This is a genomic window from Mycolicibacterium parafortuitum (assembly GCF_002086815.1).
Classification (GTDB): Bacteria; Actinomycetota; Actinomycetes; order Mycobacteriales; family Mycobacteriaceae; genus Mycobacterium; species Mycobacterium parafortuitum.
Genome location: NZ_MVID01000004.1, coordinates 111,923 through 168,022, shown reverse-complemented (window position 1 = coordinate 168,022; position 56,100 = coordinate 111,923). Strand labels below are relative to the sequence as shown.

Here is a 56,100-nt window from a genome sequence, read left to right as displayed (position 1 = left end):
CTACTGGGCGAACGACTTCTCCTGGCCAGCGCAGCATGCGGCGCTTTGCCGCCTGCCCCGGTTCTCCGTGCCGATCGACGGGCACAACATCCACTTCGTCCACGCTCGCGCGGCCGAGGGCACACCGGACCTGCTCCCGCTGATACCGACGCACGGCCGGCCGGACTCGTTCTGGCGATACACCAAAGTTCCGCTGCTGACCGATCCGGGCCGCCACGGGGGGCGATCCCGCCGACGCGTTCGACGTGGTGGTCCCGACCTACCCGGTTTCGGCTCGGAGCGGTGATCGTCCTGCTCATCTGGCTGCGCGTCGGCGGCCGGAGTTCGGTCACGCACCGGTAGCTCAGCGCGACCGGGCCGGCTTCGCTGCGCGCGAGGCCGGCCCAGTCGGGTAGCGGCGTTTACCTCGTCGCGGGCCGTGGTAACCGACGCTTTGTGTGAGCCACGCCACAGTGGAGGTAGGTCGTGTACCAGCAAATTCTCGATCCCGTCGCCGGCTCGCTGGCTTGGAGCGCGGCGGTGGCCGCCGTCCCACTGCTTCTGCTGTTCGTCCTGCTCGGCGCCATGAAGATGACTGCCTGGAAGGCGTCGCTGATCTCGCTGGCCGTCAGTGTCGCGGTGGCCGTCGTCATCTACGGGATGCCCGTCGGCCAGACCGTTTTGGCGGCCACCGAGGGCGCCGCGTTCGGCTTCTTCCCGATCCTGTGGATCGTGATCAACGCCATCTGGGTGTATCAGATGACCGTCGAGACAGGCCATTTCGACGTGCTACGACGGTCGTTCAGTTCGGTCAGCGACGATCAGCGCATCCAGGCCATCATCATTGCGTTCTCGTTCGGCGCCCTGATCGAGGCGCTGGCCGGGTTCGGCACCCCCGTGGCGGTCACCTCGGTGATGCTGATGGCACTGGGCTTCCGGCCGATCAAGGCCGCGGTGCTGGCGTTGGTCGCCAACACCGCTCCGGTGGCGTTCGGCGCGATGGCCACCCCCATCATCACGCTGGGCAAGGTCACCGGGCTGGACGCCGACACCCTCGGCGCGATGGTGGGCCGCCAGACCCCGATCCTCGCGCTGTTGGTCCCGCTGGCACTGGTGGCGATCATCGACGGCCGTCGCGGGATGCGCGCGACCTGGCCGGCGGCGCTGGTCTGCGGTCTGGTGTTCGCCCTCGCGCAGTACGCCACGTCCAACTTCCTGTCGGTTCCGCTCGCCGATGTGGTGGCCTCGCTGCTGTCGGCGGCCGCGGTGGTCGCGCTGGTACGGGTGTGGCGCCCCGCCAACACCTACACCGAGCTCGCCGAACCCGAAGCCGTCGCCGTGCGCGCCGGACCGGCCGAGGCCGGCGGCAGTGAGGTCCGCCGCGGGGGACCGCGTTCCGCGGACGGTCCGCGAGACGCTCATGTGCAGGACTCCCGTGCCGACGTCGTCAAGGCGTACGCCCCGTACGGGATCATCATCGCCGTCTTCGTCCTGTGCCAGATTCCTGCGGTCAAGAGCCTGCTCGACACCGCCACCGTCGCCGGAAACTGGCCGGGGCTCAACGTCGTCGACGCCAACGGTGATCCGTCGACCCTGACCAAATTCACGCTGAACCTGTTGACCACCCCCGGAACCCAGATGCTCGTCGCGGGACTGATCACGATGATCGCGCTGCGCCTGTCGGTGACCCGCGCGGTCAAGGCCTACGGGGTGACGCTGCACCAACTGCGCTGGGCGATCGTCACCGTGATGACCGTGCTGGCGCTGGCCTTCGTGATGAACCTGTCCGGTCAGACGATCACCCTGGGCACGTTCATGGCGGCCGCAGGCGGGTTCTTCGCCTTGCTGTCACCGATCCTGGGTTGGCTCGGCGTCGCGGTCACCGGGTCGGACACGTCGGCGAACTCGTTGTTCGGCGCGCTGCAGGTCACCGCCGCGAACCAGGCCGGACTGTCCGAGGTGCTGATGGCTGCGTCGAACAGTTCCGGCGGGGTGCTCGGCAAGATGATCTCGCCGCAGAACCTGGCCATCGCCGCCGCCGCCGTGGGCCTCGATGGCAAGGAGGGCGACATCTTCCGCCGGGTGGTGCTGTGGAGTCTCGGGTTCCTCGTGCTGCTGTGTGCGCTGTCGGCCCTGCAGGCCTCACCCGTGCTGTCGTGGATGGTGCCCGCATGAGCACCCCCGAGGTCATGGGCGCGCTGGACGATCTGGTCGCCGAACTGCCCGACGGCACCGTCGTCACCGATCCCGACATCGTGGCCTCCTACCGGCAGGACCGGGCGGCCGACCCGCGGGCCGGCACCGCCGCGGCCGTCGTGCGGCCCACCCGCACCGAGGAGGTGCAGGCCGTGCTGCGCTGGGCCTCCGCACACAAGATCGCGGTGGTGCCCCGAGGCATGGGCACGGGATTGTCGGGCGGCGCAACGGCGTTGGACGGCGCCATCGTGTTGTCGACGGAGAAGATGCGCGACATCACCGTCGACCCGATCACCCGCACCGCGGTGGTACAGCCTGGCCTGCTCAATTCCGAGGTCAAGAAAGCCGTCGCCGAATACGGGCTGTGGTACCCGCCCGACCCGTCGTCGTATGAGATCTGCAGCATCGGTGGCAATGTCGCCACCAACGCGGGCGGACTGTGCTGCGTGAAGTACGGCGTGACCACCGACTACGTGCTCGGCCTGCAGGTGGTGCTGGCCGACGGCACCGCGGTGCGGATCGGTGGACCCCGGCTCAAGGACGTCGCGGGGCTGTCGCTGACGAAACTGTTCGTCGGCAGCGAGGGCACGCTCGGGGTCATCACCGAGGTGACGTTGCGGCTGCTGCCACCGCAGCCGCCGCCGTGCACCGTGGTGGCGACGTTCGATTCGGTGCAGGCCGCCGCAGATGCAGTCGTGACCATCACCGGCAAGATCCGGCCGTCGATGCTGGAGTTCATGGATTCCGTGGCGATCAATGCCGTCGAGGACAAACTGAAGATGGGGCTGGATCGCACCACCGCCGCGATGATGGTCGCCGCCTCCGACGATCGCGGCGCCGCAGGTGCCGAGGATGCGGCCTTCATGGCCCAGGTGTTCACCGAAGCCGGTGCGGGGGAGGTGTTCTCGACCAAGGACCCGGTCGAGGGCGAAGCCTTTGTCGCGGCCCGGCGGTTCGCGATCCCCGCGGTCGAGGCCAAGGGCTCCCTACTGCTCGAGGACGTCGGCGTGCCGGTTCCCCGACTCGCCGACCTGTGCGCGGGCATCGAGAAGATCGCCGCCAACCGCGACGTGCTGATCTCGGTGATCGCGCATGCCGGCGACGGCAACACCCACCCATTGATCGTGTTCGATCCGGCCGACGCCGCGATGGCCGAGCGGGCCGACAAGGCGTTCGGCGAGATCATGGAGCTCGCTGTCAGCCTCGGCGGCACGATCACCGGTGAGCACGGCGTCGGCCGGCTGAAGCGGCCGTGGCTGGGCAGCCAGATCGGGCCGGAGGCAATGGAACTCAACCGCCGGATCAAGCAGGCGCTGGACCCCGGCGCGATCCTCAACCCGGGGGCGGCGTTCTGACCGACCGCTACGCGGCGCGCGGAGGAAGCACGACAGTGTCACCCGCGACGTCGATGGCGACCTTGCCGTGCAGGGCGTATGAGCGCCTGTTCTCCAGGATGTCGTGGGCCTCGCCGATACGGGCGAGGGGAAGGGTCGCGCCGATGACCGGTTTCACGAGACCGCGTTCGACCAGTGTGGTGAGTGCGTCGAGCTTTCCGCGGTTCTGACGGGTGAAGACGAAGTGGTAGGCGGCGTTCTTACCCCATGCCTCGATGAGGTTCTGCGGTTGGGCGATGTCGACGATGCTGACGACGCGGCCGCCGTCGGCGAGCGCGAGCGGGCTTCGGGTGAGTGTGTCACCGCCGATGGTGTCGAGGACGACATCGACTCCGTTGCCCTTCGTCAGCTCGGCCACGGCATCGACGTAGTCCGTCGACGTGAAGTCGATAGCCGCGTCCGCGCCGAGAGAGCGCACGAACTCGTGGTCGGCGCCCTTCGCGGTGGTGATCACCCGCGCGCCGATGGCTGCTGCGACCTGGATGGCGATGGTGCCGACACCACCGGCGCCGCCGTGGACCAGGACGGTCTCCCCGACGGTGAGCTGGGCGCGGGTCACCAGGGATTCCCAGACGGTTCCGCCGACGAGGGTCAGGCTCGCCGCTTCGAGGTGGGTGACGTTGCGCGGCTTGCGGCCGACGAGGTCGACGTCGGTGACGTGCTGCTCGGCGTAGGAGCCGGGGCCGCCGAAGATCTGGGGTGTGTAGTAGACCGCGTCGCCGGCGCGGAACTCGTGGACGTCGGAGCCGACTTCCTCGACGACGCCGGAGACGTCGTGCCCGGTGATCGTGGGGAGCGGCACGAGATCCGGGTAGTCGCCGCGGCGGATCTGGTAGTCGAGTGGGTTGACCGCGGTCGCATGGACGCGGACCCGGACCTGGCGGGGTTCGACCCGGGGTACGGCGACGTCGCGCAGCTCGAAGGCATCCGATCCGCCGAAACGTTCGAGCACAACAGCTTTCATCGATTCGGTCATGTCGGTCTTCCTCCTTGTGGTTATGGGGTGCGTAACACTGCGGGATGGGCGTTTCTTCCCCGCGTGCCGTGCACACGGCCCACGCACTCCGTCACGGACGAGACTGCCGGGCTTTCCAGCGCTCAGGGTCGTCCTCCAGAGCAGCGCGGTCCCAGTTGCCGAGGACTGCCGCCGCTTCGTACGTGCCCTGCAGGAACTCGGTCAGCGCCCGGTCGGGATCGGCTGCTTGCCGCACCGCTTCGTACGGCAGCAGGAACTGGCGGTATTCCTGACTGTAGAACGCCTCCGCTGGTCCGACCGGGTAGTCGGCAAAGCCCTCGGGTGCCGGGTAGGCGTAGGCATAGAAGGCGCCCTCGTCACCGCCACCGGGCCAGAACCCGCAGCTGCTCAGCTCACGGGAATACCCTTCCACCATCACCCAGTCCCCGACATTGGGCGAGCCACCGGGGTGGGTCGGCGCGGTCCGGCCGGAGAACCTGGTACACGCCAAATCCATTGCTCCCCAGAAAAAGTGCACCGGGCTGACCTTGCCGACGAATCGTGACCGGAATTGGCCGATGACCCGGTTCGCCTGCAGCAGTTGCCGCCAGAACAGGTTTGCGGCGGCGGGATCGTAGGAGGCGCGCTCGACGTCCTCGGCGAACGGTATCGCCGGCTCGACCTCGTTGGGCCGCGACTGGATCTCCGTGTGGAGACCCAACTCGTCGAGCGCCGCCATGACCCTGGAGTAGAAGTCTGCGACGGAATGTGCCTTGAGCTGGATGGATCGGCTTTCGCCGCTGCTACTTCGGATCCGCAGCTCGTGATCGATGAAGTCGAACTCGATGTCGAAGGTCCTACCGCCGTGCGGCACCGCCGATGTGGTCAGGCCGCGCGGCGTCACGTACAAGGTGACCTGCCACCAGTGGTTCACCAGCGGGGCGTTGGCGAGCCGGATCTTGCCGATGATCTGCGTCCACATGTGGAGCGTTTCCCGCGTCGGCGTCCAGTCGTCGACACGGAGACTGGGCCAGCTGTCGAGGCGCGTGGGTTCTGCCATGGTGGTCGTTCCTCCTTCAGCCGACGGCCCACAACGCGAGGCTGAGCGCGAATGCGCTGAGGCCCAGTGTGGTTTCCAGAACCGTCCACGTTTTGAGCGTCGTCTTGACGTCCATCCCGAAGAACCGGCTGACCAACCAGAAGCCCGAGTCGTTCACGTGCGAGAGCACGGTGGCGCCCGCCGCGATGGCCATCACCAACGCCACGAGTTGCACGCTGCTCAGGCCGGCCGCCGCAACCGCGGCACTGAGCAGACCCGCCGTCGTGGTCAGCGCGACGGTCGCCGAACCCTGCGCGACGCGCAGCAGTGTGGAGATGAGGAACGCCTGCAGGATCAGTGACATCCCGAGATTCGACAGCGAACCGCTCAGAGCGTCGCCGATACCGCTGAGGCGCAACACACCTCCGAACATTCCACCGGCGCCGGTGATCAGGATGATCGCGCAGATCGGGCCGAGGGCTTTGTCGAGGATTTCGGTGACGTCGGCCATCGAGTGATTCCGGAGGCCCAGCACCAGCGTCGCGACGATCACCGTGATCAGCAGCGCGATCGAGGTGTTGCCGAGCATCTTGAGATATTCCGCCCAGGTGGCGCCCTTCTCGATCACACCGGCAGTCATCAGTGTGTTGATCACGGTGTTGAACGAGATCAGCACGAACGGCAGCATCAAGACACCGAGCACGGTCAGGAACGACGGCGCCGACCGAGTCTCCGTGCGCAGGTTGCCTTGCGCGCCGGTGCCACCGTCACTCGCGGCGTCATCGCGGCCACCGTTCATCTCACCGAATATCGACACCGGAATGTCGACGTACACCCGTCGCCCGATCACCTGGGACACCAGGAAGGCGCCGACGTACCACGCGACGACGGCCACCGGGACGCCGATGATCAAGGTGAGCCCGATGTTCGCGCCGAGCGCTTCGGCGGCGGCCACCGGACCTGGATGCGGCGGCACCAGGGCGTGCATGGCCGCGAACGCGCCGGCGGCAGGGAAGGCGTACAACAGCATTGAGCCGCCGAAGCGACGTGCGACGGTCATGATGATCGGCAGGAAGACGACCAGACCGGCATCGAAGAAGATCGGGAAGCCGAACAGCAGCGCGGCGACGCCGAGGGCGAGGGGCGCTCTCTTCTCGCCGAACCGTCCGATGAGGGTGTCGGCGAGAACCTGGGCCCCACCGGTCACCTCGAGCAGACGCCCGATCATCACGCCGAAACCGACGAGCAGCGCCACTGAGCCAAGCGTATTGGCGAACCCGTAGGACAGTGCGCTGGGGACATCGGCCACCGGGATTCCGGCGGCGAGCGCTGTCAACGCACTGACCAGCACCAGGGCCAGGAACGCGTGCAACTTGACCTTGATGATGAGAAACAGCAGGACGGCGACCGCGGCCGCGGCGATCACCAGCAGCGTGGCGGTTCCGTATGCCGGATCAATTGCCTCCACGGTTGCTCCCGTTCACTGAAAGGCCGCTGGTCGCATCTGACCACATGGCGGGTGCCGAGCTCATCGGTTCTCCTGTTCGGTGGTGGGGGTTTTCCTTGCGGTGACATAGGTTTCGATGATCGCGTCGATGTCGCGATCGACCTCGATGGCGAAACCGCGCTCGTCGGCCTCGAGGGGTTCGAGCGTTTCGAATTGCGATGCGAGCAGCGACGCGGGCATGAAGTGTCCGGGTCTGCTGGCCTGGCGCCGGCCGATGACGTCGGGGGAGCCCACCAGGTGCAGGAATTCGACCTCGGCACAATGCCGGCGCATCTGGTCGCGGTAGGTGCGTTTGAGGGCGGAGCAGCCCATCACACCGCCGTCGCGGTGACGTGCGAGCCATTCCCCGATCGCTTCGAGCCACGGGTACCGGTCGTCGTCGTCGAGAGCATGGCCGGCCGTCATCTTCGCGATGTTCGCCGGTGGGTGGAAGTCGTCGGCGTCCGCGAACGGGACCCGTAGACGCTGCGCCAGCGCGGCCCCGACTGTCGACTTGCCGGAGCCGGATACGCCCATGACGACGATGGGTGAGGTCATCCGCTAGCACCTATCTCTGTGTGTGACATCACATAGCTTGGACGAATAGGCATACTATTGCAAGACCTGAGCTGAAAAACGTATTAGGTAATTCGCAAGAGGGCGATCTGGCATGATTTATCCATGTCCGATCGGCTACCGGCGAGCGCTCTCCATGGGAGCCTGCTGACTGCGCTGGGGTCGGCCATCGTCTCTGCCCGGTACTCGCCCGGGCAGGTGATCACTCTCGAAGGGGTGAGCGCCGATCACGGCGTGTCCCGCAGTGTCGCCCGCGAGGCGATCCGCGTGCTCGAATCCATGGGCATGGTCGAGTCCCGCCGTCGTGTCGGCATCACCGTTCTGCCCGCGGAGAAGTGGAACGTGTTCGACCCGAGAATCATCCGATGGCGATTGGACGCCGGCGACCGGGCCGCGCAGCTCGTGTCTCTGTCGGAGTTGCGACGGGGATTCGAGCCGGCGGCAGCGGCGTTGGCCGCTCGGCGGGCGACACCGCACCAGTGCCGGGTCATGGCGGCGGCGGTGTCTGACATGATGGTGCACGGGCGGTCCGGTGATCTCGACGCGTACCTTCTGGCGGACAAGCTCTTTCACCAAACTCTGTTGGAGGCCAGTGGGAACGAGATGTTCCGGGGGCTCAACAGCGTGGTCGCCGAATTGCTCGCCGGCCGAACACATCACGGCTTGATGCCTGAGCGCCCGGAGATCGCGGCGATAGCCCTGCACGACGAGGTGGCACGTGCGATCAGGATGGGCGAGGAGGACCAAGCCGAGGCGGCGATGCGCGCGATCATCGACGAGGCGGCAGCGGCCTCGGTTTCGCCCGGCGGCGGCTGACTCCCGCGTCTTCAGCCGCGGCGAGCCTGCCGGGTGACCACTGACCGGCCGAGCACCGGTTCGAGCAGGCCGGGCGCGCTGTTGACGACGTGTGGAATCGCGTTGACGACCGCTTGGCCGGTGAACGACAGCGAGGGCATGGACCGCTCGCCCGGACCGCGCTCGAACGACATCTGCAGGCGCATGCTGGGCCGCCCCTCGATGCGGTGCACCATCCCGGCTCCACCGTCGGGCCTGGGCCAACTGTCGGGCCACGGTGTCGACGACACGGTCGCGAAGTACTGCACCGCGACGACCGCCTCACCCCGGCTCATCCCCGCGAGCCGCCACCGATGACCACAGATCGTGCCCTTCGGAAGTGGGCCCAACGCGGTGGCCAGTTCCTCAGGCGCGAGCACCGTCTCCCAGTCGAGGTCGACAGTGTCGAGTGCGATCCCGAGCGCGTCGGCGCTGTAGCGCACGACGACTTCCCAGTCATGGCGCACCTTTCCGGACGCGATCCGGGCGGGCACATGGCCGTCGGGCTTACCGAATCCCATCGACTCGTGCAGCACCTCCCAGATCGGATACACGAGGTCGAGGTCGATCGCGTACTCGTCCATCCGGTAGCTGTCGACCTGCCCCGCGCCCGCCATCAGCGCCACGGGCAGGTTGAGGCTGACGATCCCCGGCTCGCAGCCCGACGCGTAGAACGTCGAACCGCCTTCGTCACAAGCCGATTCGAGCAGCCGTCGCCACTTCTCCGGCGCGGCCGCCGGGTACACCATCGGGATCGTCGAGATGGTCACGACGTTGATGCCGTGCCGAAGCAGCCGGGCGATGTCGTTGTAGGCGTCCTCCTCCCGGCCGACCGCGGTGGAGCAGTAACAGAAGCAGTCGGGCTTCTGGCGGAGCACCGCGTCGAAGTCGTCGTGAGCGATGACGCCGGTGTCCGGGCGCCCGCACAACGCACCCGCGTCCCGGCCGGCCTTGTCCGGCGACGACACGAGAACCCCGGCAAGCACCAGGTCCGGGTCGTCGATAAGTCCGCGCAGGGCTTCGCGTCCGGTGATGCCGGTGCCGGCATGGACCACGGTGTATGTCACGCCGGCCCTCCAATCAGTCCTGCGGAAACATACATTCTCCGATCGGGCAACGTCTACTCTCTCGTTGCCGCTCATGGAGACCCCGCGCGCAGGTCACGACAACCAGGGTCCCGCCCCGTGGCGGATCAGGTCGGCGGCCTTCTCGCCGATCATGATGGTGGCGGCGTTGGTGTTGACCGACACGACCCGGGGCATCACCGAGGCGTCCGCGACCCGCAGCCCGTCGAGACCGTGCACCCGGAGTTCGGGATCCACCACCGACTCCGATCCCGAACCCATCATGCAGGTGCCGACCGGGTGGAAGTAGGTCGCCGCGGCGGTGGACAGGAAGGACCGCAACGCTTTCGCATCGCGGGCGTCGGGGCCGGGCAGCACCTCGCGTGCACGCCACGGGGCGAACGGTTCAGTGGCGGCGATCTCGCGGGCCACCCCGATGCCCTCGACCATCCGGCGCAGGTCGGACTCCGCTGCGAGGTAGTTCGGGTCGATCAGCGGCGCTGTCCGCGGATCCGGTCCCGCGAGCCGGATCGAGCCGCGCGATTCCGGCACCATCACGGCGACGCCGAACGTGAAGCCGTTGGCCGGGGCCTCCAGGTGCGGCGGGTTGAACGGCAGGTGGATGAACATCACCTGCATGTCGGGGCCCGCGAGCGACGGGTCGCTGCGCCACGCCATCGACGTCTCGGCGTGGTTGTTCTGGCCGACCGGAAGCGGTTGTGCTGCTTCGTAGACCACCCCGCACACCGGGTGGTCGTGCAGGTTGCGTCCGACGCCGGGCAGGTCGTGGAGCACCTCGATGCCGGCGGCTTCGAGTTCGGCGGCAGGGCCGACCCCGGACAACAGCAGCAGCCGCGGCGAGTCCACCGCACCCGCACTGACGATCACCTCGGCGCCGGCGTATGCCGAAACGGCCCCGCCCTGATGATCGAATTCCACTCCGGTGCAGCGCATCCCGTCGATCAGGAGGCGACGGGCACGCGCACCGGTCAGGACCGTCAGGTTGGGCCTGCCGGCACGTACCGGGTGCAGATACGCCCGTGCGGTGCTCTGCCGGGTGCCCTCGGAGATCGACAGGTCGTGCCAGCCCGCCCCCTCGGCGCAGGCACCGTTGAAGTCGGCGGTGAGCGGGAAGCCCGCCGCGGCGGCCCCCCGGAGGAAGACCTCGGACAGCGGGTTCGCGACGTCGGGACTGGCGGGCGCGGGTCGCATCGGGCCGTCCGCGCCGCGGAAGCGGGGATCGCCGCCCTCGACCGTCTCCATGCGCTTGAAGTACGGCAGCACCGACTCGTAGTCCCAACCGGAACAATTCCAGCTGTCGAAGTCGTTCGGGTGCCCGCGCAGGAAGACCATCGCGTTGATGCTGCTGCTTCCGCCGAGGGTGTGCCCCCTCGGCCAGTCGTGCCGCAGCCCGGAGGTGCCCGGTTGGGGAATCGTGTTGTAGGCGTAGTCGACCTCGGTGCCCCACAGTGCCGGCCACGCGGGGGGTGCTCCGATCTCCGGGCGGGTGTCCTCGGGACCGGATTCCAACAGCAGCACGGTCGTGTCCGGGTTCTCGGACAACCGGGCCGCAAGTACGCATCCCGCGGATCCCGCGCCGACGATGATGTAGTCGTGGTGCAGCGTCCCGTCCTGGCGGGTCGTCTCGGTGGTCATGACACTCTCTTTCTGGGGTTCTGAGAATTCGGTCGATGGAGCGGTGTTGCTAGCCGGCCCCGGACCGGCAGGGTCGGCGGCCGCCGATGGAGATCGGCAGGCTCAGCAGACCGCGGATCAGGGTGCTCGACCGGTACTGCAGCGGTTCGTCCTCGATGAGCTCCAGATGCTGGAACCGCGAGAGCAGTCCGTCGAGCGCGATCTCGGCTTCCATCCGGGCCAGTGGTGCGCCGATGCAGTGGTGAATGCCGTGACCGAACGCGAGATGACGGTTGTCGCCCCGAAAGACGTTGAAACTGCCGGCGTCATGGAACTGCCGCTCGTCGCGGTTGGCGCCCAGCAGCGCGATCAATACCAGTTCGCCGGCCGGGATCTCGACGTCGTCGACGCAGACCGGTTCGTCGGTGTAGCGGACGGTGGCGGTGTTGAGTGGGCTCTCGAAGCGCAGGGCTTCCTCGATGGCGGCGGGCAGCAGCGAGCGGTCCGCACGCAACGCCGCCATCTGCGCCGGATTGCGCAGCAGCGCCAGCACGCCGTTGGCGATCAGGTTCACCGTGGTCTCGTAGCCCGCGACGATCAGCAGGAACGCCGTCCCCAGCAGCTCCTCCTCGGACAATCGGTCACCGTCGTCGCGGAGGTGGACGAGATTGCCCAGCACATCCTGAGCCGGCTCGGTGCGCTTGGCGGCGACGATCGTCTGCAGAAGTTGCGTGAGTTCGATCCGCGCGTGATCCACCTCGTCCGAGAGGTTGGAACCGAGGATCGGTATCACCAGCGACGAGAACCGGGTGCGCAGTTCTGGTGGAACACCCAGTAATTCGCCGATCACCCGGATCGGCAGCGGCAGCGCCAGCGACTGCATCAGATCGACGCGCCCCGGTGCCTGGCGGCTCATCGTGGTGAGCAGGTCGTCGGCGATGTCGACGATGGCCGGGCGTAACCCGCGCACCGATCGCGCCGTGAACGCCGCGGTGATGAGTCGGCGTAACCGCGTGTGATCGGGCGGATCGCGAAACAGCATGTTGTCGCCCAGCACCGTCCCGATGGTGGTGGTGTTTCCCGGCGGGAACAGGCTGCTGGCGGTCGGGCCGTGCTTCTTCAGGCGGGGATCGGCGAGCAGTTCTCGGGCTTCGGCATAGCGGGTGACGATCCAGACGTCCACGCCGCCCCAGGCCTGCGCGCGGTGCACCGCGCCGCGGCGGCTCAGGTCGGCGTACACCGCGTGCGGGTTCTGAAAGAACGAATCGTCCAGTGTCACGGCCATGCTGCCAGCGTGGCGACGCGAAGGCGTCCTGCCCAGGCCGGAGTTTTCCTGGTAACCGCACACCTACGGTGCGCCGATCCGAACCCCCGGCCAGTTCTTTGACAGCTGTCAGAATCTTGGTAGCGTGCCCGGTGGCGGAGCTCACAGAACGGTAGACACCATGTCCACATCACCCACGGCTGCGATCATCGGCGCCGGTATCAGCGGATTGACCACCGGCAAGAATCTTGCCGACGCCGGCATCGACTACGACTGCTTCGAGTCGTCGGACCGGATCGGCGGAAACTGGGCGTTCCGCAATCCGAACGGGCACTCCAGCGCCTACCGGTCGCTGCACATCGACACCTCGCGCGACTGCCTGTCGTTCCGCGACTTCCCGATGCGGTCCGACCTGCCCGACTACCCGCACCACTCTCAGATCAAGGACTACCTCGACGAGTACGCCGAGGCCTTCGGGCTGCTGGAGCGCATTCAGTTCCGTAACGGTGTCGAGCATGCGCGGCGTCTGCCGCAGGGCGGCTGGGAACTCGACACCCAGGATGGGCAGACCCGCCGCTACGACGTCCTGGTCGTCGCGAACGGCCATCACTGGGATCCGCGCACGCCCGATTTCCCGGGGGAGTTCACCGGCGAGAGCATCCACGCCCACGAATACATCGACCCCACCGAACCACTGGATTTGCGCGGGAAGCGCATCGTCGTCGTCGGCATCGGCAACTCGGCCGCCGACCTCGTCTCCGAACTGTCCCAGAAGTCTTGGCGCAACACCGTTTACCTGTCCACCCGGTCCGGGGCGTGGGTCGTGCCCAAGTACGTCTTCGGGATGACGGCCGACAAGATCGCGCACTCCCTGCCGGTGATCCCGCTGGCGTGGCAGCGCCGGGCGATGCAGCCGTTCGCCCGGTTGATGTTCGGCGATCCGCAGCGGTACGGGCTGCCGAAACCCAACCACCGTTTCCTGGAGGCGCATCCCACGCAGTCCGCCGAACTGCTCATGCGGTTGGGGTCCGGTGACGCGACCGCGAAGCCGAATATCGAACGCCTGGACGGCCGTTCGGTGGTCTTCGTGGACGGGTCGTCGGTGGAGGCCGACGTGATCATCTACGCGACGGGATACAACATCACGTTCCCGTTCTTCGACCGCAGCTTCCTCGAGGCCCCTGACAACCGGCTGCCGTTGTACAAGCGGATCCTCAAGCCGGGCATCGACGACCTGCTCTTCATCGGTTTCGCCCAGGCGCTGCCCACACTGTTCCCGTTCGTCGAATGTCAGGCCCGGTTGGCCGCGGCGTATCTCGCAGGCACGTACCGGCCTCCGTCGGAGGCCGAGATGCGTCGCACGATCGCCGCTGACGAGCGAAAGTACATCGGGCATTTCGTCGACAAGCCGCGTCACACCCAGCAGGTGGACTACTGGGACTACGAACGCAACATGCGCAAACGCGAACTGCCGGCCGGTCGCCGCCGCGTCGAGAAGTACGGACCGGTGCCACTGGCGGGCCGGGCGACGCGCGAGGCGGCCGGTGCCGCCTGAATCCACGCAGGGTTCCCGGCGCAACGCGACCCGGCCCCAACCGCGTGGTGACGAGCGAAGGCAGCGGCTCCTCGAGGCGTTCGAGGAGCAACTGCAGACCCAGTCGTTGGCCGACATCAGCGTCGCCGAGGTGGCACGGTCGGCGGGGCTGAAACGGCCGGCGTTCTATTTCTACTTCGCAGGCAAGCACGAGGTCGTCACCGAACTGCTCAGCGGGATCTTTCAGGACGACGTGTTCACCATCGGCGGCTTCCTGGCCGGCGGCGGCGACCCCCGCGTTTCCGTGGTCGACGCCATGACAAGGACTTTCGAGTCATGGCACACCCACCGCACGCTGTTCCGGGCGATGCTCGACGCCCGCGATTCCGACGCGGAGGCCAAAGCGATCTGGGACCAGTGGCTGCAGCGCTACGAGGAGTTCGTCAGTGACTTCATCGCCGAGCAGCCCACCATCGACATCCCCGATCCGGCGGCCCTCGCCCACGCGTTGATCTCGATGAACGAGCGGGTCCTGGACCGCCACATCCGTTCCGGCGCCGGTGTCGAAGCCGCAGGCCCGCTTCTGGCGGCGGTCATCCACGTCTGGAACACGGCACTGTTCGGAGGGGACGCGCAATGACGGTGATGCGACCGGTCTACAGCGCCCAGGCCTGTGGCGGCTCGCTGAGGCGCGCCTTGGCCTGAGCGCCCATCGGGTCCAGGATCTCGATCTCGCCGGCCTCCAGACCGTCGAGCGCCAGCCCGACCAGCTCGGCCGGATCCATCACCGCGCCGTCCGGGAACTCGATGCCGTGCCGCTCGGCGAAGTCGTACAGCGTCTGCGTGCCGACCAGGCCGGGCACCAGCGCGGCGACCTGGGTGCCTTGAGCCGCGAGCTCGAGCCGCACGCCGTTGGTCAGACCCCACTCGGCCGACTTCGCGGCCGCGTAGGCGGTGTTTCCGTCGACGGTCGTCCACGCCGCCGCGGACAGCACGTTGAGGATCGCGCCCCCGCCGTTGCGCGCGAGGATCGGTGCGAACGCGCGGATCATCGCCAGCGTTCCGTAGTAGTTCGAGTCCATCGTGGACCGGATCCCTGCCATGTCTCCGGTGACGAGGTTGCCGCCTGCGGTGTCGGCGGCGTTGTTGATCAGCAGGTCCACGTCCCCGGCCAATACGGCGGCCGCGTCGACCGATGCCTGGTCGGTGATATCGAGGCCGATCGGCTCGGCGCCGGGAATGTTCACCAGTTCGGGACGGCGGGCACTGGCGTACACCTTGGCGCCGCGGGCGAGCAGTTCGACGACGAAGTGATGGCCGATCCCTCGGTTCGATCCGGTCACCAGCGCGGTGGCTCCGTGCAAATTCATCTTGTGCCTCTTCGGTATTCGACAGCCGGCTGAACATGACCGATCGGTCATGTTGACAGGACCAGGCTCGCATAACATGACCGATCGGTCAACTTGGTATCCTCGGCCGGTGACTTCGACCGACCGGCCGACTCGCGCCGACGCGACCCGCAACCGTGCGTTGCTGCTGGCCGCCGCCGAGGCAGAGTTCGCCGAACGTGGCCCGTCGGCGTCGGTGGCCGACATCGCCCGCCGCGCCGGGGTCGCGAAAGGCACGCTGTTCCGGCACTTTCCGACCAAAGAGGATCTGATCGCCGCGATCGTCTGCGGGCATATCGCCGTCCTCGCCGATGCGGCCCGGCAGTTGGCGGATGCCCCCGACCCTGGTGCGGCGCTGCTGGAGTTCCTGACCATCGCCGCCGATCAGCGTCAACGCCACGATCTGACGTTTCTGCAATCGGCCAGCGCCGGAGACCCGAGGGTCGCCGAGGCCGGCGATGCGCTGCACACGAACCTGGAAACCCTGGTCGAGCGGGCCCGGCAGGCCGGGGCCATCCGCGCCGACGTCACCGAGGCCGACATCTTCCTGATGATGTGCGCACCGATCCACATCGTCGAAAACCTCGCGGCGCCAAGCCCGCTGCTGTGGCAGCGCTACCTGGCGATCATCTTCGACGGCCTCCGGCCCGACGGGGCGCACCCGCTACCGCAACCGGCGCCCGTCATCTGAGCGACTCAGGTCAGACGGCGACCAGATAGACCACCGACGCGAGCGCGAACGACATGAAGCCGATCGCCGTCGCGATGACGGTCCACGTCTTCAACGTGGTGATGGTGTCGAACCCGCAGAAGCGCCCGATCAGCCAGAAGCCGGAGTCGTTGACATGGGAGAAGGTGATCGAGCCCGCGGCGATGGCGACGACGACCGCGGCGAGCGCAACAGCGCCGAGGTCCATCTCCATGACGGCGGGCGCCATGATCGAACCCGCGGTCGTGGCCGCAACCGTGGCCGAACCCTGCGCGACCCGGAACGCGATCGCGATCAGGAAGCCCGCGAGGATGACCGGCAATCCGAGGGCGTCCAAGCCGTCGGCAAGGGTCTTGCCGATCCCGGTCTCGGTCAGGATCCTGCCGAAGGCGCCACCGGCGCCGGTGATCAGGATGATCGAGCAGACCGGCGCCAACGCGTCGTCGACGAGGTTCTCCAGCAATCCGCCGATCGGCTCCCCGCGGCGCCGGCGCGGCAGCACGTAGAGCAATACCATCGCGAGCAGGACGCTGATCAGCAGCGCAATCGAGGTCGTCCCGATCAGGCGCGAAAGCTGGTAGGCGATATTGTCTTTCGTGACGGCGCCGTCGGCTTCGAGGGTGGAGAAGATGGTGTTGAAGAAGATCAGCACCAGCGGAAGCAGCAGGACGAAGATCACGGTCCAGAAGCCGGGCCGCTCGTCTTCGGGGTAGTCCTTCGGTTCACCCAGCAGGTTCGGCACCGGCATGTTGGGGTAGCGCTTGGCGATGATCAGGCTGAGCCGGTAGCCGGCGAGGTACCAGGTCGGCAGGCCCACGAGTAGCGCGACGATGACCACCATGCCGACGTCGGCGCCCATCACCGTCGCCGCCGCCGTCGGTCCGGGGTGCGGCGGGGTCAGCGCGTGCATCATCAGGAACGCGCCGATGGACGGCAGCACGTACAACATGAACGACCCGCCGAGCCGCCTGGCCACCGTGTAGATGATGGGCAGCATCACGATGAAGCCGGCGTCGAGGAAGATCGGGAACGCGTAGAACAGCGAGGCCACGGCGAGCGCCAGCGGCGCCCTCTTCTCGCCGAACCTGCTCAGCATCTTGTCGGCGAGAACCTGTGCGCCGCCGGTCATCTCGACTATTCGTCCGAGGACGGCGCCGAACCCGACCAGTAGTGCCACGGTGCCGACGGTGTTGCTGAAGCCCGCGATGACGACGTTGATGACGTCGCCCATCCCGATGCCGGCCGCCAGACCGGTCAGCACACTCACCACGATCAGGGAGAAGAACGCGTGCAGCCTGACCTTGATGATCAGGAAGAGCAGGACCACGATCGCGACGAGCGCGATGATCACGAGCAGGGCGGCAGGCCGCTCCGCGATGGCTATCTCGTCCATGGGGACCCTTCAGGAGTGGTGACGGGAAACGGCCGTCAACGCCGACGACGGCCGGGTGGAACGGTCGGTCAGGACCCCTTCGGCGCAGGTCCGAGTTCGCGCAGCAGCTCACCCATGCGGGAGTACGCCTTGTTGCGGTAGGCGATCAGCTCGGCTTTGGTCGCGTCGTCGAAATCGCCGGTCCACCCCTTGCCGTTCTTGGTGCCGTGCCGGCCGGCGTCGACGTTCTCGGTGAGCAGCCGCGGAGTCGCCATGCGCTCACCGAACTCGTTCTCCAGCGTGCGGAAACCCTTGACGTACACGTCGAGACCGGCCTGGTCGGCGATCGCGAACGGGCCGAAGAAGCCGAGCCGGAATCCGAAGGTGGTGCGGACGATCGTGTCCACGTCCTCCTTGGTGGCCACACCCTGCTCGACGATCAGCGTCGCCTCCTTGAGCAGGGCGTACTGCAAGCGGTTGAGCGCCATCCCGGGGGTGTCGGCGACCTGGGCGCCTTCGCGCCCGGTACGCACCAGAAGATCCTTGACCGAGTCGATGACTTCCTGCGTGGTCGCCTCACCGGCGACGAGCTCGACGCCGGGAATGAACGGCGCGGGGTTGGAGAAGTGCACGGTGAGGAACCGCTCGGGATTGGTCACCGCTTCGACGAGCACCTTGACCGGGATCGTGGACGTATTGGTGCCGATGATCGTGTCGGGCCGGGCGTTCGCGCAGACCCGTGCCAGCACCTCCTTTTTCACGTCGGGATCCTCGAACACCGCCTCCATCACGAAGTCGACGTCGGCGACGGCCTCGTCGAGGCTTTCGCCCGCGGTCAGGTTGCCCATGATGGTGTCGGCGCTGCCCTCGGGGAACAGCCCCTGCTCCTCGAACTCCCGGGCCTCCTTGTCCAGGCGCTTGAGCGCCTCGCGGGTGGCATCGGCGTTGACGTCGGCGATCTGGACCTTGAATCCGTTCAGGGCGAACACCTGGGCGATGCCGCCGCCCATGTAACCGGCGCCGACGACTGTGACGGTGTTGATCTTGCGCATGAGATGTCCTTCAGGTTGGGATCAGGCGAGGGCGGAGGTGAGAACTTGCTGGATGTACTCCCGGTTCTCGGCGCATACGCCCAACGAATCGGAGCCGTAATGCTCGCAGCAGAACGGCCCGGTGTAGCCGAGTTCGAGTGCGAGACGGATGATCTGGCGATAGTTGATGTAGCCGTACTTCAACGGCAGCGGCGCCGAGCTGTACGCGCCGGTCGCCGGGTCGAAGTCCCGTGAGTAGTTCTTGATGTGCCAGAAGTTCGAGTAGGGAAGCACTTTGGCGAACATCTCGGTGAAGTGAGGCATCGGCCGATGTAGCCGGATCAGGTTGCCCAGGTCGGGGTTCAGTCCGACCGCGTCGTGGTCGACGTCCTTGATGAACGCGACCGCATCGTCCGGGGTGCCGATGTAGGTGTCCTCGTACATCTCCAAGCTGAGCTGGATCCCGTTGGCGCGGGCGTGATCACCGAGTTCACGGATACGGTCGACGGCCAGATCGCGCAGCGCCGGGTCGTCGACGTGCCCCACGACCAACCAGAACCAGATCTGCTCGCTCTGCTGCGGGGTGATGGCCTGCATGAAACCGGTGTTCACGATCGTGGCGCCGAACGTCGGGGCCAGGTCGATCAGGCGGTGCGCGTCGGCGAGATTCTTCTCCCCGTTCTCGACGTCGACGACCGAGTTGCGGGTCATCGAGATCGACGAGATCGCCAGGCCTTCGTCGCCGAGGACGGTGCGGAACTCCTCGACGCGGTCGTCGGACAGTGCGGCGAGCGGCACCCACGCATCGGTGGGGTCGATGTAGTCGAAGCCCAGTTCCCGGACCTGGCGCAGCTGCTTGGCCCACACCGTGGAGGGGGCGTCCTTGATGTGCCCGCCGTCGGGAGCTCTGTTGCCGAACCCGAGCATGTTGGCCGCGATCGGCCAGTTGTGAGCGGAGTACATCGCCGAACCTCCAGTGGTTTGAGTCACAAAACCCTCCCTAAATCACATAGGATATAGGGGTGCGGCCCACGCATGTCAACGGCGGGTAAGATTCGCTTCTCGAATTGGAGGGGGCGTCGTCGTGGCGTGCGGAAAGGCCTGGGATGGAAGCCGGCGAGGACTCGAAACCGATACGCAGCACGCTCGTCGACCAGGTCTACGAGCGGCTGATGGAGTTACTGCTCGACGGCACCCTGAAGTCCGGAGACCCGGTCAGCATCGACGGGACCGCGCGCTACCTGGGGGTATCGCCGACGCCCGTCCGTGAGGCGCTGGCGCGGCTGGAATCCACCGGCAATGTCGTCCGGGTGGCCATGCGGGGGTACCGCGTGCCGGAGATGCCTGATGCCAAGGAGATCTCCGACATCATGGACGCCCGGCTGCTCATCGAACCCCGGATGGCCGAGCTCGCGTGCGCCCGGGGCGGCGGCGAGTGGTTGGACGGCCTGGAAAACGCGATTGACGAGCAGGAACAGGCGCCGCATACGTCGGATGCGGCGGCGATCAGGAAGTACCACCGCGCCGACGAGCAGTTCCACCGGCTCATCGCCGAACACGCCGACAACGCCGCGCTGCTGCGCGCCTATGACGCGCTGGGTGGCCACGGACAGCGATTCCGCCTCTTCATCGGCAAGGGCGTCCAGGACTCCGATTACGCGATCGCCGAGCACCGCGAGTTGCTCGACGCCTTCCGCCGGGGCTACGGCCCGGACGTGTACCGCATCATGCACACCCACATCACCGGGGTGAAGGAGCGCGCGCTGGCCGAGCACGCCGAGGCGATGCGCACCTGTAGTTGGGGTTCGGCGCACGGCAACCGCCTCCACCGGTGACGTAACCGGTCAAATCCTATAGGATTGGTGCACGCTTGCGGCGTGTGCGCAGTGCCGTGCTGCGGTCACACAGCCCTTTTCGAAGGCCCATTCCTAAGGACGGAACAATGACGTACCTCCTGAACTCGCCCGACGAGTTCGCCGATGAGGCGGTCCGTGGCCTCGTCGCCGCGCATCCCGACCTGCTCACCGAGGTCGCCGGCGGTGTCGTGCGCTCGACCGAAACGCCGAAGGGCCAGCCCGCGCTGGTGATCGGCGGAGGTTCCGGGCACTATCCGGCCTTCGCCGGATGGGTCGGTCCGGGGATGGGGCACGGCGCTCCGTGCGGAAACATCTTCTCCTCGCCGTCAGCTGCCGAGGTCTACTCGGTGGTGCGCAACGCCGAGAACGGCGGCGGCGTCATTCTGGGATTCGGCAACTACGCCGGCGACGTCCTGCACTTCGGTCTGGCGGCGGAGAAACTGCGCCATGAGGGCATCGACGTCCGCATCGTGACCGTCAGCGACGATATCGCCTCCAACAGCCCGGAGAACCATCGTGACCGGCGCGGCGTCGCCGGCGACCTGCCCGTCTTCAAGATCGCCGGCGCCGCGATCGAAGCCGGCGCGGATCTCGACGAGGCCGAGCGGGTGGCCTGGAAGGCCAACGATGCGACCCGGTCGTTCGGTTTGGCCTTCGAAGGATGCACCCTGCCCGGCGCAGCCGAACCGCTCTTCCACGTCGAAAAGGGTTGGATGGGCGTGGGTCTCGGCATCCACGGTGAGCCCGGCGTCCGCGACAACCGGCTCGGCACCGCCGCCGAGGTCGCCGACCTGCTGTTCGACGAAGTCATCGCCGAAGAACCGCCGCGCGGCGAGAACGGTTACGACGGCCGGGTAGCCGTCATCCTGAACGGTCTCGGCACCGTCAAGTACGAAGAGCTGTTCGTCGTCTATGGGCGCATCGCGGAACGCCTTGCGCAGCAAGGGCTCACCGCGGTGCGCCCCGAGGTCGGCGAGTTCGTCACCAGCCTCGACATGGCCGGTGTGTCGTTGACGCTCGTGTTCCTCGACGACGAACTGGAAAGGCTGTGGACAGCGCCGGTGGAGACCCCGGCCTACCGCCGCGGCGCCATGCCCGCGGTCGAGCGGGCTCCGCGCACCGAGATCTGGGATGCCGCCGAGGCCGAGATCCCGCAGGCGGACGAAGACGCGCGGGCCTGCGCCCGCAATATCGTTGCGGTGCTTGAGACCTTCCAGCAGGTGTGCGCCGACAACGAAGCCGAACTGGGCCGTATCGACGCGGTGGCCGGCGACGGCGACCACGGCCAGGGCATGACGTTCGGTTCCCGTGGCGCGGTCCAGGCGGCCCGCGCCGCCGCCGACCGGGAGGCCGGTGCCAGGACCACGCTGCTGCTGGCGGGGCACGCATGGGCCGACGCCGCGGGAGGAACCTCGGGTGCCCTGTGGGGTGCGGCGCTGACCAGCGCCGGCGGTGTCTTCTCCGACACCGGCGGAGCCGACGAGAAGACGGTCGTGGACGCGGTACGCGCCGGCATCGATGCCGTTCTGCGCCTCGGTGGCGCCCAGCCCGGCGACAAGACGATGGTCGACGCCGCCGTGCCGTTCCGCGATGCGCTGGCCGAGGCCTTCGACACCCAGGCAGGGCCGGCCATCACCAGCGCCGCTGAGGTGGCGCGCGAAGCGGCCGAGAAAACCGCGGACATCTCGGCGCGGTTGGGCCGGGCGCGGGTACTCGGTGAGAAGAGTCTCGGGACTCCCGACCCCGGCGCGGTGTCGTTCGCGCTGTTGATGAAGGCGTTGGGCGAGCACCTGACCCGATGAACACGAATTCGAGAAGGAGATGACCATGGCGTTGAAGATCGTCATCGGCGGCGACAACGCCGGCTTCAACTACAAGGAAGCGCTGCGCGAGGACTTGGAGTCCGACGAGCGGGTGGCCAGCGTCGAGGATGTCGGCGTGATGGCCGCCGAAGACACCACGTCGTATCCGAACGTGGCCGTCGCGGCCGCCGAGAAGATCGCCCGCGGCGAGGCGGACCGGGCCCTGCTGATCTGCGGCACCGGGCTGGGCGTCGCGATCGCGGCCAACAAGGTCAAGGGGATTCGCGCCGTCACCGCGCACGACGTGTATTCGGTGCAGCGGTCCGTGCTGTCGAACAACGCGCAGGTACTGTGCATGGGCGAACGCGTCGTCGGCTTGGAATTGGCGCGCGCCCTGGTGAAGGAGTGGCTCGGCCTCGAGTTCGATCCGCAGTCCTCCTCGGCCGCGAAGGTCGACGACATCTGCGCGTACGAGGGTGACTGACGCCGGCGCGTTCGGGGCCGACCGGCTGTGGATCGGCACCAGCTGGAAGATGAACAAGGGCCTCGACGAGTCCCATCGATACATCCGCGGATTGCGCGACTACGTGCAGTCCACCCCGCTTCCGGGAGTCCAGCCGTTCATCATCCCGTCGTTCACCGCGGTGACGACCGTCCGCGAGGAACTGGGCGCCGATTCCCCGGTGCTGCTCGGGGTGCAGAACGCGCACTGGGAAGACGAAGGTGCCTGGACCGGTGAGGTTTCCGTCGCCCAGGCGAAGGACGCCGGAGCCCAGCTGGTCGAGATCGGGCATTCCGAGCGACGTGAGCATTTCGGTGAAACCGTGGAGACCACCCGGCGCAAGGTGGCGGCCACACTGGCTCACGGCTTGATGCCGCTGCTGTGCATCGGCGAGAGCGCCGAGACGAAACAGGCCGGCGGGTCATCACGCTTCATCCTGGACCAGGCGGCAGGCGCACTCGACGGCCTCGCCGACGAACAGTTGCGGCGCGTGCTCATCGCCTACGAGCCGATCTGGGCGATCGGCGAGCACGGGCGGCCGGCCACCGTCGAGGAGCTACGCCGGCCGTTCGCCGACTTGGCCCGTGAATACGGCGGTCGCACAAGCGGATTGCTCTACGGCGGGTCGGTGAACCTGGACAATGCCCAGGAGTTGCTCGGAATCGAGCATGTCACCGGGTTGTTCATCGGTCGCGCCGCCTGGCAGCTGCCCGGTTACCTGCGGATCCTCGAGATCGCCGCCGCCCACGCGACCGTCACCGCGGCGGATCCCCACGCCAGCTGAAGCTGTTGACGTACTTGCCCATATCCAGCGCGAGCTGAAGATTGGCCGCCGACGGCTTGCCCGAGCCGAAGTCGGGGCCGAATGCCCGATAGGGACCCACCGCGCCGGCGATCAGGGCCACGTCGTTCTTGACCGCGACCATCACCAGGACGCGCATCCGGGTCGCACTGCTCATCGCGCCCTGCGGCCAGAGATCCGCGGCGTATCCGTAGCCCGGCTGATAGCCGACCATCGTGTTCGGGATCTCGTAGGCGCTCTTGGTGTCCGGGAACGTCTCGTTGACCAGCGCGACGGCGATCTCCTGTGCGGTGCGGCCTCCGGCGGGACGGCTGAACAGCTGCATCGTGCCGCCGTCACCGGCCTTCAGCACCGCGGTGATCCCGTCGGCATGCGTGGTGACCTCATAGGCCGACCCGTCCGCGGGGTAGGAGACCGAGAACGATCCGTCGGCCGCAGTGAACCGCGGGTTGACCTCCACCGACCGGTTCATCGGCGGACTCCCGCAGTCGGGCGGGCAGGCATACCGCGCCGCGGGCTTGGTGATCAGCCCCGACAACGCCACCAGGCTGCCGGCCAGTACGGCGATCGCGATCGCGAGCGCCGACATCACGGCGCGCAGCGACATCCCGGGCCTCGGTTCGGGTGCCTCGAATGTCCCGGAGTGGATGGAGTAGCCGGGTTGCAAACCGACCACGATCTGGCCGGGCGCGGGTGTGTCGGCCAGTCGGATGGGGCGCTCTTCCCGCAGCGCGCGCCGCTCGCGCCGGGAGCACGCATGCATCGCGGCGCCGCATCGGGCGCAGAACGGGGCATCGGGCACAACGTGATCGCACTCGACACACAGGATCGGTTCGTCGCCCTGGTACTGGTCTTTCGCCTCGTGCAGCAGCGCGAGTTGCAGTCCGACCCGTAGCGCGAACAGCGCCATCGCGGTGAGCATCAGATGCAGTGCCAGCTGGCCCCATTGGGGCAGACGCGCGATATCGATCACGCCCACCGAGGCGTAGATGGCCACGACCACGGCGGCGATGAGGACCAGCACCGCCCGCACGACGCCTCGGTGCTGGTTGACCTTGGTCGGCGGCCGCGTGAACCACAGTGCGGTGCCCACCAGACCACCGACCGCGACCGCAGTCAGCGGCATGGCGATACCACGGACGCCGGCCTCGACGAGCAGGCCGTCCAGCGGGCGTACCCGGTTGATCATCCCGGTGGTGAACTGGGGCGCGAGCCGGGTCAGCGTCGCCGCCGCCGTGAACGACAACGCACCCAGCGCCCCGACGACGTAGCCGTCCAACGCTTCCCGGTCGCTTCGCCACAGCCGGCGCGCCGCCAACGCCGGGGCCAGCATCAGCAGCATGCTGCCGAGCGGCACCGCGATCCCCTCCCGGAGGACCCGGGTGGCGGCGATCCCCGCGCCGAGAGGGACGCCGTACGCGCGTGCGACCGCCGCGCCGGTCAGCAGCGCCCATCCGACACCCAGGGAGACGCCGAGCGCAACGGTCACTATCGCGGCACCGCGCGGCATGTCCTGCAATACACCGGATTCCCGCAGATACAGCACGAACAGCACAGGCAGGCCGAGCGACGCGACCGCGATGAGCGCCGCAGGCATCCGCAGCAGCGTCGCTGCCGTCAGTGCCGCCGCGATCAACCCGAGGGCGAACAGGAACACGGTGCGACCCCGCGGGGTCAGGTGCGGGAAAAGGGAACTGGTCAGCGCCGGCGCCATCAGCCGTTGCCCGGAGGCGGCGCCGAAGGTCCGCGCTCGCAGCCAGTGCGGGCCGTCCCCGCCGCGGTGCTCGGCCAGCGGCACCCCGCAAAGCCCGCAGTACTCCCCCGCGGGGACGTCCGTCTGGCAGACCGGGCATTCCACCATGCCGGTAGGGCTACTCATCAGGCATTCACCTTCTGAGCCAGCAGCAGGTTCCGCACCAGGTTGTCGACGTCCGGGGTGCCGAGCCCGGTCACCAGGTCATAGCCCGGCCCGGCATGGTCAACGGCGTTGCCGCCCAACGTGACATCGCGGTAGGACGGTCGGGGAGCGCCTTCGGCGATGCGGTACAGCAGCGGGTTGATGTCGCCGATGAGGGAGCCGCCGTGCTCCAGCAGGTACTGGTTCATCACCGCGGTCAGACCGGCCCAGATCGGTGCGGACTGCGAGGTGCCGCCGCCGACCACGACCTGGTCGTTGATCACGATCTTCACGCCGGTGAACGGGTCGGCGACGGCGGCGACATCCGGCGTCATCCGCTTCCCGGCATGGCGTTCCGGCGGCACCGCGGCGGACGCCACCTGCTGCCACGGTGGCATGTCGAACAAGGCGGAGACACCGCCACCGGTGCCCTGCGACAGCGGCACGTCGAACCAGGTCTGCTCGGACACCCACGTCCCGTCCGCTGCGGTGGACAACGTGGTGCCACCGACGCTGGTCATCTCCGGCAGCGACGCGATCGAGTCGAGGCCGATGTCCTGCTCGCTCGGTGGCGAGGACCAGTCCTGACCGCCGCGGCACTCCATGCCGGCGAGATCACCGCTCGCGTTGTAGGCGGTGGTGCCGTGCGATTGCGCGGTCCGCAGCGCGGATCGCACCGGGGCCAGGTCCGCGGCGGTGATGAGCCGGTCGCAACCCCAGCCGATCGAGAAGCTCCACACCGCACCGGGGAACCGGCGATCGGTGTCTTCGAGCATCTCGCCGATCCGGCGGTAGCCGCCGTCGCCTTCGACGGTCGGCCGGGCGTTCACCACCACCTTGCGGGCGTCGGGGGCGAGGGCGTGGGCAACCTGCAGATCCATCGACGACTCGGCACGCGCCTCGCCGGGCAATCCGCCGACGATCTCCGGGATCAACGGCGGCAGTCCGTTCATCGCGGTGAACGCGTCGAGGTCGGACTGACGGAACGAATCGAAGGCGAAGATCACGATGGTGGTCCCTTTGCCGGTGAACCCGGCCTTCGCCAACTCGCCGGCGTTGTAGGTGTTCAGCAGCGCATCCGGGCCGAGCCCGCGATCGGGCACGTCCAGCGGGAAGTTGTCCGGACGCGACATCCGGTGCGGCAGGTAGCTGAGGATCCGGCCGGTCTCGGCCACCTCCCCGCGTAGGTGGCCCGGCACCGCCGGCTGCTGCGGGGACGCATAGAAGTACTGCCCCTTGCGGCCCCGGTAGTTGTGGACGGAGACGTCGAACGCCTGCCCGACGGCATCAGGCGTCCCTTCGATGACCGCCCAGTCGTCACCCGGCCGCCACCGCACCGACAGGGTGCGCTCCCGGGCCCAGTCGATCAGCTCCGCGGGTCGCGACGGGGCGGTCAGACCGACGGTGAACTCGATCTTCGGGTCGCGCGCCGGTCCGAGATCGGTGGATGCGCCGAGCAGCGAGGCGTACGGGCCCGCAATGCGCCTGTCCCCAAGCACGACATCACGCGCTGACGGGTCGCTACCCGTCAGCGCCGCTGCGAGGAGCAGGAGGACCGTCAGCGTGCGCGCAATCACCGTGGTCATCGGCCGGCACGAACACCGGGTGTGCCCGGACCGGGTCCGGGCACACCGAGGTTACTGACCGTACTTGTCGCGGTTCGGGTTGTGCGTGGGCTGAGGAGCCACCACGGGAGGAGTGAAGATGCCCGAGACATCCGGGTTGGGGGCCTTCTCGGTCGGGCTCAGCGGCGGCGTCGTGGTCGTCGTCGTCGTCGTGGTCGTGGTGGTCGTTTCTTCCGGTGCTTCGCTCTCGGTGCTGCAAGATGCGGTGAAGCCGATCATGGCGAGGACGGCTGTACCGCCCACCGCTAGCGAGATGCGACGACCCAGACGGTTCATGGCCATGTTCGGTCCTTCTGTCGGAAAACCGGTGAACCTCCCCATCGTAGGAGGAAACCGGGGATCAGGTGCGGTAACCCCTCACCCGACCCCCGGTGGGGAGGGGAATGATCAAGCCACGGCCGGAGGAACTTTCGCCGGCCACCGGCTATCCGGCCTGGACCTGACCGCCGTCGACGACGAGATTGCCGGCCGTGATCCACGCGGCTCTGTCGGAGGCCAGGAACGCGATCGCCTCGGCGATGTCGGCGGGTTCACCCTTGCGGCCCAGAGGAATCGACCCGCCACCGGCCTCTGGACCGTTGCCGCCCGCGGCGGTCAGCGTCAGCCGGATGGCGTCGGCCCCCGGGGAGTTGACGTTGCCGGGGGTAACGGTGTTCACGCGCACGCCCCGGGGACCGGCCTCGGCGGCGAGGCCCCGGGTGTAGGTCGTGAGCGCCGATTTGGCGGCCGCGTAGTGCAGCATCGGCGGAGGCGGACTCAGTGTGACCGCCGAAGCCACATTGATGATGGAGCCTCTGCCGTTGGCGTACATCGCAGGCAGCAACGCGGCGTTGAGGCGGACGGCTGCCAGGAAGTTGATATTGAGGTCGTTGATCCATTCGTCGTCCGGTATGGCGAGCACACCGCCGGGGTAGGCGGTCGATGCTCCGGCGTTGTTGACGATGATGTCCACCTCGCCGAGGACCTCGATAGCGCGAGCGGCGAGATGCTCGACCCCGGCGGCGGTGGCGACGTCGGCGACGATGTACTCCACACCCGGCGGCAGCGACTCCGGCTGTGACCGGCCCGACGTGACGACGCGGGCCCCGCCCTGAACGAACCGGGCGACGGTGGCCGCGCCGATCCCCTTGCTGCCACCGGTGATGACGGCGGTCTTGCCCTTGAGGTCCGGCACACCGGTGGTCTCCACCGTCGGCGCGACAACTGCGGAAGTCATGAAAAGCATCTCCTTCGAACTCAGATGTTCTGTACTGACTAGTACAGAACAGGGCGCGCCGCTATTCCCGAATCCGGGTTATGTACCGAAATGTCATAAACGGGTATTCTCGACTCATGGCACGTCCGCGTAAGTTCGACGAAGCGCAGGTCGTCGCGGCCAGTCGGGATGTGTTCTGGAACCAGGGTTACGCCGCGACGAGTATCGACGACCTCAGCGCTGCAACGGGTTTGGGCCGCGGCAGCTTCTACAAGGCCTTCGGTGACAAGCACAGCATGTTCTTGCGCGGCCTTGAGCTGTACTGTACCGACGCCGTCGACGGCATCCGTGCCGAGTTACGCGATCCCGATCTGACCGCCTACGAGCGACTGGTCGCGCATCTGCACAGGGTAGCCGCGGGCGCGGCCTCCGACACCGAACTGCGCGGCTGCCTGCTGGCCAAGAGCGCGTCCGAACTGTCCTCCGTCGACCCGGATGTCGCCAAGCTGACCAAGCGCACGCTGGACATCTGGCTGCGGGAACTGACCGCGACGGTCCGCGCCGCCCAGGCCGACGGCGACATTCCGGCCGACGCCGACCCCAAGAGGCTGGCCAGCCTGCTCCTGGCGGTGCTGCGTGGGATAGAGGCGCTGCGCAAGGGTGGCGCTTCGGCGGCCACCGTGAAAGCCGCCGCCGAGCAGGCGGTTGCGCTGCTCGGTGCAGGCGCGTAGCGCCTGAGAGTATTGCCAAAGACTGGTCGATCGATCAAGCTGGCGCCATGGGCAAGCTCGACGGCAAGGTCGCTTTCATCACCGGTGCGGCGCGGGGTCAGGGGCGTGCGCATGCGGTGCGGTTGGCCGAGGAAGGCGCGGACGTCATCGCGGTCGACGTGTGCGCGCAGTACGCCACCGTCGTCTATCCGATGTCGCGGCCGGAGGACCTGGCCGAGACGGTGCGCCTGGTCGAGGCCCAGGGCAGGCGAATCGTGGCGAGCGAGGCCGATGTCTGCGACGTCGCGGCACTACAGAAGGCTTTCGACGAAGGGGCGGCCGAACTCGGCGGCGTGGACATCGTGGTGGCCAATGCCGGGATCGGCCCCGGCGGGCAGACCACCGAGGACGAGCAGTGGGACGACGTCGTCGACGTCAATCTCAAAGGGGTGTGGAACACCCTGCGCGTCTCGGTCCCGACGATGCTGACCCAGGACCGCGGCGGGTCGATCATCCTGACCAGTTCGACTGGCGGACTCATCGGCACCCCCGTCGTCAACGGCGGCATGATCGCCTATACCGCGGCCAAGCACGGCGTGGTCGGAATCATGCGGGCATACGCGAACTATCTTGCCCCGCACCATATCCGGGTTAACAGCATCGCGCCGACGACCGTTGCGACGCCGATGGCCAACAATGGCGACCTGAGCATGCTCAAGAAGTACGAACCCGCGATCGCCCGTTCGCTGGAGAACGCGATGCCTGTCGACTACGTCGAGGCGCGCGACGTCGCCAACGCCGTCGCCTGGCTGGCCTCCGACGACGCGCGCTACGTCACCGGCACCGTCGTCCCCGTGGATGCCGGACTGCTCAACAAACGTTAGCTCGGGGATGCCGCGCCGGTAGCACCGTCAGGCTGCAGAGCCTTTCGGTGGTGCGGGTCCGCCGGGTTCGCCGGGGTTGTCGGGGTCGGCGGGTTCAGCCGCGGCGCTGTCGTTTTCGGGTTCCTCGGGTGGGCGCAGGAGTCGTTCGGGGCGGTGGTAGGTGTTGACGCGGGTTTGTCCGGTGTCGAGGTGTTCGGGTGGGATCCATTCGACTTCGCCGCGGGTGTTGATGCGGGTGGTCCAGGCGGTGGGGTCGTCGGGGTTGACGCTGCGGTTGTCGGGTCCGCAGGCCAGGCCGAGGTCGTTGATGTTGGTGTTTCCGCCGCGGGCCCAGTCGGTGACGACGTGGTGGACTTGGCTGCCGTAGGCGCCGATGGTGCAGCATGGTTTGGTGCAGCCGCCGTCGCGGGCGATCAACATGATCCGCTGCTCAGGTGACGCGATGCGTTTGGTGCGGAACAAATCCAGAGCTGCCCCGGTGGCTTTGTCGAACACCGCCAAGTAGTGATTGGCATGCCCGCCCATCCGGATCACATCCTTGATCGGCATCCTGGTGCCGCCGCCGGTGACGCCGATCCCGGCGCGGGATTCGAGGTCTTGCAGCGTGGTGCGGATGATGATCGACACCGGCAGCCCGTTGAGTGTGCCCAACTCGCCGCTCATCAACGCGATGCGTCCGACGGCGATCAACGCATCATGCTGGCGCTGAGCCAGGCTGCGAGAGTCGTTGTCGATCTGGGTTTGTGACGGTGTGCCCGAGGTGCAGGGTTCTGGGTCGGCGGGGTTGCACATGCCGGGGGCGGCGTATTTGGCGAAGATCACTTCCAGTACCGCCCAGGCTTCGGGTGTCAAGGTTGCGGTGAGGTCGACCATCCCGTCGGGGCGCTGCTGGTGTTTGGTGACCCCGCGCTGGCGGGCGCGTTCGGTGTCATCGGGTTCGGGGCCGTCCTGATCCAGCAGGAACAGGATCAGTTCGGCGGCGTCCTTCACTTCTTTCGGTCCGGCGCCGACGGCGGTGCGGACCAGGTCGACCTCGAACTGCTCGCGCGTGGCCGTATCCACCCAGGACGGCAGCTTGGCCACCGATTTGCGGATGACCTCGACGTGTTCGGGGTTGATCAGTCCGCGTTCTTGGGCGATCGCGGTGGCCGGCAGCAGCGGCGGCAGCGCCGGTCCGGTCACCGCGGGCCGCGGCGCCAACAGGCAAGCCTCGGTCAGGCGCCGATTCGCTTCGGTGACCGAGATGCGCCACCGGATCCGCAGCACGTCTTTCCACGACTTCGCGCCCATCTCGCGGGCGGTGGTCTCGGTCTGCAACCGCGCCAACAGCCGATGACCGAGCCCAGGAAGTTGGCAGCTCAGGGTTTCGAGCTCGTCGAGGGCTTCGAGGAGTTCGTCGCGGGTCAGTAGCTCCAGATCGCAGGCCGCCACGGTGTCGAACGCGGCGCGCAGCGCGCTGACCGCGTCCTGCAGGCCCGTCCTCGACATGGTTCGAACATACATTCGACCACCGACAAGTTTCGGGCCCGAAACTCGCCAACAAGTTCAGACTCGGCGCCGCGCCGGCGAGCGCCGTCGGTCCCACAGACGAGCCTTCGTTTCACGAACCACGGTTCACATGACTGGCGCTGTGCGATACCTTCATGAATCAGTGCCCTCAATGAGTGAGATGGGATTCCTGCATGACCGTGACCGGCGAGCGCCCCGAAATCCTGCTCGAGGATGTCGACTTCAACCGGCGTGACCATCCCGATCGGCCGCTGAGGCCCATCCCGCCCGGACGTGACCAGTTCGCCCCGCAATGGCGGCATATGCGTGAGGTCATGTTCGGTGAGTGGATCGACATTGACAAAGAGGTCGAGCCCAGCGAACTGACCCGCCTGCGCGACGATTACTTCTGGCAGCGTGACGAACTGATGATCGGTGTCGTCGACGCGTTCGAGCGGATCGGCCACGAGCAGGGCCGCGCGTTGTTCGAACAGGCGCTGACACAGGGAATCGACACCCTCGAGGATCCGCCGCAGGAGTTCGTCGACCTGTTCGCCCATCTCGACAACCTGCCCGAGCAATTCGATCTCGTCGCCGCCGAACGCGGTCGGATGCTGGCCATGTCGAGCACGATGGCAGCCACCACGATCATCCGGGGATGGGCGCTGTACGAGACCGCGATGACCGGCGACATCTCCGCCGCGACCGGCGCCACCGGACGGTTCGCCGACGACGGTCCGCGCCGCAACATCGAAACCGCTCGGGTGTTCGCCGAGTTCACTCTGCCCGACATCTTCGACCGGCAGTCCGAGGCGTTCCAGGACGTGGTGCGGGTGCGGTTGATGCATGCCCTGGCCAGTCGTGGTCTGCGGCGTAAGTGGGGAGATGCCCTCTACCTGAAGTTCGGCGAGCCCATTCCGGTGACGTCGCTGCTCGGGTTCGGCAGCGGCATGCTGCTCGGACGTCTGGTCGATCACGCCTTCGGCCGCAAGTTGACCCGGCAGCAGCTCGAGGATCTCGCTGAATACTCGTCGTTCTCCGGACAGCTGTGGGGGGCCCCGGAGCGGCTGCGCTCCGCCGACGGTGTCGAACTGATCAAGTCGCTGAACTACGTCCTCGCCAGGGGAGGCAATCCGTCACCGTGGCGCGCCGAACTCGTCGACGCCATCGCCAGCCGCGAACACCTCGAGGTTCTGACCGATGCCCTTCCTCCGTGGGTGAGAAGCGTCGTGGCCCGCTACTCCGACCAGATCACCGCAACCGTCGCGATGGCCTCGGCCGGAGTCGTGTTCGGCTATGAGCAGATCGACGCGATGGTGGCCGACACCCGCTTCGAAAGACTGGGCTATGACTTCGAGCGCAGGGTGCGCGACTTCACGCGGTTCACCAGACTGAACGTCGGCATCGCACGGGTTGCCGACCGCCTGCCGTTCTCGAATCCGATCCGCGAGCACCGCAAGAGGACCGGCGCGGCCGCCCGGGAACGGATCGCGATGCTGAACAAGATCGCCGCTGGCCGGCAGATTCCGCTGACCTACACCCACCACGACAGCTCGACATCGGGGCAGGGTTTCACCGGTTAGCGTTCTGCGCCAGCCAATCTCGCACCAGGTCGCCGTCATCTGCCTCGACGGACCGCAGTTCGGTCAGCGTCGGGTGTCCGGCGTCGAGCAGCGCGCTGTCGGTGTCCTCGCCGGGCTGCTCTTCTGACTCCACCTCGGTCAGGCGCACGCCGCCGTCCCGGACCTCTTCGACGCGCGTCTGCACCGCCCCGCCGCGGGCGAGGCGTGCGTGGCGCAGCGGACCCAGCTCCGATGCGGGCCGGTCCGGGACGTTGAGCGACAGCACCGTCCCGTCGGGGGAAGCGAACAGCAACTCCAGGACCGGGGCGAGCAGGCCCGCGGCGGTGTCCCAATGCCGTGCGCCGTCTGGACGCAGCGCGACGTCGAGGGACACCGCCAGCGCGCGGGTGTCACTGATCTTGGCGGTGAGTGCGGCGCCCACGGTTCCCGAGTGCAGCACCGCCCGGCCGACGTTGGCGCCGTGGTTGATTCCGGACAGCACGACATCCGGCCGCGGGTCGAACCAGCCGTTGAGCGCGGCCGCGACGATGTGCCCCGGCTGGGCGTGAACGGCCCACGCCTGCACGTCGAGGTCGGGGAGTTGACGGGGTTCGACCACGGTGCGGCCGTCGTGCCGGACCGCGCTGAGCGCGGCGCTCGCACCACTGGCTTGTTCCACCGGCGCGGCCACGATCACGTCGAGACCGGCTTTCACCGCGGCACTCGCCAACGCAAGCAGACCGGCGGAGTCGATTCCGTCGTCGTTGGTCACCAGCGCGAGTGGCACGCGGCCTCCTTCTGCGTCATGTCCATTCGCGGAGTTCCACCCGTTCGGCCAGGGTTTCGACGGCCCGCGCGCCGCCGGTGCCCAGCCCGTGCCGCACCACGTTGAGCGCACCGCACGCGGCGCCGATCTGGAGCGCCTCGCGCACCGGCCGACCCAGAGCCAGCGCTGAGACGATGCCCGCGGTCATCGAGTCCCCGGCCCCCGCGGAGTCGGCGGGTTCGAGCGTGGGCATGCAGATCTCGACGATGTCGCCGTCGTCGATCAGGGCCAGCGCGGGGGCGGACCCGGCCCGCGACACGACGATGGTGCCGGCGCCGTCGTCGCGCATCGAGCGCATCGCGGTGACAAGATCTTTCGCGTCGTCGGATTTCGCTCGGCCGTCGTCGAGCAGTTCCTCGTGGCTGACCTTGACCAGGCTGGGCTCGCCGGCGAGCACCGCTTCGAGCCTGTCCCCGGACAGGTCGGCGGCCACCGCGCAACCGTTGGCGCCGAGGTCGGTGGTCAACCGCCGGTAGAGGTCGGCGGGCACCACGTCGTCCTCCTGCGGGCCGGACAGCAACACCCGTCCGTTGGTCAGCCCCTCGGTCAGGGTGAGCTCGTAGAGGGAGTCCAGTTCGTGACGATCGAGTGGGGTGCCGGCGGCCTCGGCCACGACGTCGCGGTCCCCGGAGCGGCGGTCGTGCACATACGAGCCGTTGCGGGCGCTGACCGGAACCGATTTCACCGAGACGCCCTCGATCGGCAGCAGATGCCCGAGAACGTCACCGGTTTCCCCGCCGAGGGCCACGCACAACACCACCGGCACGCCGAGGGACGACATCATGCGTGACTGCCAGACGCCCTGGCCCCCGGCGTGGACGTGGATGTCGGGGGCACCGGAGCGGTCTTCGACCGTGACGGTCAGTACGGGTAGCGGCGCGAAGATGACGACGGGCTGGGGCTCATCCGGGGTGTCGGCGCGGGATTTCTTGTCGGCCATGGGCACCGGGATACCCACCCGGGCCGGGACCACCCACCCGGTGTCAGCGTGAGAGCGTCACTGGTGGAAGTTCCACTGCCCGCAGTCCTGGGCCAGCACGTCGTTGACGTCGACCCTGACGCCGCCGATGAGCGGCCCCGGGTTCGAGGCGGTGTCGATGATGCGCTGGTACAGCACCGCGGCGGGGTAGATCTGGCCGTTGGACCACGACCGGGTCTGCCATGCCCACACATGGCCGGGGGTGCGGGAGTTGCCGATGACGCGGTCGGCGGCCGCCCACTGACAGGGCCGGATCCCGGCGTAGATCCCGGTGCGCTGGGCGCCGAGCACCGAGTTGATGCCCCGGAACCACGGGAGCGCCAGGTCGTTCCAGGTCTGCCGGTCGATGTCGTCGTCGACGGAGAAGAAGATCGGTGCGTTGCGCGCACCCCCCGCCGCGGTGTGCAACTGCCATGCGGTCTTGGCGTCCGCGACGCCGCCGGCGTATCCGCGGGTGAAGTCCGACGGAGCCGTCCCGCCGGGCTTGCCGTACTGGTAGTTGCTGACGATCACCAGCCCGGCCTTGGTCAGCGACTCGGCGTAAGGCCGCGTGATCGGTTTCGCACCGAAGTTCGACCCCGGCCGGGACAACGACACGTAGTTGATCACCCCGGCGTGGCCGGCGGCCCGGATCGCGTCGGCGGGGATCTGGGCCGCGGCGAAGTCGATCAGGGTGGGCGCGGCGGCTCGCGCGTGCGGAGCGCCGGCCGCGGCGGCAGCACCGACGCCGGCCATCGCCGCCGACGCGGCGGCCGCGTACCGCAGGGCGTCGCGACGAGAAACCGAATGCTCCACGGCGCGGATGTTAACAACGGGACGGTTGTTAACAGCTGTGCCTCGCCGGGCCGTACGGGCTAGATTTTTCCGCCCGGGAACATCGTCTCGACGGCCTGGGTGATGTTCGCGCGGGCCGCGGCCTCACCCGTCGGATCCAGGGAACCGATCGCCATCACGTAGCGCCGGTCGGCGCCGATCACGCCGGTGGACACGTGCAGCTGGTTGCCGCCGTTCCAGCAGCAGAACCAGCCCTGCTTGACCGCGACGGGCTCGGCGTAGAGGCCCTCGGGGATCCCGAAGCGCTGCGGGTAGCCGTCGGTGCCCGTCGGGGTGGAGCGCGCGAGGTTGTCCATGATGATGTCGGCCTGCTCGCGGGGCAGTCCGCCGGCGCCGCTCATCAGCATGTCGTAGTAGCGGACGAGGTCGGCGGCGGTGCTCTCGGTGACGTCCCAATGCCCGTTCCAGGGTGCGGTCGTCCCGGTCAGGCCGTACCGGGCGACGATCCGCGAGATCACGGCGTTGCCGCCGCTGCGGTCCCAGAACGTCTGTGCGGCACTGTCATCCGAGGAGCGCAGCATGACGTCGAGCGATTGCCGGTCGGCGTCGGACAACGTGGTCTTGCCTTCGGCTTCCTGCAGCAGCAGGTCGTCGGCGATGAACAGCTTCACCACGGACGCGATCGGGAACTGCGCGCCGGCACCGCCGGCGACGGTCTGTCCGGTGTCGCGATCCAGGATCACGGTCTCGATGGCGGCACCGGATTCGGCCGCGGCGGCGGTCGCCTGGCGGACACGGGCGTCGAGGCCGTCGAAGGATCCTGCCCGCGGCGCCGGGGGAGCCGCAGGCTGTGGCGCCGGCGCGACCGCGGGCGGCGCTTGGGGTGCGTCCTCGACGGCGGGCGGGTTGCCACCGGCGTGCGCCTCGCAACCGGCGACGAGCAGAGCCGCGCACACGACCGCCGTCGCGGTGATCGTTCGATTCAGTAGCCGCCGACGCATGACTCTCCTCCAGGTAGCCGAACCCCCGAAAGCGGGTCCACGCTGCGCCCACCGGTTACCCAGCCTAACCGTCGGCAACCCACGGCTTCCTCCCCGGAGCGTGGTCGCCAGGGTCAGTCCGCGATGAACACGACGTTCTGTTCGACGGGGTTGCGTGGCGTGCGCAACCGGTTGGCCGGAAAGCCCGGATCGGGATAGCCGATGGCCACGCCGCACAGCACGGTGAACTCCGGCGCGATACCGAGCTGTTCGCGCACGATGTCGGGATAGCCCGCGATGGACACCTGCACGCAGGTCCCCAGCCCGCGGGCGGTCAGCGCCAGTAACAGTGTCTGCAGGAACATGCCGACGCCGAGGCTGTCCACATGATGCAGGTCCTCGTGCATGCACACGATCCCGGCCAGCGGCGCCCGAAAGAACTCCCAATTGCGTAGGACCGCCGCTCTTCTGCCCTCGACGTCGTCGCGCCGGATGCCCATCGAGCCGTAGACGGCGGCACCGAGCTCCCCGCGCAGGTGCGCGAAGGCCGGAGGCAGCGCAGGAACGCGGGGCGGCGTGCTGCGTGCTGCGGCCAACAAGGCGTCGACCAGGCGTTGCCGGGCAGCGCCGGACGCGAGAACCAGGTGCCACGGCTGGACGTTGGAGTTCGACGGTGCGTGCACCGCCAGTGCCAGGGCGTCGTCGATCAGCTCACGCGGGACCGGCCGATCCGGCAGGAACATGCGGATCGAACGCCGCTCGAGAATGGCCAGCTCAAGATCGGACATGACAGCTCCTCCGGTATCGCCAACGCTGCGGGTGGCGTTGTCGGACGCCCCGTTGAACGCGCCCGGACGAGCTGGTCATCCGCCACAGCGCAGAGCGTGCGGTCGTCGTACACAGCGGTCCTCGTACACAATGGGTGGGATGGACGCCGGGGTGGGCACAGCCGAACACGGACCGGACCCGCACATCCGTGTGTACGCCTCCCGGGTGCACAACCTGAAGACCGTGGACCTGGCTGCGCCGCGGGACTCCTTCGTCGCGTTCACCGGGGTATCCGGCTCCGGCAAGTCCTCACTGGCGTTCGGCACCATCTATGCCGAGGCGCAGCGCCGCTACTTCGAATCGGTCGCGCCGTATGCGCGGCGGCTACTGCTGCCCCAGGACGCCCCGAAGGTCGACGACATCACCGGCCTGCCACCGGCGGTGGCGCTGCAGCAGCGTCGCGGGGCCGCGACGTCCCGGTCGACCGTCGGCACCGTCACCACGCTGTCGAACCTGCTGCGAATGTTGTTCTCCCGCGCCGGGACCTATCCGCCGGGGGCCACCGAGCGGCTCGACTCCGACGCGTTCTCGCCGAACACCACGATCGGTGCGTGCCCGGAATGCCACGGGCTGGGCCGCATCCACGAGGTGACCGAGCAGACGCTGGTGCCCGATCCGTCGCTGAGCATCCGCGAGGGTGCGGTGGCGGCGTGGCCGGGAGCCTGGCAGGGCCAGAATCTGCGCGACATCCTCATCACGCTCGGCTACGACATCGACAAGCCGTGGCGCAAACTGCCGAAGCGGCACCGTGATTGGATCCTGTTCACCGAGGACCAGCCCACCGTCGAGATCGACCCGAGCCAGCATCCGGTCACCGCGGACTACTACTACAACGGCACCTTCTCCAGCGCCGAACGCCACGTCCGGCACACGCTCGCCAACTCGCAGAGCGCCGCGATGCGGCGCCGGGTCCTGCAGTACGTGCACAGCACCGACTGCCCGGTGTGTGACGGTTCCGGGCTGCGGCCCGAGGCGCTCGCGGTCACGTTCGCCGGGCAGACGATCGCCGATCTGGTGGCGCTGCCGTTGACGACGCTCGCCGAGGTGCTGAGGCCGGCGGCGGCTCGGACCGAGTTCGCGGCGGCGTTCGAATCCACCGAGTCCGGGGAGTTCACCGAAGTCGCCACGATGATCGCCGCCGACCTGGTGGCGCGGATCGGTGTGCTCGTCGACCTGGGACTCGGCTATCTGAGCCTGAACCGCCGCACACCGACGGTGTCGCCGGGGGAGCTGCAGCGGTTGCGGTTGGCGACGCAGCTGCGGGCGGGGCTGTTCGGCGTGCTCTACGTGCTCGACGAACCGTCGGCCGGTCTGCATCCGGCCGACGCGGAACCGCTGCTCGACGTGCTGGATCGGCTTCGGCGCGCGGGCAATTCGCTGTTCGTGGTCGAACACGACATGGATGTGGTGCGCCGCGCGGACTGGGTCGTCGACGTCGGACCGGGCGCCGGCGAGTGGGGCGGTGAGGTGCTCTACAGCGGGCCGGTGGCCGGCCTCGCGGAGGTCGGTGACTCGGTCACCGGCAGATACCTGTTCGCCGACGCGCCACCCGAGCGGCGGGCGACCCGCACCCCGCTGGGCGTGATGAGCTTGCGCGGCATCACCTTTCACAACCTGCACGACGTCGACGTCGACATTCCGCTCGGTGCGTTCGTGGCGGTCACCGGGGTCTCCGGCTCCGGTAAGTCGACGCTGGTGTGCAAGGTGCTCGGGGACGTGATGGCCCGGCAGCTCGGCCGATCCGCCGAACCCGCCGACGACGGCGCCGACAGCGACGCCGAGCTCCTCGACATCGACGTCGACTCCAGCGTGGGGGTGCGCGTCGACGGTGCCGACATGATCGACCGACTGGTCACGGTGGACCAGCGGCCGATCGGCCGCACCCCGCGCTCGAACCTGGCCACCTACACCGGGCTGTTCGACGCGGTGCGCAAGGCGTTCGCCGACACCCCCGAAGCCCGCAAGCGGGGCTGGAGTGCCGGGAGGTTCTCGTTCAACGTGGCCGAGGGCCGTTGCGCCACCTGTCAAGGGGAGGGTTTCGTCGCGGTCGAGCTGTTGTTCCTGCCGGGCACCTACGCGACCTGCCCGGCCTGTGGCGGCGCCCGCTACTCCGACGAGACCCTCGAGGTCACCTACCGGGACCGCACCATCGCCGAGGTGCTGGCCCAGACCGTCGACGAAGCAGCCGAATTCCTCCATGAACTTCCCAGCGCCGCAAGAAGTCTGGCGACACTGCGCGATGTCGGCCTCGGCTACCTGCGGCTCGGGCAACCGGCCACGGAACTGTCGGGCGGGGAGGCGCAGCGCATCAAACTGGCCACCGAGCTGCAGCGCGCCAAGCGTGGCCACACCCTCTACGTGCTCGACGAGCCCACCACCGGCCTGCATCCGGCCGACGTCGAGCTACTGGAGCAGCAGCTGCACCGCCTCGTCGATGCCGGCAACACGGTGGTGGTGGCCGAGCACGACATGTCCGTGGTGGCGCGAGCCGACCACGTCATCGACCTCGGGCCGGGCGGCGGTGACGACGGCGGCACCGTCGTGGTCGCAGGCACGCCCGAGGTGGTGGCCGCCCACCCGACGAGCCGGACCGCGCCGTACCTGGCCGCGCGGATAGGCCCGGCGTGACCTCGGCGCTCAATCGAACGTGAACAGCACCTTTCCGCCGCGACCACCGGCGTCGGCGTGGTCGAACGCCTTGCGATAGTCCGCCAGCGGATAGGTCGCCTCGACCGGCACCGACAACGCACCGTCGGCCACCAGCCGGGCCAGATACGCGAGCGTCGAACGGATTTCGCGGCGCGGCGCGGTGGAATACCAGTTGCCGAGCCAGAAGCCGGTGTAGCGCACCTCCCGGGCGTACAGGTCGGCCGGGGACACTCCGGACGGCGCGCCGATGAGCGATCCGTAGACGACGGCCGTGCCACGGAACTTCAATGCGGCGATCAGTGCCGACGCGGTGGGGCCGCCGAGGGGGTCGAGTACGAGGGCGAGCTTTTCGTCGCCGAGTTCGCGGGTGACGTCGCCCGCGAGATCCGGCCCGCTGACGAGCACGGTGTCGCCGCCGGCCTGGCGCAAATCCTCGGCCGCGTCGGTTCGGCGCACGACGTTGAGCGTCTTGTAGCCACGCTGCCTCGCCAGCGCGATGACGAGTCGGCCCACCGCCGAGTTCGCGGCCGTCTGCCCGACCCAGTCGCCGACGCCGACCTCGGCGACGCCGTCGAGCAGCAGGTGAGCGGTGACCGGGTTGATCGACAGCATTCCGAGCTGTAGCGGGTCGGCATCCGGTACTTCGACGACGTTGTGTGCGGGGACGACGATCTTCTGCGCCCACGTCCCGTACTCGTAGGTCGGGAGCACGATCACCCGCTTGCCGAGCAGGCCGCGGTCGGCATCCGAACCCGCTCGCTCGACGACGCCGACACCTTCCGCGCCGACGGGTGCGGGCAATGGCGGCCGCGCCAGGTACTTGCCCTGCATCAGCAGCAGGTCGGACGGGTTGATCGCGGCGGCTTCGACGCGGACCAGCACCTCACCCGGGCCGGGCGTCGGCTCGGGGTCGTCGGCGAGATGCACCGATTCGGCTGGATCTCCGAACCGGGTCAGGACGAGATGCTTCATTGGGGTCCTCCGACGAGGTCGATGGGGTGGATGGCGCCGACGATACGCCAGTGAGTTTGAATTTCAAACTGACCTGTGCCACGCTGGGATCATGACCGGTACCCGTCTGGCTGAACTGCCCGGGCGCCCCTGCCCGATCGCCGCCGCCATCGAGGTGGTCGGCGAGCGGTGGGCGCTGCTGATCGTGCGTGAACTACACCTCGGGGCAAAGACTTTCAACGAGATCGTGCAGGGGACCGGTGCGCCTCGCGATCGTGTCGCGGCCCGCCTCAAGAGCCTCGCCGAAGCCGGGATCGTCGAGCGTGTCGCGTACCAGAGCTCCCCGCAGCGGTTCGAGTACCACCTGACCCCGTCGGGGCAGGAGCTCGCGCCGATACTCAAGGCATTGCTGAAATGGGGACTGAAACACGTTGTGCAGCCCGATGATCCAGATCGGGACGCCTACCGCAGCGCCGCCGTGTCGAAGGGGTCGGCATGATCGCTAAGTGCCGTACAGGTGCAGGGCGCGCGCGGCCTCGGTCGCGATGTCGCCGCTGAGCCCGACGATAGGTGGTCCGCCGCGCACGTGGATCACGTTCGCGAGCACGATCACGTAGGTGTCCGAGCCCGGATCCAGCCATATCGTGACGCCGGTGAATCCGGTGTGCCCGAAGCTGCCGACGGGAAAGACCGCACCGCGCGGGCCGGAATGTGCGGTGTCGATGTCCCAGCCGAGACCGCGCAGATCCGGTGCGGCGGCACTGGGTTGCTGCGGCGTCGTCATCAACTCCGCACCCTCGGGTGACAGTGGAAAGCTGCTCGGCCGTCCGGCCCGCCGGTCGAGCAGCGCCTGGGCGAACAGCCCGAGGTCGCCGACGGTGGTGAACACCCCGGCATTGCCCGCGACGCCGCCCATGCGCCGCGCGGTCGGATCGTGCACCGTCCCGCGCAGCGGATATCCGAAGTCCGGGTTGAGGCCGGGGGTGTCCTCGTCGAGCGCGGTGGGCGCGATCCGCGCGAGCAGGTCGACATTCCACGTCCCCTCGGGACAATGTGCCACCTGCGCGGCTCCCGGGATGGCCGCGACCGCAGTGCCCCGGACACGGTGCGGCCCACAGACTTTGGCAACAGGCAGGTAGCGGGTGTGCGCCATGCCCAGCGGGGCGAACACGTTGTCGCGGACGTACCCGTCCTCGGGCCGCCCGGTCAGCTTCTCCAGTAGGGCCCCGAGCAGGATGAAGTTGATGTCGGAATAGTGGAACACCGTTCCCGGGTCGAAGACCACCCATGCGGCGAGCGCCCGGCGGATGCCATCGGCCTTGTCGGGCTTCGCCAGTCCCCACGGGCCGTCCAGGCTGAGATCCCCGGCGATGCCGGAGGTGTGGGTCAACAGCATGCGCAGTGTCACCTGTGCGCGACGCGGATCGGCAGTGGGGTTGAATCCGGGCAGGTAGGTCTGGACCGGCTCGTCGAGGCGGACAAGACCCCGCTCGTAGAGCTGGGTGACCGCGGTCGCGGTCGCGACGCCCTTGGTCAGCGACGCGATGTCGAACACCGTGTCCTCGGTCATCGGTTCGGCGGCAGACGGTGCACCGTCGGGCCCCGGTTCGCCCTCGAGCTTGCGGGCGCCGAAGGCCTGCCGGAACACGATGTCGCCGCCGTGCCCGATCTGCACCACGGCACCGGGCAGTCGTCGCGCCGCGACCGCGTCCTCGACCAGCGCGACGACCGCGGAGAAGTCACCGCGTGGTTTCACCGGCGGGACGGCGGGTGCCGGGACCGCACGCGGGGACGGCATCGCCGACGACGCGGACGGCGCAAGAGGTGAGCGAAGCGGTTCGGGCGAGGGCGTGCACGCCGAGGCCGCGACGACCGCCGCGAGGGCGCCGGCGGCGCACCACCTGGCGGGACGCGGACGGGACATCGGCACCGTATCGACGGTAGTACGAGCGAATATCGCGGCGACTGGCTTTTAATTTTTTCTTGGGTATGGTCGGCGTTGGTGATGGTTGCGAGCAAAGGAGCAAACATGGCTGATAAATCGCAGAATCGTGAACGCCGGAAACCGGCGATGACGATCAAGGAGCGCCGAGCGGAAAAGCGCGAGAAGCAGTTTCAGTCCGAACAGCTGACACCGCGGCGCAAGCGCGCCACCCCCGCCTGATAACTGTTCACATTCGCATTTCTCATGCTCCGCAATTCTGAATTGCGGCCGCTGAATTATGCGTGGGTAATTCTGTTCTCCTGACAAGCGAGGGTGCTGTGGCAACGCGGGCGGCCGACGTGTCGTCGGTGATGGTGGTCGGTCGGTCATCGGATCTGACCGCATCGTTGGTCGCCGCGTTGCGACGGCTCGGCGCTGATGTGATCGAGGGGCCGGCGTCGTGCGCCGTCGATGCGGTGGTCGATTCGGTGGTCGATTCGATGGTCGATTCGATGGTGGTCGTCTTCGTCCCCGACCTTGTCGCCCCGCGAGTGCTCAGTAAGGCGTCCACGGACGACCTCTGCGACGCCGCGGTCGGCGCGGTGCTCGATACCGGCGCGCGGCGGCTGATCGTGGTGTCCGACGGACGGCACCTGACCTTCGGACAGCGCACCCGCGCCGCCGGGGTGGCGCGCCGGCTGGCCCGCCGAATCGAGTACGAGTGCGAAGTCAACGGGTCTCGGGAGATCGGCGCGTCCTACGCGGTGGTCGACACCGCCGACGACATCGCGCGTATCGCCGCGGTTGCCGCATCATCCTCCCGCGGTGGCCCTTTCGTGGATCCTGGCCGCAACCGTGTCGAGCGTGCGGTCGAACTCCACTGACTACGACGTCAGCCGGCGGATCGTGTCGGTGATGTCCGGGACAGGTCGCGGCACGTCGTCGGGGATCCCTGCCGCGATCCGCAGGAACGGTCCGAAGACATGCCAGCCGAGCTGCATGGCGAGCGCGTCCGCGGTGGCCAGCCGAGCTGTCGGCTCGTCGTCGGTGTACCTGCCGGCAGTGGCGATGAGCGTCTCGATGTTCGGAAATCTCTGCTGTAGCCGTCCAACGTCGTAGCCGTCCCACTGCGTGCGGGCGATCACCGTCCAGCTGCGCTGTGCGCGCGCGAGGATCTCGTCTCGCGGGGCGCCGGATCTCTGTGCCTCCGCGAGGTCGTCGGCGAGGTACTCCAGGACCGCCGCGACCACGGCTTCCTTGTTGCCGATATGCCGAAAGATCAATCCCTGGTTGATATTCGACCGCGCCGCGATGTCACGAAGCGAGGTCGCCGCCGGGCCGCGTTCGGCGAACAGGTCGGCTGCATGGGCCAGTACCACCGGCCGGATTCGGGAGCCCGCGTCGCTGCGTTCTCGCGCTGCTGTAGTCACGCGACTACACTACCGTGGGGTCAGTGTAGTCACATGACTACAAGCCACATCGGGCGGATGCCCGGGAAGCGGGAACGACATGTCCGATCAACTCGCGAACGACCTCGCGCACGCTGAGGTGACAGCCGGTGCCGACCGCTGGCTGCGGTCGTACTACGCACTGCGTGGCGCGGTGTCGCTGGTCTGGGTGGCCGCCGCGGTGACCCTCGGCCCGAAATCGGCAATGGTGGCCGCCACGCTGCTGTTGGTCTATCCGGCCTGGGACGCCGTCGCCAACGCGGTCGACGCCCGCCAGAACGGGGGCCTGCGGCGCAACCCGACCCAGCTGTTCAACGCGGTGGTCAGCACCCTGACCACCGCCGCGGTCGGATGGGCCCTCACCGCGGGCATGCACGCGGTGCTGGCGGTGTTCGGTGTCTGGGCCGCGCTGGCGGGCCTGCTGCAACTGGGCACCGCGGTACGGCGCTGGCGACGGGTCGGCGCGCAGTGGGTGATGGTGCTCAGCGGTGCGCAGTCGGCCTTCGCGGGCGCGATGTTCCTGCGGGAGGCCGGCGCCCCCGCGATGCCCAGCGTGGTCGACATCGCGCCGTACGCCGCGTTCGGTGCGTTCTACTTCCTGGTGTCGGCTGCTCTGCTGACCGTCGCGGCTGCGAGACGGGTCCGATGAAGACCATCCTGATCACCGGGGTCAGCAGCGGCCTCGGGCGCGCTTTCGCGCGGGGTGCACTCGCGGCCGGACACCAGGTGGTGGGCACTGTGCGCAAGTTTCAAGACGCTGAGGCCTTCGAATCGTCGGCCCCGGGCCGGGCGCACGCCCGGCTGCTCGACGTCACCGACGACGCGGCCGTCTCCGCTGTGGTCTCAGACGTCGAGGCGACCGTCGGGCCCCTCGACGTCGTGATCGCGAACGCCGGATACGGCGTCGAAGGTGTCTTCGAGGAGACACCGCTGCCGCAATGGCGAGAACAGTTCGAGACCAACGTCTTCGGTGTGGTCGCCACCCTCCAGGCGGTCCTGCCGTACATGCGACGGCGACGCGCCGGCCACTTGATGGCGGTGACGTCGATGGGCGGCCTGATGGCGGTCCCGGGCATGTCCGCATACTGCGCCAGCAAGTTCGCCGTCGAAGGGATGCTGGAAAGCCTGCGAAAGGAAGTGTCGCAGTTCGGCATCCACGTGACCGCGGTCGAACCCGGGTCGTTCCGCACCGACTGGGCCGGCCGTTCGATGACGCGGAACACCCGCGAGATCGCCGACTACGACGCGTTGTTCGATCCCATCCGTGAGGCCCGGGTCGCGGCCAGTGGCAGGCAGCTCGGCAACCCGGAGAAAGCCGCCGCGGCCGTACTCAGCATCTTGGACCTACCGCGGCCCCCGGCGCATCTGGTGCTCGGCTCGGACGCCCTGCGGCTGGTGGGGGTGGCACGCGCGGAAGTCGATGACGACATCCGGCAATGGGAACAACTCTCGCGCAGCACCGATTTCGGTGACGGAGCACAACTGGCGTCGGCGTAGCACCGGCCGCCTGGGGTAGCGCGTGCGCTACCCCAGGACGGGCGCCGGGGTGAGCGACCCGGCCGGCTGCGGACGCTGAACTGGTGACATGGAACCGGCTGACACGACCACCGCACGCTGTGAACCCACAACCGGTGAGCCCGCCACCGCGGCGCCGGCGCACCGCACGCGAGGGGTGCTCTGGTATCTGGCGCTGGCATTCGTCGGCGCGTGGGTGCCGTGGCTGGCGGTACACGGTCTGGGCGGGTCACTGGACGACCCGGGGATCCAGTTGGCGACCGCGGCGTTCGTCCCGGCGATCGCCGCCTGCATCGTCCGGCGGTGGATCACCCGCGAGGGATTCGCCGGTTCCGGCCTGCGCCTGAACATGCGATCGTCCTGGCGGTACTGGCTGGCCGCGGCGACGATCCCGTGGGGCGTCCTGCTGATCGGGGTCACCGCCGCTGCCGTTCTCGGTTGGTGGTCGGTCGCCGACCTCGACATGCCCGCCACCGCGTGGGCCTATCTCGCGGCGGGTCCGCTCGTCTGCATTGCCGCCGCGCCGATCTTCTGGGGTGAGGAATACGGCTGGACGGCCTATCTGCGGGACCGCCTGGTGCCGGGACGGCCGGTCGCCACCACGTTTCTGACCGGGCTGATCTGGGGGATCTGGCACTGGCCGCTGCCGTGGGTCGGCTACTTCGGCGGCGACGTGCCGGTCTCGGAGGCGGTCTTCAGCATGCTGGGGTGGGTGCCGCTGAGCATCATGCTGGAGTTCGTCATCGGCTGGCTGTGGTCGAGGACCGGCTCCGTGTGGCCCTGCGCGGTCCTGCATGCGGGGGCGAACCTGGTCGTGGCACTGGGTATGTCCGAGATCTTCGGCGACCGGATCGGGATCAACGCGACGACGCTGCTGCTCTGCATCGGGCTGACGCCGTTCGTCGCGGCCATCGTGTGCACCGGTTCTAGACTCAGGTGATGGTCTCGGCCCCGACGCGATCTGTGGGCGCCGCGATGGTGTCCGGGCCGGGGTACCTGGTGTCGGCCTGGCCGTGGCGCGCACTGCTGTGGACGCTGTTCGGTGGTGTGCTCGGCGCGGTGCTGTTCGTCGCTTCTCCGGTGCTGATCCTGGCGGGCCTGTCCCGGCCGCTGCGCACCGCGGTGTGGGCGCCGCTGCTGGAGATCGAATGTGCGCGGCTGGCGCTGATCGACGAGGCGGCCGCCGACCGCGCCAGGCGGGATCTGGCGGCGGCGCGCGCCGAGCATCGTCTACCGAGTCTGCGGCAGGTCGGCTACCTGCTCCTGACGGCGCTGGGCACCGGCCCGTGGGGTGTTGTGTGCGTGGGGTTCTCGGCGATCCTGACCGCCGTGCTGGTCGCGGCGCCGTCGCTGGTCGGTCCCGGTGAGCCGATCAATGTCGGGCTGTGGCTGGTCGATTCGCCCGCCGAGGCGTGGGCTGCCGTGCCGCTGGGCACCGCGATCCTGATCCTGACCGCCTATCTCAACGGCGGCTACGCCGCCGCCGTCGGGCAGATCACCTCGGCCGCCCTGACGGATCCGCAGGCGCTGCAGCGTGAGGTGGCCCGCCTCGAACAGTCGCGGACCGCGCTGCTGGACGCCGTCGAGCAGGAGCGCCGCAGGATCGAGAGCGACCTGCACGACAGGGTCCAGCACCGGCTCGTCGCGCTCGCGTTGACGCTGGGCATCGCCGAGAACACCCACGGCGACGACGACACCGGGCGCCTCGCCGCCGACGCCCACCGCCAGGTCGACGACATCGCCGCCGAACTGCGCTCGGTGCTGCTGGGAATCCTGCCGCGGGCACTGACCGAACATGGACTCGCCGCCGCCGCAGCCGATCTGATCGCGCAGTACCCGCTGGCGGTGCAGGCCGACTTCGGCGACACCGAGAGACCGGGCCGACTGCCCGCACCCGTCGAGCACGCCGCCTACCTGGTGCTCAACGAGACGCTCACCAACGTCGTCAAGCATGCCGGCGCCACCTCGGTGACCATCGCCGCGCAGCGCAGAAAAGCGTTGTGGGAAATGGTGATCCGCGACGACGGCCACGGCGGAGCCCGCATCGAACCGGGTCGCGGGCTGGCCACCCTGGCCGCCCGCCTGGAGGCCCTCAACGGCACACTGACGATCGTCAGCCCCACCGGCGGGCCCACCGAGCTGACGATGCGGACCCCGCTGTGACGAACCTGCGTGTCGTGCTCGCCGAGGACGCTCCGCTGCTGCGGACCGGCATCGTCACCGTGCTTGAGTCGGACGGGCACCAGGTGTGCGCCGCCGTCGGGTCAGCCGACGAATTACGCGAGGCCACTCGCGTCCACCAGCCGGATGTGGTCGTCACCGACGTCCGGATGCCGCCGACGCACACCGACGAAGGCATCCGAGTTGCGATCGAACTGCGCCGCGCCACCCCGGGGCTGCCCGTGGTCATCCTGTCGCAGTACACCACCGTCGGCTCACTCGAGCAGCTACTCGACCGCGACGCGGACACCGGCCGCGGTGGGCTCGGCTACCTGCTCAAGGACCGGGTCGCCCACGTCCGTCACTTCCTGGACGCCGTCCGTGAGATCGCTTCCGGTGCAACGATCATCGACCCGGACATCGTCGTCGCGCTGGTCGGTGCGTCGCGGCGGCGTGGAGTCCTCGGTGCGCTGACTCCCCGTGAGGAGGAGGTGCTCGGCCTGATGGCGCAGGGTCTGACCAACCCGCAGATCGCCGATCGGCTGGTCGTGTCCGAGGCGGCGGTGCGCAAGCACGTCGGCAACATCTTCGCCAAACTGCCCATCCCGCAACAGGGAGACCGTCGCGTCCTCGCGGTGCTGACCTATCTCAACGAATCCTGAGCGCTCACATCCGCGAGCGTCAAGCGGAGGCCATCTCCGGACAATCTGCGTGCAGAATGCGTTGGTGACCGTCGACACCGTGGTACGCCGCCTGCTGGCGGCGAAGGCGACGACGGTGTTGATCGACGGCCGCTCCGGTTCGGGCAAGTCCACGCTGGCCGATCAGCTGCAGCGCTGCTGGCCCGAGAGCGTCGTGGTGCGCCTCGACGACATCTATCCCGGCTGGGACGGTCTGGCCTGGGCGAGCGAGCACATCGGCGCGGAACTGCTGCGGCCACGCACCGCGGGGCGGCCCGGCCGCTGGCGGCAGTGGGACTGGGGCACTGGCGCACCGCACGGATGGCACACCGTCGAGGCCGGGCGGCGGCTCATCGTCGAGGGCGTCGGCGCACTGTCCGCGCAGAACCGCGCGATGGCCGATCTGGGGATCTGGGTCGAGACCCCCGCCGACATCCGCAAACACCGCGCCCTGCAGCGCGACGGCGACACCTACCGCCCGCACTGGGACCGTTGGGCCGCACAGGAACTCGTGTTCATCGACCGGTGTGACCCGGTCACGTCCGCCGACTACGTGGTGACCGAGGCCGGCGACGCTCTGGTGTGGGCCCCGGCTATGCGCTAGCTTGGACGCGATCCACACGGGAGTGCACACCGAGTGCGCTGAGAGGACGGCTGACCGGCTGTCGACCGTACGAACCTGACCGGGTAATGCCGGCGTAGGGAGATGCAGGTGAACGCTTTCATAAACGACGACATGAACCACCACCCCAAACCCGTCCTGCGCTGGCGGGTCGTCGACATCGTCGTCGCCAGTGTGCTCGCCGTAGCGGCGGGTCTGGTCTTCGTGTTCTGGAACGTCGCGTCGAACCCGATCACGGCCCCGCTGTCGGCGGCGCTGCCCGGTCTGCAGGCACTCGCCGGCGGCGGCTGGCTGTTCGCCGGCGTGCTGACCGCGCTGGTGATCCGCAAACCGGGGGCGGCGCTGTACGGCGAACTGGTCGCCGCGACCGTGTCCGCGCTCGTCGGCAACCAGTGGGGTGTGCTGACCATCGAATCCGGGCTCGTGCAGGGCCTCGGCGCGGAGCTGGTGTTCGCGCTGTTCCTGTACCGGCGCTGGAACCTGCCCGTGGCCGCGCTCGCCGGCGCCGCGGCGGGCGTGACCCTGGCGATCAACGACCTGATCCTCTGGTATCCCGGATCGACCACCGCGTTCGCGGCGATCTACACCGGCTCCGCGGTGATCTCCGGTGCCCTGCTGGCCGGCGTGCTGTCGTGGTACGTGGTGCGGGGGCTGGCCAAGACCGGTGCGCTGAGCCGCTTCGCCTCCGGCAGGGTGGTGCCGACCCGCCAACCCCAATGACGCCGGATCCCCGCACCGGCGGCGCCGAGGTGCGGGCGGACGGCTGGGGGTGGCAGCACGCCGGTCAACAGCACTGGGCGGCAAAGGATCTCGATCTGCACATCGCCCCGGGCGAGCGGGTGCTGCTGCTCGGGCCGTCCGGATCCGGGAAATCGACCCTGCTGCAAGGCCTGGCCGGCCTGCTCGGCGGTGCCGATGACGGGCACGCGCAGGGCCGCCTGCTGGTCGACGGCTCACCGCCGGCACAGCGCCGCGACCGGATCGGGATGGTGCTGCAGGACCCCGACGCGCAGGTGATCCTGTCGCGGGTCGGTGACGACGTCGCATTCGGTATGGAGAACTTCGGCGTTGCGCGCGAAGCGATCTGGCCGCGCGTCACGGCGGCACTGGCCGAGGTCGGCCTGGACCTCCCGCTCGACCACGACACCTCGCAACTGTCCGGCGGCCAGAAACAGCGGCTGGCGCTCGCCGGTGTGCTCGCGATGCGGCCCGGGCTGATCCTGCTGGACGAACCCACCGCGAACCTCGACCCCGGCGGCGTGCTCGAGGTGCGTGACGCGGTCACCAGGGCGGCCGAGATCACCGGTGCGACCGTCCTCGTCGTGGAACACCGCACCGCCGTGTGGCTGCCCGTCATCGACCGGGTCGTCGTCCTCGGCGGCGACGGCTCCGTCGTCGCCGACGGCGCACCCGAGGACACCATCACCCGTCAGCGCGACCACCTCGTGCAGTCCGGTATCTGGGTGCCGGACCGTCCCATCGCGCCGGTGCCGCGCCATCCCGTCACGACGCCCGAGCCGGTGCTGACGGCGACGGACCTCGCGGTCGGGTACCGCGGCGGGCCGGCCGTGCGCGACGGGATCGGCCTGGAGATCCCGCGCGGACGCGTCACGGCGATCACCGGGCCCAACGGTTCCGGGAAGTCCACCCTCGCCCTGACCCTCGGCGGGCTGCTGGCCCCCCGCTCCGGGACGCTGCGCGCGGCGGACGGCCTGGCCCCGTCGCCGCGCAGGCGAGACCCGGCGACGTGGCGATCCAAGGAACTGCTCACCCGCATCGGCACCGTTTTTCAGGACCCCGAACACCAGTTCCTCACCGGCACCGTCCGCGACGAACTGGCACTGGGGCCGAAGGCGTTGAAGCGCGATGCGGCCGACACCGCCGCGCTGACCGACGACCTACTCGCCCGGTTGCATCTGGAGCACCTCGCCGATCGCAGCCCGTACACACTTTCCGGGGGCGAGAAGCGCAGGCTGTCGGTGGCCACCGTGTTGGTCAGCCGGCCCGCGATGATCGTCCTCGACGAACCCACCTTCGGTCAGGACCGCCGCACCTGGGCCGAGCTGATCCGGTTGCTGGCCGAAATCGCCGATGCCGGAACGGCCGTCGTCGCCGTCACGCACGATGCGGAATTCGTCGACGCGCTCGCCGACCACCGGTTCGTGTTGTCGGCCCCGGTGCGACCGTGATCCGCGTCAACCCCGTCGCGAAGCTGCTGGCCGCCGCGATGATCGCGGTCGTGCTGGTGCTCAGCGTCGACTGGGTGTCCGCGCTGACAGCGCTGGTCCTGGAGATCCCGTTGTTCGCCGCGCTGCGAGTCCCGTTGCGGCCGTTCCTGATTCGCGCGGCTCTGATCACCGTCGCTGCCGCGCTGACCGCGGTGACCAACCTCTTCTACGGGGAGCCGGCCGGCACCGTGCACTGGCACTTCCTGCTGATCAACGTCAGCGACGGATCGATCGAGCTGGCGCTGGCGATGTTCCTGCGGGTGCTGGCCATCGCGTTGCCGTCGGCGGTCCTGTTCATCGACGTCCATCCGACCGAGCTCGCCGACGGGCTCGGGCAGGTGCTGAAGCTGCCCGCGCGCTTCGTCGTCGGCGCGCTGGCCGGTATGCGCATGGTCGGGTTGCTGCGCCAGGACTGGGAGTACCTCGGTCATGCCCGCCGCGCGCGTGGGGTCGCCGACCATGCGCGGGTCCGGCGCTTCCTGGGGCAGGCGTTCGCGCTGCTGGTCTTCGCGCTGCGCCGGGGCACCAAACTGGCCACCGCGATGGAGGCCCGCGGATTCGGCGCGTACCCGACCAGGACGTGGGCGCGACCGTCGACGTTCGGCACCTCAGAGCTCGCGCTGATCGCCGGCGCCGCGGTGATCGCGACCGCCGCGGTCGTCGTGTCCGTCACCACCGGCCACTGGGACTTCGTCGGCGGCCGGTGAGTCAGGAGCCGGTGCGGGCCGCGCCAGCATCGCCAGCGCGCCCGCGCCGGCGAACACCAGGAACGCCGCCTGGTAGCCGAACGACTCGATCAGCGCGCCCACCACCGGCGCGCCGAGCGCCTGCCCCGCCGCGATCGCGAAGAACGCCAGGCCGACCCCGTAGGCGGCCGCGTCGGGATACACCCGGGTGCCCCACAGCAGCAAGAGCCCGCTGAGACCGATGTAGGCGGCACCGAACACGCACGCCGACACCAGGATCGCCGCGACGTGGTCGGCCGCCAACGCCAGCCCCGCGGTGGCCGCGGCCATCGCGGCGACCGTCGCGACCCAGGTCCGGCCGAACCCCAGCCGCTGCACCGCCGCGCCGCCGAACGCCCCGCCGATCCCGGCGGCGCCCAACAGCATCCACGCCGTCGTCGCGACCGCGTCCCCGCCGGATTCCGCGCCGATCAGGTCACGGCCGAAGTTCCAGATCGCGATGCAGCCCACACCCGTCAGCACGGACGCGACGAGCAATCCGGCTGTGCCGGGCCGGAACCGGCGCCCCACCGTGACGCGGGACCGCTGCACCTCCGGACCGTTGCGCAGCGCGAACGCGACCCACGCGGTGACGGCGACGGTGATCGCGCCGTAGATCGCCCAGGCCAGCCGCCACTGACCCAACAACGCCAGCGCGATCGGGCCGGACACCACCACGCCGATCCCGGTGCCCGCGTTGACGATCGTCTGGGCCCGGTCGGCCCGCTCCGCGCTCAGGCGTTGTGCCAGCGCGCTCGCCAGCGGCGGCGAGGCCAGGCCCGTGCTCATCCCCGCCACCAGGATCCCGACCGCGAGCACCGCCGCCGACTGCGCGGCGGTGACGACGAGGATGCCGACGGTCGCGACCACGCCCGCGGCGACCGCCATCCGGCGTGCCCCGACCCGGTCGGTGTAGACCAACGCGACGGTGATCGCGGCGCAGTACCCGAGGTAGCTCCCCGCGCCGACGAGCCCGATCACGGTGGCGCTCAACTCGAATCGGTCGGTGAACACCGGGACGAACAGGCCATAGGCGAAACGGGCGAAGCCGTAGCAGCAACCGATCAGCGCCGCGCCCGCGCCGATCAGCGAGTAGTAGGACCGTGACACGTGGTCAGCGGGCTGCGGCGGGATCGTGCGCGGCGTTGTCGGTGGTACTCACTCGGACCTCCGGGCGGCGGGGTGGGCTGACGTGCCGCCCTATACCCAGCCGGAGGTCAGGTCACGCCCACGGTTTCAGTGGCGCACCGCCGGCGGGTGGTCGCACCGCACCACCCTCGATCTCAGGTCTGGTCCCGGGCCGTTCCGTCGCCGGCCTCGGCGAGCTGGGAAAGTCCTTTGTCCCAGCGTGCACGCCGGGCACGGTCACAGATCCGGTGCGTGACGACGATCGTCGCGACGGCGAACGCGGTGACACCCGCCCACAGCAGAACCCCGCCCGCCGCGGCCTGACCAGGCCCCGCGCCGGCGTCATAGACCGCGGTGCCGAGCGCACCGGCGAACGGCAGCGCCACGACGGACAGCAGCACCGCCATCGTCACGACCGCGGCCTCGATCCGGTCCACGGCACGGACCAACGGGTGCTTGCCCCTCAGCCGGGTGGCGACGAGAGGCCGCGGAACACCGACGGTGAACGTGGTCCAATCGTCGTCGAGCGTGTTGCCGCCGGCTATCGCGCGCCGATTCCCGGCCTCATGCGGGCGCACCGTAATTCCTCCTCGGACACGTTGGAGCCGAGCGCCTTCGGCCCGGCACTTCCAGGATGCGCCGCCATCGGCAATGCGGCTAGGACCAGGCGCACAAGGACGGGCTGCGGCTTTGTGCGCCGGGCACAACCCGCTGCCGGGCCGTGAACGCGGCCGGCCGGCCGATACGCTGCCCGTCAGTACGCCGACTGAATGGGAGGGACCTGGAAATGACCGAGGTGGATCACAACGACTCCGTCGCCGCGGCCGGCGCCGCCATCGAGGCTGCGGTCGCGGTGTTCATGCTGCATCCGCAGACCTACGCGGGCAGCGTGGCGGCCGGGTACGAGAATCCGCTGGCTGGATACATCGTCGGCCGGGGTGGGGTCCTGGGTGACGCCACCGGCGCCACGGTCGCGTCCGTCTTCACGGTGTTCGAACCGACGGTGGTGGCCGCCCTGTGGGACGAGGGCCTGACGGTGCGCGACGCCGCCGGCGCGGCCGAGGTCTACTGGAACCAGGCCGCCGAGTTCGGCCGCGCCTACCTCGCCGACGCCGAGGCGCCGGACCGCCTGGCCGCGCTGGGGGAGAAGCTGATCGCGGCGGCGCCGACGTGGGGACTGCCGTTGTTCGCCGGCTGGCGGGCGATGCCGCTGTCCGACGACGCGACCGCCCGTGCGCTGCAGGTCATGTTCGTACTGCGGGAGCTGCGGGCGGCGCTGCACTTCAACGCGTTGACGCTGACCGACCTGACGCCGATCGAGGCGCACATGCTCAACAAGGGGCCCCAGTACGCGGCCATGTTCGGCTGGCCCGAACCCTTCGCCGACGGCGCGGACAAGAAGGACAGCTACGACGAGATCGAGCAGGCCACCGATCGGCGGATGGCGCAGCTCTTCGCCGCCGCGTTCGACGACGGCGAAGCCGCCGAGCTCTCTCGGCTGGCGGGAGCGGCCCTGGCGACGCTGAAGGCCAACGTTCCTTCCTGAGGCTGCGTGCGGGTCTAGCGCGGGGACGTCTCGGCCGGTTCGACGTGGATGAAGGTCTCGGTGTGGGGTAGCGCGGCGTCGATGTCGTCCTCGAGTCGGTTGGCCAGGTCGTGCGCCGCCTGCACGGTCCAGTCCGCGGGCACTGTGACAACGACGAAAACCAGGCGCTGACGCCCGGATTCGACGGTGCGCAGCGGCGCGAACTCGACCGGGTATTCGCTGCGGTAGCGGTTCAGCACCGCCTCGACCGCCTCGTGGTCGCTCTGCGGGAGGGACGCGCTGAGCAGGCTGCTCATCGAGCCGCGCAGCAGCTTGTAGCCGGTCCACAGGATGTTGACCCCGACCGCGAGCGCGACCAGGGGGTCGAGCGGGTACCAACCGGTCACCGCGACAAGGGAAATGCCGACGATCACGCCGCCCGAGGTCCACACGTCGGTCATCAGGTGCTTACCGTCGGCGATCAGGGTGACCGACCGGTGACGCCGGCCCACCCGCTGCAGGATCACCCCGACGACGAGGTTGACCACCGCCGCGGCCGAGGACAGCGCCAGACCTATCCCGGCCTGGGCGAGCGGCGCCGGACTGAGCAGCCGCTCCACGGCGCTCCAGATGATCGCCGTGGCGGCGACGAAGATCATCGCGCCTTCGACCAATGCCGACAGGTACTCGGCCTTGCCGTGACCGAAGTGGTGGTCGGCGTCGCGGGGGCGCGCCGCCACCCGCAGGGCCAGCAGCGCCACCACGGCGGCGACCAGATTGACGCCGGATTCCAGTGCGTCGGAAAGGAATCCGACTGAACCGGTGATCACCGCGGCGCCGGCCTTGAGCGCCATCGTCACCACCGCAGCCGCCAGGCTCAGCAGCATGAACCGCATCAGGAGCCGGTGCTCCTGCTCTTTGGGCAGCGGCGCTTCGGTCATGAGCCCGTCCCGCGCCGCCGCAGGAACAGCTTTCGCAGCTCGTCGAACCACAGCACCGTCGAGGCCATCGCGACCGCCACCGCCCAGTGCGCCGCATCGAGTGTCGTCGTGCCGAAAGCGGTCTGCAGGAACGAGATATGGACCACCGCGATCTGCAGGACCACCCCGAGCCCGACCGAGGCCCACAGCCAGCCGTTGCTGAACAGGTGGCTGAAGGCGCTGGTGGTCTCCGAGCGGGAATTGAACGCGTTGAAGAACTGTGCGAGCACCAGGGTGGTGAAGCCGGCGGTGCGTGCGACCTCCAGCGAGTCCGACCCGTCCACCAGCCCGCCGGGCAGGAAAATGTCCATCGTCAGCAGCGTCGCGATGCCCATGACCATGCCGACGGAGATGATGCCCCGCCACATCTCGGCGTCGATGAGCCGGTCGGTGGCCCGC

56 protein-coding genes and 1 riboswitch (2 of these 57 only partly in view) are annotated in these 56,100 nt (G+C 68.7%); of the genes, 28 read left to right on the top strand and 28 right to left on the bottom strand.

Translation table 11 applies throughout. From position 1 onward, the window contains the following. The 3 genes from BST38_RS07300 to BST38_RS07290 all read left to right on the top strand — a co-directional run. On the top strand, positions 1-286 hold the 3' portion of the coding sequence (locus tag BST38_RS07300) for an epoxide hydrolase N-terminal domain-containing protein (RefSeq protein WP_336385738.1). 143 nt of this gene lie to the left of the window's left edge; only the last 286 of its 429 coding nucleotides appear in the window; its start codon lies beyond the left edge, outside the window; its stop codon occupies positions 284-286. Between the two features lie 179 nt (positions 287-465). Further along, positions 466-2,154, top strand: a complete 1,689-nt coding sequence (locus tag BST38_RS07295) for an L-lactate permease (RefSeq protein WP_083142596.1) — start codon at positions 466-468, stop codon at positions 2,152-2,154. After that, positions 2,151-3,530: an FAD-binding oxidoreductase gene (locus tag BST38_RS07290; RefSeq protein WP_237160693.1), complete on the top strand. Its 1,380-nt coding sequence runs from the start codon at positions 2,151-2,153 to the stop codon at positions 3,528-3,530. Before BST38_RS07295 ends, BST38_RS07290 begins: the two co-directional genes overlap by 4 nt. A 7-nt stretch (positions 3,531-3,537) precedes the next feature. Here the strand turns inward: BST38_RS07290 and BST38_RS07285 are convergent, their stop codons facing one another. From BST38_RS07285 to BST38_RS07270, 4 genes are all read right to left on the bottom strand, one after another. Beyond that, complete coding sequence (locus tag BST38_RS07285) at positions 3,538-4,545, bottom strand: zinc-dependent alcohol dehydrogenase family protein (protein ID WP_083142595.1); 1,008 nt, start codon at positions 4,543-4,545, stop codon at positions 3,538-3,540. 91 nt (positions 4,546-4,636) lie between these two features. Then, positions 4,637-5,584 (bottom strand): DUF5996 family protein, encoded by a 948-nt coding sequence (locus BST38_RS07280; RefSeq protein ID WP_083142594.1) that lies wholly within the window; start codon positions 5,582-5,584, stop codon positions 4,637-4,639. 16 nt (positions 5,585-5,600) lie between these two features. Then, positions 5,601-7,031 (bottom strand): GntP family permease, encoded by a 1,431-nt coding sequence (locus tag BST38_RS07275; RefSeq protein WP_083142593.1) that lies wholly within the window; start codon positions 7,029-7,031, stop codon positions 5,601-5,603. A 60-nt stretch (positions 7,032-7,091) separates the two neighbouring features. Further along, positions 7,092-7,607 (bottom strand): gluconokinase, encoded by a 516-nt coding sequence (locus tag BST38_RS07270; RefSeq protein ID WP_083142592.1) that lies wholly within the window; start codon positions 7,605-7,607, stop codon positions 7,092-7,094. A gap of 123 nt (positions 7,608-7,730) precedes the next feature. On the opposite strand from BST38_RS07270, the gene BST38_RS07265 reads away from it, so the two are divergent. Beyond that, positions 7,731-8,441, top strand: coding sequence for a FadR/GntR family transcriptional regulator (locus BST38_RS07265; protein WP_083142591.1), 711 nt, complete (start codon positions 7,731-7,733; stop codon positions 8,439-8,441). Between the two features lie 11 nt (positions 8,442-8,452). Here BST38_RS07265 and BST38_RS07260 read toward each other — a convergent pair whose 3' ends face one another. The 3 genes from BST38_RS07260 to BST38_RS07250 form a co-directional block, all read right to left on the bottom strand. Next, a complete protein-coding gene (locus BST38_RS07260; RefSeq protein ID WP_181791973.1) occupies positions 8,453-9,526 on the bottom strand; it encodes a dihydrodipicolinate reductase in 1,074 nt (357 codons plus the stop codon). 93 nt (positions 9,527-9,619) lie between these two features. Then, complete coding sequence (locus BST38_RS07255; RefSeq protein ID WP_083142590.1) at positions 9,620-11,179, bottom strand: GMC family oxidoreductase; 1,560 nt, start codon at positions 11,177-11,179, stop codon at positions 9,620-9,622. Positions 11,180-11,228: 49 nt separating this feature from the next. Then, complete coding sequence (locus BST38_RS07250; RefSeq protein ID WP_083142589.1) at positions 11,229-12,443, bottom strand: cytochrome P450 family protein; 1,215 nt, start codon at positions 12,441-12,443, stop codon at positions 11,229-11,231. Positions 12,444-12,603: 160 nt separating this feature from the next. Between BST38_RS07250 and BST38_RS07245 the strand changes: the two genes are divergently transcribed. Continuing rightward, positions 12,604-13,977, top strand: coding sequence for a flavin-containing monooxygenase (locus tag BST38_RS07245; protein ID WP_083142588.1), 1,374 nt, complete (start codon positions 12,604-12,606; stop codon positions 13,975-13,977). Beyond that, positions 13,967-14,596 carry a TetR/AcrR family transcriptional regulator gene (locus tag BST38_RS07240; protein ID WP_083142587.1) on the top strand — a complete coding sequence of 210 codons (630 nt, stop codon included), beginning with the start codon at positions 13,967-13,969 and terminating at the stop codon, positions 14,594-14,596. Before BST38_RS07245 ends, BST38_RS07240 begins: the two co-directional genes overlap by 11 nt. A 16-nt stretch (positions 14,597-14,612) precedes the next feature. Here BST38_RS07240 and BST38_RS07235 read toward each other — a convergent pair whose 3' ends face one another. Then, entirely contained in the window at positions 14,613-15,326 is a 714-nt protein-coding gene (locus BST38_RS07235) for an SDR family NAD(P)-dependent oxidoreductase (RefSeq protein ID WP_083142586.1), read from the bottom strand. Positions 15,327-15,435: 109 nt separating this feature from the next. Here BST38_RS07235 and BST38_RS07230 point away from each other — a divergent pair, with 109 nt between their 5' ends. After that, a complete protein-coding gene (locus tag BST38_RS07230; RefSeq protein ID WP_197746358.1) occupies positions 15,436-16,035 on the top strand; it encodes a TetR/AcrR family transcriptional regulator in 600 nt (199 codons plus the stop codon). A gap of 10 nt (positions 16,036-16,045) precedes the next feature. On the opposite strand, the gene BST38_RS07225 is transcribed toward BST38_RS07230, so the two are convergent. From BST38_RS07225 to BST38_RS07215, 3 genes are all read right to left on the bottom strand, one after another. Then, positions 16,046-17,446 (bottom strand): GntP family permease, encoded by a 1,401-nt coding sequence (locus tag BST38_RS07225; protein ID WP_083142584.1) that lies wholly within the window; start codon positions 17,444-17,446, stop codon positions 16,046-16,048. 68 nt (positions 17,447-17,514) lie between these two features. Further along, the gene (locus tag BST38_RS07220; RefSeq protein WP_083142583.1) at positions 17,515-18,477 is read right to left on the bottom strand and encodes a 3-hydroxyacyl-CoA dehydrogenase family protein; all 963 of its coding nucleotides are present in this window, start codon (positions 18,475-18,477) and stop codon (positions 17,515-17,517) included. A gap of 21 nt (positions 18,478-18,498) precedes the next feature. Then, positions 18,499-19,446 carry a sugar phosphate isomerase/epimerase family protein gene (locus BST38_RS07215; protein ID WP_237160692.1) on the bottom strand — a complete coding sequence of 316 codons (948 nt, stop codon included), beginning with the start codon at positions 19,444-19,446 and terminating at the stop codon, positions 18,499-18,501. Between the two features lie 116 nt (positions 19,447-19,562). Here BST38_RS07215 and BST38_RS07210 point away from each other — a divergent pair, with 116 nt between their 5' ends. From BST38_RS07210 to lerI, 4 genes are all read left to right on the top strand, one after another. After that, the gene (locus tag BST38_RS07210; RefSeq protein WP_083142581.1) at positions 19,563-20,291 is read left to right on the top strand and encodes a GntR family transcriptional regulator; all 729 of its coding nucleotides are present in this window, start codon (positions 19,563-19,565) and stop codon (positions 20,289-20,291) included. Between the two features lie 107 nt (positions 20,292-20,398). After that, positions 20,399-22,114 carry an L-erythrulose 1-kinase gene (gene lerK / locus BST38_RS07205; RefSeq protein WP_083142580.1) on the top strand — a complete coding sequence of 572 codons (1,716 nt, stop codon included), beginning with the start codon at positions 20,399-20,401 and terminating at the stop codon, positions 22,112-22,114. A gap of 25 nt (positions 22,115-22,139) precedes the next feature. Continuing rightward, positions 22,140-22,598 (top strand): D-erythrulose 4-phosphate isomerase DerI2, encoded by a 459-nt coding sequence (gene derI2 / locus BST38_RS07200; RefSeq protein ID WP_083142764.1) that lies wholly within the window; start codon positions 22,140-22,142, stop codon positions 22,596-22,598. After that, positions 22,591-23,400, top strand: a complete 810-nt coding sequence (gene lerI / locus BST38_RS07195; protein WP_083142579.1) for an L-erythrulose 1-phosphate isomerase — start codon at positions 22,591-22,593, stop codon at positions 23,398-23,400. Before derI2 ends, lerI begins: the two co-directional genes overlap by 8 nt. Here lerI and BST38_RS07190 read toward each other — a convergent pair. The 4 genes from BST38_RS07190 to BST38_RS07175 form a co-directional block, all read right to left on the bottom strand. Next, a complete protein-coding gene (locus BST38_RS07190; protein WP_083142578.1) occupies positions 23,372-25,297 on the bottom strand; it encodes a zinc ribbon domain-containing protein in 1,926 nt (641 codons plus the stop codon). The two genes, lerI and BST38_RS07190, sit on opposite strands and share 29 nt — an antisense overlap. Then, a complete protein-coding gene (locus tag BST38_RS07185; protein WP_083142577.1) occupies positions 25,297-26,901 on the bottom strand; it encodes a S53 family peptidase in 1,605 nt (534 codons plus the stop codon). Before BST38_RS07185 ends, BST38_RS07190 begins: the two co-directional genes overlap by 1 nt. 51 nt (positions 26,902-26,952) lie before the next feature. Continuing rightward, on the bottom strand, positions 26,953-27,222 hold the full coding sequence (locus tag BST38_RS07180; RefSeq protein ID WP_104864163.1) for a hypothetical protein: 270 nt from the start codon (positions 27,220-27,222) through the stop codon (positions 26,953-26,955). A gap of 142 nt (positions 27,223-27,364) precedes the next feature. Continuing rightward, positions 27,365-28,156 carry an SDR family oxidoreductase gene (locus tag BST38_RS07175; protein ID WP_083142763.1) on the bottom strand — a complete coding sequence of 264 codons (792 nt, stop codon included), beginning with the start codon at positions 28,154-28,156 and terminating at the stop codon, positions 27,365-27,367. Between the two features lie 116 nt (positions 28,157-28,272). Here BST38_RS07175 and BST38_RS07170 point away from each other — a divergent pair, with 116 nt between their 5' ends. Both BST38_RS07170 and BST38_RS07165 read left to right on the top strand, forming a co-directional pair. After that, positions 28,273-28,866 (top strand): TetR/AcrR family transcriptional regulator, encoded by a 594-nt coding sequence (locus BST38_RS07170; protein ID WP_232079646.1) that lies wholly within the window; start codon positions 28,273-28,275, stop codon positions 28,864-28,866. A gap of 47 nt (positions 28,867-28,913) precedes the next feature. Beyond that, positions 28,914-29,729, top strand: coding sequence for a mycofactocin-coupled SDR family oxidoreductase (locus BST38_RS07165; RefSeq protein WP_083142574.1), 816 nt, complete (start codon positions 28,914-28,916; stop codon positions 29,727-29,729). A 27-nt stretch (positions 29,730-29,756) separates the two neighbouring features. Here the strand turns inward: BST38_RS07165 and BST38_RS07160 are convergent, their stop codons facing one another. Next, the gene (locus tag BST38_RS07160) at positions 29,757-31,232 is read right to left on the bottom strand and encodes an HNH endonuclease signature motif containing protein (RefSeq protein WP_083142573.1); all 1,476 of its coding nucleotides are present in this window, start codon (positions 31,230-31,232) and stop codon (positions 29,757-29,759) included. A gap of 179 nt (positions 31,233-31,411) precedes the next feature. Between BST38_RS07160 and BST38_RS07155 the strand changes: the two genes are divergently transcribed. Then, the gene (locus BST38_RS07155; protein WP_083142572.1) at positions 31,412-32,800 is read left to right on the top strand and encodes an oxygenase MpaB family protein; all 1,389 of its coding nucleotides are present in this window, start codon (positions 31,412-31,414) and stop codon (positions 32,798-32,800) included. On the opposite strand, the gene surE is transcribed toward BST38_RS07155, so the two are convergent. The 5 genes from surE to BST38_RS07130 all read right to left on the bottom strand — a co-directional run bounded on the left by surE (position 32,790) and on the right by BST38_RS07130 (position 37,126). Then, positions 32,790-33,566, bottom strand: coding sequence for a 5'/3'-nucleotidase SurE (gene surE, locus BST38_RS07150; protein ID WP_083142571.1), 777 nt, complete (start codon positions 33,564-33,566; stop codon positions 32,790-32,792). The genes BST38_RS07155 and surE overlap by 11 nt on opposite strands. Before the next feature lie 16 nt (positions 33,567-33,582). After that, positions 33,583-34,545 carry a 1-phosphofructokinase family hexose kinase gene (locus BST38_RS07145; protein WP_083142762.1) on the bottom strand — a complete coding sequence of 321 codons (963 nt, stop codon included), beginning with the start codon at positions 34,543-34,545 and terminating at the stop codon, positions 33,583-33,585. Between the two features lie 57 nt (positions 34,546-34,602). After that, a complete protein-coding gene (locus BST38_RS07140; RefSeq protein ID WP_083142761.1) occupies positions 34,603-35,319 on the bottom strand; it encodes a DUF1906 domain-containing protein in 717 nt (238 codons plus the stop codon). Between the two features lie 119 nt (positions 35,320-35,438). After that, complete coding sequence (locus BST38_RS07135) at positions 35,439-36,359, bottom strand: serine hydrolase (RefSeq protein WP_083142570.1); 921 nt, start codon at positions 36,357-36,359, stop codon at positions 35,439-35,441. Between the two features lie 113 nt (positions 36,360-36,472). After that, positions 36,473-37,126 (bottom strand): nitroreductase, encoded by a 654-nt coding sequence (locus BST38_RS07130; RefSeq protein ID WP_083142569.1) that lies wholly within the window; start codon positions 37,124-37,126, stop codon positions 36,473-36,475. A gap of 139 nt (positions 37,127-37,265) precedes the next feature. Between BST38_RS07130 and BST38_RS07125 the strand changes: the two genes are divergently transcribed. Beyond that, complete coding sequence (locus tag BST38_RS07125) at positions 37,266-39,794, top strand: excinuclease ABC subunit UvrA (protein WP_083142568.1); 2,529 nt, start codon at positions 37,266-37,268, stop codon at positions 39,792-39,794. Positions 39,795-39,803: 9 nt separating this feature from the next. Here BST38_RS07125 and BST38_RS07120 read toward each other — a convergent pair whose 3' ends face one another. After that, entirely contained in the window at positions 39,804-40,787 is a 984-nt protein-coding gene (locus BST38_RS07120) for a zinc-dependent alcohol dehydrogenase family protein (protein WP_083142567.1), read from the bottom strand. Positions 40,788-40,878: 91 nt separating this feature from the next. On the opposite strand from BST38_RS07120, the gene BST38_RS07115 reads away from it, so the two are divergent. Beyond that, positions 40,879-41,265, top strand: a complete 387-nt coding sequence (locus BST38_RS07115) for a winged helix-turn-helix transcriptional regulator (protein WP_083142566.1) — start codon at positions 40,879-40,881, stop codon at positions 41,263-41,265. Positions 41,266-41,268: 3 nt separating this feature from the next. Here BST38_RS07115 and BST38_RS07110 read toward each other — a convergent pair whose 3' ends face one another. Beyond that, positions 41,269-42,690, bottom strand: a complete 1,422-nt coding sequence (locus tag BST38_RS07110; RefSeq protein WP_083142565.1) for a serine hydrolase domain-containing protein — start codon at positions 42,688-42,690, stop codon at positions 41,269-41,271. 105 nt (positions 42,691-42,795) lie between these two features. Between BST38_RS07110 and BST38_RS29760 the strand changes: the two genes are divergently transcribed. After that, positions 42,796-42,930, top strand: coding sequence for a hypothetical protein (locus tag BST38_RS29760; protein WP_272818842.1), 135 nt, complete (start codon positions 42,796-42,798; stop codon positions 42,928-42,930). Between the two features lie 98 nt (positions 42,931-43,028). After that, on the top strand, positions 43,029-43,574 hold the full coding sequence (locus BST38_RS07105) for a hypothetical protein (RefSeq protein WP_181791972.1): 546 nt from the start codon (positions 43,029-43,031) through the stop codon (positions 43,572-43,574). Here the strand turns inward: BST38_RS07105 and BST38_RS07100 are convergent, their stop codons facing one another. Next, positions 43,575-44,120: a TetR/AcrR family transcriptional regulator gene (locus BST38_RS07100; RefSeq protein WP_083142564.1), complete on the bottom strand. Its 546-nt coding sequence runs from the start codon at positions 44,118-44,120 to the stop codon at positions 43,575-43,577. It abuts the gene before it with no gap. Between the two features lie 79 nt (positions 44,121-44,199). Between BST38_RS07100 and BST38_RS07095 the strand changes: the two genes are divergently transcribed. From BST38_RS07095 to BST38_RS07055, 9 genes are all read left to right on the top strand, one after another. After that, complete coding sequence (locus tag BST38_RS07095; protein WP_083142563.1) at positions 44,200-44,787, top strand: hypothetical protein; 588 nt, start codon at positions 44,200-44,202, stop codon at positions 44,785-44,787. Continuing rightward, on the top strand, positions 44,784-45,635 hold the full coding sequence (locus BST38_RS07090; protein ID WP_083142562.1) for an oxidoreductase: 852 nt from the start codon (positions 44,784-44,786) through the stop codon (positions 45,633-45,635). Before BST38_RS07095 ends, BST38_RS07090 begins: the two co-directional genes overlap by 4 nt. Before the next feature lie 88 nt (positions 45,636-45,723). Then, positions 45,724-46,593, top strand: coding sequence for a CPBP family intramembrane glutamic endopeptidase (locus tag BST38_RS07085; RefSeq protein WP_083142561.1), 870 nt, complete (start codon positions 45,724-45,726; stop codon positions 46,591-46,593). After that, complete coding sequence (locus tag BST38_RS07080) at positions 46,593-47,816, top strand: sensor histidine kinase (RefSeq protein WP_237160691.1); 1,224 nt, start codon at positions 46,593-46,595, stop codon at positions 47,814-47,816. The genes BST38_RS07085 and BST38_RS07080 overlap by 1 nt, the downstream gene beginning before the upstream one ends. Then, positions 47,813-48,475, top strand: coding sequence for a response regulator transcription factor (locus BST38_RS07075; RefSeq protein ID WP_083142559.1), 663 nt, complete (start codon positions 47,813-47,815; stop codon positions 48,473-48,475). Before BST38_RS07080 ends, BST38_RS07075 begins: the two co-directional genes overlap by 4 nt. A gap of 64 nt (positions 48,476-48,539) precedes the next feature. After that, complete coding sequence (locus BST38_RS07070; RefSeq protein ID WP_083142760.1) at positions 48,540-49,097, top strand: nucleoside/nucleotide kinase family protein; 558 nt, start codon at positions 48,540-48,542, stop codon at positions 49,095-49,097. Positions 49,098-49,103: 6 nt separating this feature from the next. Beyond that, positions 49,104-49,215, top strand: a riboswitch (TPP riboswitch). A gap of 14 nt (positions 49,216-49,229) precedes the next feature. Further along, positions 49,230-49,835, top strand: coding sequence for an ECF transporter S component (locus tag BST38_RS07065; protein WP_083142759.1), 606 nt, complete (start codon positions 49,230-49,232; stop codon positions 49,833-49,835). Then, positions 49,832-51,304 (top strand): ABC transporter ATP-binding protein, encoded by a 1,473-nt coding sequence (locus BST38_RS07060; protein ID WP_083142558.1) that lies wholly within the window; start codon positions 49,832-49,834, stop codon positions 51,302-51,304. Before BST38_RS07065 ends, BST38_RS07060 begins: the two co-directional genes overlap by 4 nt. Next, complete coding sequence (locus BST38_RS07055; RefSeq protein WP_083142557.1) at positions 51,301-52,050, top strand: energy-coupling factor transporter transmembrane component T family protein; 750 nt, start codon at positions 51,301-51,303, stop codon at positions 52,048-52,050. The genes BST38_RS07060 and BST38_RS07055 overlap by 4 nt, the downstream gene beginning before the upstream one ends. On the opposite strand, the gene BST38_RS07050 is transcribed toward BST38_RS07055, so the two are convergent. Continuing rightward, positions 51,952-53,178: an MFS transporter gene (locus tag BST38_RS07050; RefSeq protein WP_083142556.1), complete on the bottom strand. Its 1,227-nt coding sequence runs from the start codon at positions 53,176-53,178 to the stop codon at positions 51,952-51,954. The two genes, BST38_RS07055 and BST38_RS07050, sit on opposite strands and share 99 nt — an antisense overlap. A 173-nt stretch (positions 53,179-53,351) precedes the next feature. Then, entirely contained in the window at positions 53,352-53,774 is a 423-nt protein-coding gene (locus BST38_RS07045; protein ID WP_083142555.1) for a hypothetical protein, read from the bottom strand. A 209-nt stretch (positions 53,775-53,983) separates the two neighbouring features. On the opposite strand from BST38_RS07045, the gene BST38_RS07040 reads away from it, so the two are divergent. Beyond that, positions 53,984-54,742, top strand: coding sequence for an SCO6745 family protein (locus BST38_RS07040; protein ID WP_083142554.1), 759 nt, complete (start codon positions 53,984-53,986; stop codon positions 54,740-54,742). A 14-nt stretch (positions 54,743-54,756) separates the two neighbouring features. Here BST38_RS07040 and BST38_RS07035 read toward each other — a convergent pair whose 3' ends face one another. Next, entirely contained in the window at positions 54,757-55,662 is a 906-nt protein-coding gene (locus BST38_RS07035) for a cation diffusion facilitator family transporter (RefSeq protein WP_083142553.1), read from the bottom strand. Then, on the bottom strand, positions 55,659-56,100 hold the 3' portion of the coding sequence (locus BST38_RS07030) for a cation-translocating P-type ATPase (protein WP_083142552.1). It continues 2,435 nt past the right edge of the window; 442 of the gene's 2,877 nt are visible here — the last part of the coding sequence; the start codon falls outside the window, past its right edge — the gene reads right to left on this strand; its stop codon occupies positions 55,659-55,661. Before BST38_RS07030 ends, BST38_RS07035 begins: the two co-directional genes overlap by 4 nt.

Excerpts from the sequence above, each read along its gene's own strand:
- BST38_RS07290 (WP_237160693.1), top strand. The coding sequence starts at position 2,151 with ATGAGCACCCCCGAGGTCATGGGCGCGCTGGACGATCTGGTCGCCGAA.
- BST38_RS07285 (WP_083142595.1), bottom strand. The coding sequence starts at position 4,545 with ATGACCGAATCGATGAAAGCTGTTGTGCTCGAACGTTTCGGCGGATCG.
- BST38_RS07280 (WP_083142594.1), bottom strand. The coding sequence starts at position 5,584 with ATGGCAGAACCCACGCGCCTCGACAGCTGGCCCAGTCTCCGTGTCGAC.
- BST38_RS07270 (WP_083142592.1), bottom strand. The coding sequence starts at position 7,607 with ATGACCTCACCCATCGTCGTCATGGGCGTATCCGGCTCCGGCAAGTCG.
- BST38_RS07265 (WP_083142591.1), top strand. The coding sequence starts at position 7,731 with ATGTCCGATCGGCTACCGGCGAGCGCTCTCCATGGGAGCCTGCTGACT.
- BST38_RS07255 (WP_083142590.1), bottom strand. The coding sequence starts at position 11,179 with ATGACCACCGAGACGACCCGCCAGGACGGGACGCTGCACCACGACTAC.
- BST38_RS07250 (WP_083142589.1), bottom strand. The coding sequence starts at position 12,443 with ATGGCCGTGACACTGGACGATTCGTTCTTTCAGAACCCGCACGCGGTG.
- BST38_RS07245 (WP_083142588.1), top strand. The coding sequence starts at position 12,604 with ATGTCCACATCACCCACGGCTGCGATCATCGGCGCCGGTATCAGCGGA.
- BST38_RS07235 (WP_083142586.1), bottom strand. The coding sequence starts at position 15,326 with ATGAATTTGCACGGAGCCACCGCGCTGGTGACCGGATCGAACCGAGGG.
- BST38_RS07225 (WP_083142584.1), bottom strand. The coding sequence starts at position 17,446 with ATGGACGAGATAGCCATCGCGGAGCGGCCTGCCGCCCTGCTCGTGATC.
- BST38_RS07220 (WP_083142583.1), bottom strand. The coding sequence starts at position 18,477 with ATGCGCAAGATCAACACCGTCACAGTCGTCGGCGCCGGTTACATGGGC.
- BST38_RS07210 (WP_083142581.1), top strand. The coding sequence starts at position 19,563 with ATGGAAGCCGGCGAGGACTCGAAACCGATACGCAGCACGCTCGTCGAC.
- lerK (WP_083142580.1), top strand. The coding sequence starts at position 20,399 with ATGACGTACCTCCTGAACTCGCCCGACGAGTTCGCCGATGAGGCGGTC.
- derI2 (WP_083142764.1), top strand. The coding sequence starts at position 22,140 with ATGGCGTTGAAGATCGTCATCGGCGGCGACAACGCCGGCTTCAACTAC.
- BST38_RS07190 (WP_083142578.1), bottom strand. The coding sequence starts at position 25,297 with ATGAGTAGCCCTACCGGCATGGTGGAATGCCCGGTCTGCCAGACGGAC.
- BST38_RS07185 (WP_083142577.1), bottom strand. The coding sequence starts at position 26,901 with ATGACCACGGTGATTGCGCGCACGCTGACGGTCCTCCTGCTCCTCGCA.
- BST38_RS07180 (WP_104864163.1), bottom strand. The coding sequence starts at position 27,222 with ATGGCCATGAACCGTCTGGGTCGTCGCATCTCGCTAGCGGTGGGCGGT.
- BST38_RS07175 (WP_083142763.1), bottom strand. The coding sequence starts at position 28,156 with ATGACTTCCGCAGTTGTCGCGCCGACGGTGGAGACCACCGGTGTGCCG.
- BST38_RS07170 (WP_232079646.1), top strand. The coding sequence starts at position 28,273 with ATGGCACGTCCGCGTAAGTTCGACGAAGCGCAGGTCGTCGCGGCCAGT.
- BST38_RS07165 (WP_083142574.1), top strand. The coding sequence starts at position 28,914 with ATGGGCAAGCTCGACGGCAAGGTCGCTTTCATCACCGGTGCGGCGCGG.
- BST38_RS07160 (WP_083142573.1), bottom strand. The coding sequence starts at position 31,232 with ATGTATGTTCGAACCATGTCGAGGACGGGCCTGCAGGACGCGGTCAGC.
- BST38_RS07155 (WP_083142572.1), top strand. The coding sequence starts at position 31,412 with ATGACCGTGACCGGCGAGCGCCCCGAAATCCTGCTCGAGGATGTCGAC.
- BST38_RS07145 (WP_083142762.1), bottom strand. The coding sequence starts at position 34,545 with ATGGCCGACAAGAAATCCCGCGCCGACACCCCGGATGAGCCCCAGCCC.
- BST38_RS07140 (WP_083142761.1), bottom strand. The coding sequence starts at position 35,319 with ATGGCCGGCGTCGGTGCTGCCGCCGCGGCCGGCGCTCCGCACGCGCGA.
- BST38_RS07135 (WP_083142570.1), bottom strand. The coding sequence starts at position 36,359 with ATGCGTCGGCGGCTACTGAATCGAACGATCACCGCGACGGCGGTCGTG.
- BST38_RS07130 (WP_083142569.1), bottom strand. The coding sequence starts at position 37,126 with ATGTCCGATCTTGAGCTGGCCATTCTCGAGCGGCGTTCGATCCGCATG.
- BST38_RS07125 (WP_083142568.1), top strand. The coding sequence starts at position 37,266 with ATGGACGCCGGGGTGGGCACAGCCGAACACGGACCGGACCCGCACATC.
- BST38_RS07120 (WP_083142567.1), bottom strand. The coding sequence starts at position 40,787 with ATGAAGCATCTCGTCCTGACCCGGTTCGGAGATCCAGCCGAATCGGTG.
- BST38_RS07115 (WP_083142566.1), top strand. The coding sequence starts at position 40,879 with ATGACCGGTACCCGTCTGGCTGAACTGCCCGGGCGCCCCTGCCCGATC.
- BST38_RS07110 (WP_083142565.1), bottom strand. The coding sequence starts at position 42,690 with ATGTCCCGTCCGCGTCCCGCCAGGTGGTGCGCCGCCGGCGCCCTCGCG.
- BST38_RS29760 (WP_272818842.1), top strand. The coding sequence starts at position 42,796 with ATGGCTGATAAATCGCAGAATCGTGAACGCCGGAAACCGGCGATGACG.
- BST38_RS07095 (WP_083142563.1), top strand. The coding sequence starts at position 44,200 with ATGTCCGATCAACTCGCGAACGACCTCGCGCACGCTGAGGTGACAGCC.
- BST38_RS07090 (WP_083142562.1), top strand. The coding sequence starts at position 44,784 with ATGAAGACCATCCTGATCACCGGGGTCAGCAGCGGCCTCGGGCGCGCT.
- BST38_RS07085 (WP_083142561.1), top strand. The coding sequence starts at position 45,724 with ATGGAACCGGCTGACACGACCACCGCACGCTGTGAACCCACAACCGGT.
- BST38_RS07080 (WP_237160691.1), top strand. The coding sequence starts at position 46,593 with ATGGTCTCGGCCCCGACGCGATCTGTGGGCGCCGCGATGGTGTCCGGG.
- BST38_RS07065 (WP_083142759.1), top strand. The coding sequence starts at position 49,230 with ATGAACCACCACCCCAAACCCGTCCTGCGCTGGCGGGTCGTCGACATC.
- BST38_RS07060 (WP_083142558.1), top strand. The coding sequence starts at position 49,832 with ATGACGCCGGATCCCCGCACCGGCGGCGCCGAGGTGCGGGCGGACGGC.
- BST38_RS07040 (WP_083142554.1), top strand. The coding sequence starts at position 53,984 with ATGACCGAGGTGGATCACAACGACTCCGTCGCCGCGGCCGGCGCCGCC.
- BST38_RS07035 (WP_083142553.1), bottom strand. The coding sequence starts at position 55,662 with ATGACCGAAGCGCCGCTGCCCAAAGAGCAGGAGCACCGGCTCCTGATG.